The 57253-nt window shown below is 63.0% G+C and carries 52 protein-coding genes (1 of these 52 cut by a window edge); 25 read left to right on the forward strand and 27 right to left on the reverse strand.

The features are described from left to right. Nucleotides 1-409: 409 nt before the first annotated feature. Together KY379_RS15095 and KY379_RS15100 are read left to right on the forward strand one after the other, a co-directional pair. Nucleotides 410-1204 (forward strand): OBAP family protein, encoded by a 795-nt coding sequence (locus tag KY379_RS15095; protein WP_261240735.1) that lies wholly within the window; start codon nt 410-412, stop codon nt 1202-1204. Between the two features lie 228 nt (nt 1205-1432). Then, nucleotides 1433-2374, forward strand: coding sequence for a tyrosine-type recombinase/integrase (locus tag KY379_RS15100; protein WP_261240734.1), 942 nt, complete (start codon nt 1433-1435; stop codon nt 2372-2374). Nucleotides 2375-2427: 53 nt separating this feature from the next. Here KY379_RS15100 and KY379_RS15105 read toward each other — a convergent pair whose 3' ends face one another. The 9 genes from KY379_RS15105 to KY379_RS15145 form a co-directional block, all read right to left on the reverse strand. After that, nucleotides 2428-3057 (reverse strand): dTMP kinase, encoded by a 630-nt coding sequence (locus KY379_RS15105; protein ID WP_196171771.1) that lies wholly within the window; start codon nt 3055-3057, stop codon nt 2428-2430. Nucleotides 3058-3098: 41 nt separating this feature from the next. Then, a complete protein-coding gene (locus KY379_RS15110; protein WP_165976021.1) occupies nt 3099-4115 on the reverse strand; it encodes a sensor domain-containing diguanylate cyclase in 1017 nt (338 codons plus the stop codon). Between the two features lie 27 nt (nt 4116-4142). Then, on the reverse strand, nt 4143-4682 hold the full coding sequence (locus KY379_RS15115; protein WP_133323945.1) for a membrane integrity-associated transporter subunit PqiC: 540 nt from the start codon (nt 4680-4682) through the stop codon (nt 4143-4145). 21 nt (nt 4683-4703) lie between these two features. After that, entirely contained in the window at nt 4704-6344 is a 1641-nt protein-coding gene (locus KY379_RS15120; RefSeq protein WP_133323944.1) for an intermembrane transport protein PqiB, read from the reverse strand. Then, entirely contained in the window at nt 6328-6972 is a 645-nt protein-coding gene (locus KY379_RS15125; RefSeq protein WP_133323943.1) for a paraquat-inducible protein A, read from the reverse strand. Before KY379_RS15125 ends, KY379_RS15120 begins: the two co-directional genes overlap by 17 nt. Next, nucleotides 6969-7565, reverse strand: coding sequence for a paraquat-inducible protein A (locus KY379_RS15130; RefSeq protein WP_261240733.1), 597 nt, complete (start codon nt 7563-7565; stop codon nt 6969-6971). The genes KY379_RS15125 and KY379_RS15130 overlap by 4 nt, the downstream gene beginning before the upstream one ends. A 170-nt stretch (nt 7566-7735) precedes the next feature. Next, nucleotides 7736-8701 (reverse strand): AraC family transcriptional regulator, encoded by a 966-nt coding sequence (locus tag KY379_RS15135; protein WP_196171758.1) that lies wholly within the window; start codon nt 8699-8701, stop codon nt 7736-7738. A 10-nt stretch (nt 8702-8711) separates the two neighbouring features. After that, nucleotides 8712-9725: an AraC family transcriptional regulator gene (locus tag KY379_RS15140; protein ID WP_133323940.1), complete on the reverse strand. Its 1014-nt coding sequence runs from the start codon at nt 9723-9725 to the stop codon at nt 8712-8714. A 228-nt stretch (nt 9726-9953) separates the two neighbouring features. Beyond that, nucleotides 9954-11204: an OprD family porin gene (locus KY379_RS15145; RefSeq protein WP_196171759.1), complete on the reverse strand. Its 1251-nt coding sequence runs from the start codon at nt 11202-11204 to the stop codon at nt 9954-9956. 345 nt (nt 11205-11549) lie between these two features. Between KY379_RS15145 and antA the strand changes: the two genes are divergently transcribed. From antA to KY379_RS15215, 14 genes are all read left to right on the forward strand, one after another. Beyond that, nucleotides 11550-12953: an anthranilate 1,2-dioxygenase large subunit gene (gene antA / locus KY379_RS15150; RefSeq protein ID WP_261240731.1), complete on the forward strand. Its 1404-nt coding sequence runs from the start codon at nt 11550-11552 to the stop codon at nt 12951-12953. Between the two features lie 2 nt (nt 12954-12955). Continuing rightward, complete coding sequence (gene antB, locus KY379_RS15155; protein ID WP_261240729.1) at nt 12956-13447, forward strand: anthranilate 1,2-dioxygenase small subunit; 492 nt, start codon at nt 12956-12958, stop codon at nt 13445-13447. Nucleotides 13448-13466: 19 nt separating this feature from the next. After that, nucleotides 13467-14489 (forward strand): anthranilate 1,2-dioxygenase electron transfer component AntC, encoded by a 1023-nt coding sequence (gene antC / locus KY379_RS15160; protein ID WP_261240728.1) that lies wholly within the window; start codon nt 13467-13469, stop codon nt 14487-14489. Between the two features lie 75 nt (nt 14490-14564). Further along, a complete protein-coding gene (locus tag KY379_RS15165; protein WP_196171762.1) occupies nt 14565-15725 on the forward strand; it encodes an ABC transporter substrate-binding protein in 1161 nt (386 codons plus the stop codon). Between the two features lie 61 nt (nt 15726-15786). After that, the gene (locus KY379_RS15170) at nt 15787-16698 is read left to right on the forward strand and encodes a branched-chain amino acid ABC transporter permease (protein WP_133323934.1); all 912 of its coding nucleotides are present in this window, start codon (nt 15787-15789) and stop codon (nt 16696-16698) included. Nucleotides 16699-16708: 10 nt separating this feature from the next. After that, the gene (locus KY379_RS15175; RefSeq protein ID WP_133323933.1) at nt 16709-17725 is read left to right on the forward strand and encodes a branched-chain amino acid ABC transporter permease; all 1017 of its coding nucleotides are present in this window, start codon (nt 16709-16711) and stop codon (nt 17723-17725) included. Beyond that, entirely contained in the window at nt 17722-18471 is a 750-nt protein-coding gene (locus KY379_RS15180; protein ID WP_196171764.1) for an ABC transporter ATP-binding protein, read from the forward strand. Before KY379_RS15175 ends, KY379_RS15180 begins: the two co-directional genes overlap by 4 nt. Further along, nucleotides 18464-19150, forward strand: a complete 687-nt coding sequence (locus tag KY379_RS15185) for an ABC transporter ATP-binding protein (RefSeq protein WP_261240727.1) — start codon at nt 18464-18466, stop codon at nt 19148-19150. The genes KY379_RS15180 and KY379_RS15185 overlap by 8 nt, the downstream gene beginning before the upstream one ends. A 217-nt stretch (nt 19151-19367) precedes the next feature. Further along, nucleotides 19368-20312 carry a PDR/VanB family oxidoreductase gene (locus tag KY379_RS15190; protein WP_133323930.1) on the forward strand — a complete coding sequence of 315 codons (945 nt, stop codon included), beginning with the start codon at nt 19368-19370 and terminating at the stop codon, nt 20310-20312. A 16-nt stretch (nt 20313-20328) separates the two neighbouring features. Next, nucleotides 20329-21660 (forward strand): aromatic ring-hydroxylating dioxygenase subunit alpha, encoded by a 1332-nt coding sequence (locus KY379_RS15195; RefSeq protein WP_261240726.1) that lies wholly within the window; start codon nt 20329-20331, stop codon nt 21658-21660. Beyond that, nucleotides 21650-22183: an aromatic-ring-hydroxylating dioxygenase subunit beta gene (locus KY379_RS15200; RefSeq protein WP_261240725.1), complete on the forward strand. Its 534-nt coding sequence runs from the start codon at nt 21650-21652 to the stop codon at nt 22181-22183. Before KY379_RS15195 ends, KY379_RS15200 begins: the two co-directional genes overlap by 11 nt. Beyond that, nucleotides 22183-22782, forward strand: a complete 600-nt coding sequence (locus tag KY379_RS15205; RefSeq protein WP_261240724.1) for a cysteine hydrolase family protein — start codon at nt 22183-22185, stop codon at nt 22780-22782. Before KY379_RS15200 ends, KY379_RS15205 begins: the two co-directional genes overlap by 1 nt. Beyond that, nucleotides 22779-23573 (forward strand): SDR family oxidoreductase, encoded by a 795-nt coding sequence (locus KY379_RS15210; RefSeq protein WP_133323926.1) that lies wholly within the window; start codon nt 22779-22781, stop codon nt 23571-23573. The genes KY379_RS15205 and KY379_RS15210 overlap by 4 nt, the downstream gene beginning before the upstream one ends. A 26-nt stretch (nt 23574-23599) precedes the next feature. Beyond that, nucleotides 23600-24835 (forward strand): dienelactone hydrolase family protein, encoded by a 1236-nt coding sequence (locus KY379_RS15215; RefSeq protein WP_261240723.1) that lies wholly within the window; start codon nt 23600-23602, stop codon nt 24833-24835. A 34-nt stretch (nt 24836-24869) separates the two neighbouring features. Here KY379_RS15215 and KY379_RS15220 read toward each other — a convergent pair whose 3' ends face one another. Both KY379_RS15220 and KY379_RS15225 read right to left on the reverse strand, forming a co-directional pair. Next, the gene (locus tag KY379_RS15220; RefSeq protein ID WP_261240722.1) at nt 24870-26927 is read right to left on the reverse strand and encodes a PAS domain-containing sensor histidine kinase; all 2058 of its coding nucleotides are present in this window, start codon (nt 26925-26927) and stop codon (nt 24870-24872) included. An 86-nt stretch (nt 26928-27013) separates the two neighbouring features. Beyond that, nucleotides 27014-28894, reverse strand: a complete 1881-nt coding sequence (locus KY379_RS15225) for a sigma 54-interacting transcriptional regulator (protein ID WP_133323923.1) — start codon at nt 28892-28894, stop codon at nt 27014-27016. Nucleotides 28895-29102: 208 nt separating this feature from the next. On the opposite strand from KY379_RS15225, the gene cynS reads away from it, so the two are divergent. The 3 genes from cynS to KY379_RS15240 all read left to right on the forward strand — a co-directional run bounded on the left by cynS (nt 29103) and on the right by KY379_RS15240 (nt 32352). Beyond that, a complete protein-coding gene (cynS, locus tag KY379_RS15230; protein WP_196174128.1) occupies nt 29103-29543 on the forward strand; it encodes a cyanase in 441 nt (146 codons plus the stop codon). Between the two features lie 66 nt (nt 29544-29609). Next, nucleotides 29610-30428: a formate/nitrite transporter family protein gene (locus KY379_RS15235; protein ID WP_196174126.1), complete on the forward strand. Its 819-nt coding sequence runs from the start codon at nt 29610-29612 to the stop codon at nt 30426-30428. Nucleotides 30429-30498: 70 nt separating this feature from the next. After that, nucleotides 30499-32352 (forward strand): ABC transporter ATP-binding protein, encoded by a 1854-nt coding sequence (locus tag KY379_RS15240; protein ID WP_133323920.1) that lies wholly within the window; start codon nt 30499-30501, stop codon nt 32350-32352. A gap of 76 nt (nt 32353-32428) precedes the next feature. Here KY379_RS15240 and KY379_RS15245 read toward each other — a convergent pair whose 3' ends face one another. Together KY379_RS15245 and KY379_RS15250 are read right to left on the reverse strand one after the other, a co-directional pair. Beyond that, nucleotides 32429-32806: a VOC family protein gene (locus tag KY379_RS15245; protein WP_133323919.1), complete on the reverse strand. Its 378-nt coding sequence runs from the start codon at nt 32804-32806 to the stop codon at nt 32429-32431. Continuing rightward, on the reverse strand, nt 32803-33768 hold the full coding sequence (locus KY379_RS15250) for a DNA-binding protein (RefSeq protein ID WP_133323918.1): 966 nt from the start codon (nt 33766-33768) through the stop codon (nt 32803-32805). The genes KY379_RS15245 and KY379_RS15250 overlap by 4 nt, the downstream gene beginning before the upstream one ends. A 176-nt stretch (nt 33769-33944) precedes the next feature. Here KY379_RS15250 and KY379_RS15255 point away from each other — a divergent pair, with 176 nt between their 5' ends. Next, nucleotides 33945-35132 (forward strand): MFS transporter, encoded by a 1188-nt coding sequence (locus KY379_RS15255; protein WP_196174106.1) that lies wholly within the window; start codon nt 33945-33947, stop codon nt 35130-35132. Nucleotides 35133-35199: 67 nt separating this feature from the next. On the opposite strand, the gene KY379_RS15260 is transcribed toward KY379_RS15255, so the two are convergent. Both KY379_RS15260 and KY379_RS15265 read right to left on the reverse strand, forming a co-directional pair. Next, the gene (locus tag KY379_RS15260) at nt 35200-35928 is read right to left on the reverse strand and encodes an SDR family oxidoreductase (RefSeq protein ID WP_133323911.1); all 729 of its coding nucleotides are present in this window, start codon (nt 35926-35928) and stop codon (nt 35200-35202) included. 139 nt (nt 35929-36067) lie between these two features. After that, a complete protein-coding gene (locus tag KY379_RS15265; protein WP_261240721.1) occupies nt 36068-37066 on the reverse strand; it encodes a LacI family DNA-binding transcriptional regulator in 999 nt (332 codons plus the stop codon). A 268-nt stretch (nt 37067-37334) separates the two neighbouring features. On the opposite strand from KY379_RS15265, the gene KY379_RS15270 reads away from it, so the two are divergent. From KY379_RS15270 to KY379_RS15280, 3 genes are all read left to right on the forward strand, one after another. Next, on the forward strand, nt 37335-38933 hold the full coding sequence (locus tag KY379_RS15270) for an FGGY-family carbohydrate kinase (RefSeq protein WP_261240720.1): 1599 nt from the start codon (nt 37335-37337) through the stop codon (nt 38931-38933). Between the two features lie 70 nt (nt 38934-39003). Continuing rightward, nucleotides 39004-39855, forward strand: a complete 852-nt coding sequence (locus KY379_RS15275; protein WP_261240719.1) for a LysR family transcriptional regulator — start codon at nt 39004-39006, stop codon at nt 39853-39855. Nucleotides 39856-39954: 99 nt separating this feature from the next. Beyond that, nucleotides 39955-40950 (forward strand): aldo/keto reductase, encoded by a 996-nt coding sequence (locus tag KY379_RS15280; protein WP_133323907.1) that lies wholly within the window; start codon nt 39955-39957, stop codon nt 40948-40950. Between the two features lie 135 nt (nt 40951-41085). On the opposite strand, the gene KY379_RS15285 is transcribed toward KY379_RS15280, so the two are convergent. The 7 genes from KY379_RS15285 to KY379_RS15315 all read right to left on the reverse strand — a co-directional run bounded on the left by KY379_RS15285 (nt 41086) and on the right by KY379_RS15315 (nt 50211). Next, on the reverse strand, nt 41086-42144 hold the full coding sequence (locus KY379_RS15285; protein WP_261240718.1) for a lipocalin-like domain-containing protein: 1059 nt from the start codon (nt 42142-42144) through the stop codon (nt 41086-41088). Then, nucleotides 42134-44593 (reverse strand): ABC transporter permease, encoded by a 2460-nt coding sequence (locus tag KY379_RS15290; protein WP_196174096.1) that lies wholly within the window; start codon nt 44591-44593, stop codon nt 42134-42136. Before KY379_RS15290 ends, KY379_RS15285 begins: the two co-directional genes overlap by 11 nt. Continuing rightward, entirely contained in the window at nt 44590-45249 is a 660-nt protein-coding gene (locus KY379_RS15295; protein WP_133323904.1) for an ABC transporter ATP-binding protein, read from the reverse strand. The genes KY379_RS15290 and KY379_RS15295 overlap by 4 nt, the downstream gene beginning before the upstream one ends. Before the next feature lie 82 nt (nt 45250-45331). Then, complete coding sequence (locus KY379_RS15300; protein ID WP_196174094.1) at nt 45332-46117, reverse strand: IclR family transcriptional regulator; 786 nt, start codon at nt 46115-46117, stop codon at nt 45332-45334. Nucleotides 46118-46183: 66 nt separating this feature from the next. After that, nucleotides 46184-47641 (reverse strand): amidase, encoded by a 1458-nt coding sequence (locus KY379_RS15305; protein WP_261240717.1) that lies wholly within the window; start codon nt 47639-47641, stop codon nt 46184-46186. Further along, on the reverse strand, nt 47638-48948 hold the full coding sequence (locus KY379_RS15310) for a citrate-proton symporter (RefSeq protein ID WP_133323901.1): 1311 nt from the start codon (nt 48946-48948) through the stop codon (nt 47638-47640). The genes KY379_RS15305 and KY379_RS15310 overlap by 4 nt, the downstream gene beginning before the upstream one ends. Before the next feature lie 87 nt (nt 48949-49035). Then, on the reverse strand, nt 49036-50211 hold the full coding sequence (locus tag KY379_RS15315) for a M20 aminoacylase family protein (RefSeq protein WP_133323900.1): 1176 nt from the start codon (nt 50209-50211) through the stop codon (nt 49036-49038). Between the two features lie 162 nt (nt 50212-50373). Here KY379_RS15315 and KY379_RS15320 point away from each other — a divergent pair, with 162 nt between their 5' ends. After that, the gene (locus KY379_RS15320; protein WP_261240737.1) at nt 50374-50550 is read left to right on the forward strand and encodes a hypothetical protein; all 177 of its coding nucleotides are present in this window, start codon (nt 50374-50376) and stop codon (nt 50548-50550) included. Between the two features lie 151 nt (nt 50551-50701). Beyond that, entirely contained in the window at nt 50702-52627 is a 1926-nt protein-coding gene (locus KY379_RS15325) for a hypothetical protein (RefSeq protein WP_261240716.1), read from the forward strand. Here the strand turns inward: KY379_RS15325 and KY379_RS15330 are convergent. The 5 genes from KY379_RS15330 to KY379_RS15350 all read right to left on the reverse strand — a co-directional run. After that, nucleotides 52596-53411: an energy transducer TonB gene (locus KY379_RS15330; protein ID WP_133323897.1), complete on the reverse strand. Its 816-nt coding sequence runs from the start codon at nt 53409-53411 to the stop codon at nt 52596-52598. The genes KY379_RS15325 and KY379_RS15330 overlap by 32 nt on opposite strands. Nucleotides 53412-53413: 2 nt before the next feature. Beyond that, nucleotides 53414-53857: a protein TolR gene (gene tolR, locus KY379_RS15335; protein WP_261240715.1), complete on the reverse strand. Its 444-nt coding sequence runs from the start codon at nt 53855-53857 to the stop codon at nt 53414-53416. 11 nt (nt 53858-53868) lie between these two features. Further along, nucleotides 53869-54579, reverse strand: a complete 711-nt coding sequence (tolQ, locus tag KY379_RS15340) for a protein TolQ (protein WP_261240714.1) — start codon at nt 54577-54579, stop codon at nt 53869-53871. Between the two features lie 84 nt (nt 54580-54663). Further along, a complete protein-coding gene (locus KY379_RS15345; RefSeq protein WP_261240713.1) occupies nt 54664-56556 on the reverse strand; it encodes a phytase in 1893 nt (630 codons plus the stop codon). A gap of 29 nt (nt 56557-56585) precedes the next feature. Further along, on the reverse strand, nt 56586-57253 hold the 3' portion of the coding sequence (locus KY379_RS15350) for a TonB-dependent receptor (RefSeq protein WP_261240712.1). The gene runs 1804 nt beyond the window's last position; 668 of the gene's 2472 nt are visible here — the last part of the coding sequence; its start codon lies beyond the right edge, outside the window — the gene reads right to left on this strand; it ends in the stop codon at nt 56586-56588.

Consider the following 57253-nt stretch of genomic DNA (forward strand, 5'->3'; position numbering starts at 1 on the left):
GCTGACGACTCATGGCACCTCCTATTTGGGCCTCATTATGAGGCTTGGAGGTGTCTACGAAACTAGGGGCGATTCAAATCCCTGAATCTTCTCGTCATTCGATCATGGTCAAAATTAGCAGAGCGTCACATGAGGCGTGACGATCGTAGAGATCGATGATTTGATCGGCGGATGGATGATGGGACATGAACTGGGAGTCCTTATTACCTGGCGATAGAACGTTTTTGAGAGGGTTCTAGAGCTTGAAATGTACCCTGGGTGGGTACGCTGCGGGAAATACGGATCTGCGCATAATGTGTATTATGTTAAATCGGATTACCTTTTATAAAGGTTCATGCCATTCGTCCGTTTGACTGTCCGCTTATCTCGCCATGGCTGTCCTCTAAAGACACCAGCCAGAGCCTTCCTCATGCGACAGCTACTCCAATTGATGACCCTTCCGCTCGCCTGCACTCTGCTGTGGGCTTGCTCCTCTCCCGTAACGAAATCTCCTGTAGAGACTCCAGGTCGTCCAAAGACGGCAAAAACCCAGCTCTTGGAGGCCGGGGCTGCGACGCTGCAATCCAAGTCGCCCATTGAAGCCATCAATGCCTATCTGGATGGCTTTCATTTCTACAACGGGCATTCAGACGTGCAGATGGAAGCGCATCACTACTGCTCCATCCTGAATGAGGATGTCATCCAGTGCGTCATCTTCGATGGCAATACGAAGAACGCGAAGATCATGGGCGTCGAGTACATCATCGACGAGAACCTATTTGCTTCATTGCCGGCCAAGGAAAAAGCAATGTGGCACAGCCATGCTTATGAAGTCTCCTCTGGGCAATTGATCGCCCCCGGCATTCCTGCACTTGCTGAGCATGCTCTGATGGAGCGACTTGCGCAGACCTATGGGAAGACCTGGCACACCTGGCACACCGATCAGGACAAAGCGCTGCCTGTAGGTGTGCCGCAGTTGATGATGGGTTTTACCGCAGATGGCCAGGCTCACCCGGCGATGGTCGAGCAACGCAATCGTCGACTGGGTGTGGATCTTGCAAAAATCAAAGCTGAGCGGGCTGACATTCCTACTCCTGACATAGATTTGCAGGCGGATGGCTGGCAACACGGTAACGTCATTCAAATCACCGACCCAACCGGCACCCATCTACATCGCCCTTCGACAGGTACGCCACCTACTACAAATAGCCGATCCAGCCAATAGCCGCCTGCAACGCCGCCGCCGAGCATCTCAGACCTACGATTTCGTACTGTCATACGTTGTACGTAACTACGTGCCATTTTCTAAGGTATCATCAGTTAAAATCGGGTTATTATTGACAAGACATAATCGAGCATTATCGCTTGTCAGCACTCAAAGGGCGGGTACAATCCCCCGAAAGAAAGTACGAAGGCCAAAAGCCAGCTTCAAAGGCTCGAACGGGGAATTCAGGTGGTAGAAGTCACCAGCAAAGCAGACAGATACCTTGAGGCGAGCGTTCGCCAGAACACGTCCAAGAGCTATGCAGCCGCCCTCTCCCACTTCGAAGTCACCTGGGGCGGCTTCCTGCCCACAACCACCGAAACAGTAGTGCGCTACATCGCCGAGTACGCCGACCAGTTGGCCCTGAGCACACTGAAGCAACGCTTGGCCGCGCTGGCTAACTGGCACCAGAACAACGGCTTTCCCGACCCTACCAAAGCCCCCAAGGTCAGGCAGTTGCTCAAAGGCATCCGAGCGCTGCACCCCGTTCAGCAAAAGCAGGCAGCGCCTCTGGCATTACTGCATCTGGAAAAGGCCGTGGCACACCTCGAAGCAGAGGTCGCTCAGGCGCGAACCGCAGGCAATATGGCCGCTCTGCTCAAGGCCACTCGCGACATCGCTCTGCTCACCGTGGGTTTTTGGAGGGGGTTCCGCGGCGATGAACTGGCCAGGCTCACGATCGAGAACACCCATGCCGAGCGCTACGTCGGGATCAGGTTCTATCTGGGTTCTTCCAAAGGCGACCGGCAGAACATCGGGCGTGAGTACAGGACACCGTCACTAAGCAAGCTCTGTCCGGTTGAGGCGTACCTGAACTGGATCGAGGCTGCCGGCATAACCCACGGGGGTGTGTTCAGAGGCATAGATCGTTGGGGCAACATCAGTGATCGCGCGCTTGCCGCCCACAGCCTGATCCCCCTGCTCCGCGATATCCTGAACCGCTGTGGGCTGCAGGCCGAGATCTACAGCGCTCATTCGATCCGGCGCGGATTCGCCACCTGGGCGGCAAGCTCTGGCTGGGACATCAAGACGCTGATGGAGTACGTCGGCTGGAGCGATATGAAGTCTGCACTGCGCTATGTGGAGCCTGCTCAGCAATTTGGTGGGCTGATCAGAAAGCTTGGGGAATGACGCCACCCAGCATAGCCCCTGCACAGCAACTCAACGGCTAGCACCCGCCCACACTAGCAACAACACGAGTTGTCTCGCATCACCGCACCAATGGCCGCCACCACTTGAATCGTAGCGGCCTCGATCGTTCCCTCATTTCGGCACAGCAGCCAACCTTGATCGGCAAACGCGCGCTCGAACGCCTGGGTTGCCGCGTCATGTTCATGAAACGCCTGAATGACCGTACTGCCGAGCCCCCGTGTACGCGCTTGCGCCCTCGCCCATGATATCCGCGGATCGGTGATCACGCCGACATGCAGGTCGGGCACCTGCACGCGCTGCTGCATGTTCAGTCGCAGCGCTTCGGCAAATGGAATCCATCGGCGAAACGCGGCATCGGACGGATACCATCGGTCGATCAGGATGATGCAGCCCGGCGGCTGCTTGGGCAGCACCTGCCGGGAAATCCAGGCACGGCTCTGGGCAAGTCGCTCGCAGATCCTCAGTTCCAACTCTACCGAAGGAGTTCTCGCCATGGTGTTGACCAGTGCCATGATTTCGGCTCTGTGCGGGTCATTCATCTTCTCTGAAAGACGAGCCACCTTGTGGCCATCGGCCCGCAAGCGCTGGGTGACAGCCTCGGCCAGGGTGGTTTTACCCGTGCCCTTGGGGCCATCCAGTGAGATGAACAGTGACCTTTTCATGTTGGATGCGTCGCTTGCGGAATCGATCTGCATCTTACTGGTTAAGTTCGATGAACGCAGACCCGCCCACGCTGGCGCTTGGCCTCGTACATTGCTTGGTCCGCGCACCTCAACAGCCCCGGTACATCCTCGGCATGCTCAGGTGCCAGCGCCACACCGATGCTGGGCGTGACAAAGTCGATCACGGTGTCGCCTATCCGGACCGGCGCGCAGATCACCCTGAGCAAGCGCTCAGCCAAGGCCGACGCCGCCTCACTCGTGGCCGTCGGCAAGATCAAGGTGAATTCATCACCCCCTAGTCGATAGGCCTTGCCCGGGGCGCGCACCGCATTGCGCAGGCGTTCTGCCATGCACACCAGCAATTCATCACCCACATCGTGGCCAAAGGTATCGTTCACCTGCTTGAACCGGTCCAGGTCGAGAAACAGCAGTGCCAACGGCGCGCCGCCGACGCCCATATGCATGGCCAGGTCACGGTGAAACGCTTTGCGGTTACTCAATCCCGTGAGGACGTCCCGATAGGCCATCGCGAACAAGGTTTGCTGATGCTGCACATGTGGGCTGACGTCATGCAGGATCCCGTGGTAACCCAGCACATCGCCGTTGGCGGCGAGAAGCCAGTTGACATGACTCTCGAAATAACCGGTGCTGCCGTCGGCCCGCAGTAACCAGGTAGATACTGGAGCACCAGGCTCGGCTTCGGTCACGCTCGGCACAACGGCCAACGCCTGGCCAGACTCGCCTTGCAGGGAAGCGAACGTCTGACCGATCAGGCGCGTGAGCGGGTACCCCAGCATGCGGCAAAACGCTGGGTTGGCCGAGACGAAGCGCGCTGATCGATCCAGTTCGAAGAAGCCATCAGCCATGCTCTGCAGCAACATCCTGTCGCGGGCCTCGCTGCGCTCCAGCCGGTCCAGCAAACCGTTGACTGCCAAGGCCAGCCCATCCAACTCAGCGTGCCCGGTCGGTTCCAACCGTTTACCTACGGTGTCCGGGCCGATGTGCAGCAAAGTTCGCTGCATGCGGGCAATGCTGGCGATTACGTTGTCCATCGTCATGCTTGCTCCTTGGGGTCCACGGCCAGACTAAGCGCCAGGGCAGCCTGCACTTGAGGGTGCCGCTGCCCGGCGTAGCGCTTCGGCGAGCTTGCGCAGATTGGCTTGATGGGCATTGACCAGGTTGGTGATGCTGTTGTCCGCGGGCGTGCGTACCGCAGTGCGACAGGTCATTTCCGCCGCGCCGGGACGCTTCATGCGCCACCAAGCCTCCAGGGCGGCGTACTGACCTGGCACGGTGTCGAACCGTTGCACGTCGACCCGCACCAAGGTCTTGGGCCCGGCTGCCGGGCCGCGCAATTGATCCTGCAAGGCGCTTCGGAACTCATCGACGAGATTCGCGCCCCACCACTCGGTTTCCAGAATGGCCAGCCCGCTGTTGCCTTGGCGAACGACCAACTGTGGTCGGTCCACCTGCGGCGGCATGCTGACCCTGCTCACCTGGATATTCTGCATGGACGCCTGGGGTGGCTGGGCCGCTACCAGGGTGTGATAGTTGTTCGGTGCGCTGCTGCAGGCACAGAGCGCGCCGAACGCGCTGGCGATGCAGAGATTACGCAGTCGATGCATGGGTTCGCTCCTCAATGCGCCTCACGGTTTCACACGCTCGGCCCCGGCCGCTTTCGGTCGACCGCGGATCAGCGATTCGGGGTGCCGGCCCAGGTAATCCGACAAGTCACGCAGCGAGCGCGACATGCGCTCGAGTTCATCGAGGGTCTCACCGAACCGTTCACGCTGGGGAGAGCCCTCGGCGATGGTCGAGTTGGCGCTCTGCAAGGTCTTCTGCAGATCGTCAAGGGTCGCCTTCACGCTCGGAAGGGTCTGGCCGTTGAACTGCTTGAGATTGGTCCGCAAATCGCGCAATGTGCCATCGAGGTTGCTGGCGATGCTTTCCAGGGGCAGCTTGCCGATACGTTCGACCACCTGCTGCAGTTGCTCCTGCAACTTTTCGAGACTACCCGGTAGGGTCGGTATGACGATGGGATTGGCGTTCATGTCGAATGCCACCTTGGGGGCGTCGGGATAGAAGTCCAGGGAAATGAACATCTGCCCGGTGATCAGGTTGCCGCTGCGCGCCTGGGCCCGCAGGCCGTGCTCGACGAAGGTGCCGATCAGTCGTCTGGCACCCGCCATGTCGCCCTCCTTGTTCTTGAACACGCCGAGCATCTTGCGATGGACCGGCCCCAGACGCTGCGGGTAGATCACCGCATCGACCACCACCGGGAAGCTCTGCCTGGCCGGGTCGTAGTCCAGCTTGATCGAAGTGACCTTGCCGAATTCCACGCCTTTGAACTCCACCGGCGCCCCCACCGACAAGCCGCGCATGGCCTGGTCGAAGCGCAGTTGCAGGTACTGGGCCGGGCCACTCGGGGGTGCCAGCGCGGAGTCCCTGTCACCGAACAGCTGGAACTGGGTGTGATCGGCTGCGGGCTGGGCTTCGGGGGCAAAGTCCGGTGAGCCGAATGCCAGTCCGCCGACCAGGATCGAGGACAGTGACTCAGTGTCGACCTTGAGCCCATTGGCACCGACCTGCATGTCGATGCCGCTGGCATTCCAGAACCGCGTATCGGTGGTGACGAACGCATCGAACGGTGCAAGCACGAAAACGCCGATATCCACGCCTGAGCCATCGTCTTTCAAGGCAAAGGACACCACCTCCCCAACCGGGATCTTGCGGTAGTAGATCGACGAGCCGATATCCAGCGAGCCCAGGTCCGAAGCGCTCAGCGAGAAGTGCTTGCCCTTCTCGCCATAGGTGATCGGCGGTGGCAACTCCAGGCCTTTGAAGTGCTTCTCCGGCGCCTTGGACTCGCCGGCATCGGCACCGATGAAACTGCCCGACAGGAGTGTGTCGACCCCGGATATGCCGCCAGCGCCGATGCGCGGCCGCACCACCCAGAAGCGCGCACCCTGGGTGGCGAACGAGCGGGCCTCGTTGGACAACTGCACTTTGGCGATGACGCCGGTGCGGTCATCCGCCAGATCGACGGAGGTCACTTCACCGATCACCACGCTGCGGTACTTGACCTGGGTTTTGTGCGCCACCAGGCCTTCGCCGGAATTGAACGAGATGGAGATGACCGGGCCTTCCTGCATCCAGTTGCGAACTACCAGCGACGCCCCTACGAGAATCGCCAGGATCGGCACGATCCACACCAATGACACGTTCCAGCGGCGGGTGCGGACCTCTGCCCGCCCGGCTGACACCTGTTTGTCAGTCTCCTGCACCATCCGTGCGGCCCTCTTGATTGTCGCGGTTATCCCAGATCAGGCGGGGGTCGAAGCTATTGGCCGAGAACATGGTCAGCACCACGACCATGCCGAAGAACAGGATGCCTTCGCGCGGTTCGATGGTGCCCAGGCCGCGCAACTGCACCAAGGCCGCCACCAGGGCCACGACCATCACGTCGAGCATCGACCAATAGCCGATCAACTCGACGAAGCGAAACAGCTGCGAGCGCTGCCGCCGGGCCCAGGTCGAACGCCGCCCGGCGGTGAACAGCAGCAATCCGAGCGAAAAGAACTTGATCGCGGGCACGCCCATGCTGGCGATGAAGATGATCAAGGCGATGTCCCAGGCCCCCGCCTCCCAGAACTCGACCACACCTCCGCCGATGGTGCTATCGCTGCCACTGCCGAGCATCTCGGTGTGCATCACCGGCATCAGGTTGGCCGGTATGTAGAACACCAACGCAGCCAGCAGGAACGCCCAGCCACGGCCGATGGCGTCGGTCTTGCGCCGGTGCAGGCCAGCACCGCAGCGGGTGCAAGTATGGGCATTGGCCTGCAGGTCGCAGGTCTGCCCGCAACCATGGCACAGGCACAGCCCGGCCTCATCGGCACGTGCAGGGGCCGTCATACCCGCTCCCAGAGGTCACGGATATCGCGACCGGCGATATAGATGATGAGCATGCTCAGGGCCGCCAGGGCCAACAGCCCGATACCTGGGATGACCTCCAGCAGCCCTGCCAGTTTGATCACTGCGACCATTGCCCCGAGCAGGCACACCTCGAGCATGCTCCACGGGCGCAGGGCTTCGAGGGCGCGCATGCAGGTGGCAAACCCCGGTGCGCGCCGCCCGGCCAGTGCGAAACCCAGCAGCCAGCACAACAGGGCGATCTGCAGGACCGGTGCGAAGATGATGGCCAGTGCCATGACCAGCGCGATGAAGGTGATGCTCCCGCTGCTGAGGATCTGCACCGAATCCCACAAGGTGGCGGAATTGGTCAGCCCTTGCATGCTGATGGTCATGACCGGGTAGCAGTTGGCGAATATCAGCAACACACCACCGGTGACGCCTAGCGCCAATCGCTGCTGGATCGTCAGATTACAGTGCCGGTACAACACCCCACCGCACTGCGGACACAGTGCGCGCTGATGACGCTCGAGCGTTGTGCGCTGGTAGAGGGCGTCGCAATACTCGCAGATGATCAGATCCCGGGCCTGGACCATGCTCGTTCCCCTGGGCTGGCGTCTAACCGCAGCCCTGCAACGGTGGGCTGCTACCGGTACGAGGTTTCCCGTCTCGTGCTTGCCAAAGCCTAGACGCAAAACCTCGTGGTCGCCGGAGGCAATGCCACATCACGTCCCCCATCCTTGCCCAGGGATGAGCGAGGCCGTGTCTAGCCTCGGGTCTGGCGCGGCAATTCTCCGAAACGCTGGCGGTAGTAGGCGGCGAATCGCCCGACATGAGCGAAGCCATATTCCAGTGCCACCTCGGTGACGCTGGCGTGCGGGTTGCCCATCAGGTGAGCGCGGGCCGCATCCAGGCGCAGGGCGCGCAGGCGGTCCATGGGGCTTTGCGCGAATTCGCGCTGGCACAGGCTATTCAGGCTGCGGATGCTCATCCCCGCCTCGCTGGCCAGTTGCGGCAGACTGATGCTTCGGTTCAGGTGACCGCGCATGCACGCCTCGATACGCTCCAGATGGCGCGCGGGCTGACGCAGCTCGCAGCGGGTGGCGAGATCGGCCGAACAATGGCTGAGCAGAAACAGCGGCAGGCTCTGCTCCAGGTGCCGCAGCCAAGGCGACAGTGGAACGGCCTGCTCGCCGCTAGGCAAATGCTCGAGCAACTCGCTGACCAAGCGCAGCCAGCGCACGCTCAGCGGTCGTTGCAGTCGGCTCAGCGCGGGCAGCTCTGAATCCAGCTGAAGGTGGCGCTGACTGGCCTCGAACAGGGCACGTGGCAACTTGAGTATCAGTTGCTCACAACCTGCATTCCACATCACCCGCGCGTTTTGACGCGGTGCCAGCACCGCAGTGTCGCCAGGGCTGACGCAATAGCTGACGCCGTCGCACTGCAAGGTGGCGTTGCCCTGCAATGGCATCTGCACCAGCACGAAATCTTCGAAGGGCTGAGGACGGATCTCCACCTGACCGCCGTAGCGCAGCGCGTAGAGTTCGCAACTGGCGACCTGGCCACGGTGCAGGGTCACTTCCACTTGGCCGTCGGGCCAGTCCAGCTCATGATCCACCAACGCCTCGCCCAGGCGCTGCTGGGCTGCCAAGGCAGAACGACTGCTGAATCCCGGCTGCTTGAGCAGCGCCGAAAGGTCAAGTCCGAGCCGGTTGGCGGTGCTGCCATGCAAGCCGTTCACCTCACACCAACCGATTGCGGCGGGCTTCGTTGCGTTGCAGGGTCGCGCTGGGCGCTTCGTTGAACAGCTTGCGGTACTCACTGGCAAAGCGCCCCAAGTGCGAGAACCCCCAGCCCATTGCGATCACCGAGATGTTGCGTTGCGAGGCATCCTCGAGGATCTCCTGGCGCACAGCGCCGAGTCGGTACTTCTTCAGGTAGGCCATGGGCGAGAGTCCGAAGGACTTGCGAAAACCTTCGAACAGCTTGAACCGCGATACCCCAGCGGCCTGTTCGATGTCTTCCAGGTGCATCTCTTCACGGGCGTTGGCCTCGATATAGTTCTTGGCCCGCACCAGGTAGTACGGCAGCTTGTTGTCGGTCTGCTCGCGCAGCTCAGCGGTGTAGTTGTTCGGCTGCGACAGAATCAGCCCCTTGATCAGCGCCGTTTCCACATCGCGGGTGAATGCCACATGGGCGAACAGGCCGTGCCCACGTTCCAGTTCTTCGACGTAATAGCGAGCCATGCGCCACCATGAGGCCGACGCCCCCTCCACCGCATCCATGACCGGTTCGAATACCAGCGGTACGTCCAGCGGACGCTGCAGCATCGATTCCAGGGTCTGGCGCATGGCCATGCGGGTGATCACCACCGAGACCTTGTGACAGTCGCCGGTCATGCTCAGGGTCTGGGTTTCGTAGGGTGTGACGATCAGCCCCTGGTCGCGGTCGGACCGCAGGCGCTGGCCATTCTTGATCAGTTCCTGCTCGCCACGCAGCGGCAAGCTGAGGCTGTAGCAATTGAGGTGTTCGGCATCCTCGACACCGATGGTCACATCGGTCCCGTATTCCATGCGCCCCAGTGTGGTTGACATGGATTTGAAGACGTTGGCGCTGTGGTGAAAGTGAATGCGGTTCGGTTGGTGAGTGTGCAATTCATGCGGGCCACAGATACCGGCCATCCAGTCCCGCGCACCGGCGAGGTCGTAGCGATCGATTCGAATATCTCTGAACGTAACAATGCTCGGTTGGTTCATGAAAATGCACCCACGGCTAGGGATATCGGCGCGCTCTTCGGCACGTTTGCTCATTGGCCAAGCAAAGGCTATGCCCGGCATGCCGGTCACTGGGCATATTCGGATTTTCTGGCTAGCAATGAATGAATAACTGGATATCGGACGCGCCGATTGCCTGTCCACGCCCTTCGAACACCCCTGGCGCGCCTGGTTGCGGCGCCAGGTGATGTTCGATTTCGGGGCAGAGCGTTACCAGAATTTCCAGGTGTACATCGTCACCAGGCGATTCTCGACCCAATCGTTACCATGGCTGAACTTGGCCACCACATTACCCGCCTCGAAGCCCAAACCTTGCAAAGGCCCACTTTGCACCACATAGGACAAGATCAGGTTGCGCTCGCTTTCGGCAGCCTCGCTCAAGCTGTCACCACGATCGATCGAGGTGCCCTTGAGGTAACGGGTCATGAACTTCAGGCCCGGAATACCCATGCCGGCAAAGTCATAGTCATAGCGGGCCTGCCAGGACTTCTCGTTGGGTTTGATGAACGCCACCCGTGACCAGTTGACCAGGAAGGGTTGCGGCACGTAACCGCCCAGGGTGGGGAAATTACTGTCGCCGAGCATGCGCTGGTAGCCCACGCCGAACGCGTGAGCGCCCTTCCTCAAGGTGGTCATGATGCCGTAGGAGCGGTTGTCGATGTCGCCATACAGGGCATCGCCGTCCTCGTTGTTGTTGAAGTAGCGCAGGTCGGTCTTCAACCCGTAACCGGCGCCCAGGTCGGTCAGGTTGGTCACGCCCAGATAGTGTTGCTGGTAGATGTCTTCGACTTGCGCATAGTAGTAACTGCCGGTCCAGGCCTTGTTGAACACGTAGCTGCCACCTGCGAGGTTCATCCCGTCGCTGTCGCGCACCACACCGGAGCCGGTCTGCAGGTAGAGCTTCTGGTAATTGGACGAGTTACGCGCCCCGATTTCAGTGAGGCGCCCGGCGTGCAGCGTCAGCCCGTCGATTTCCTTGGACTCGAGCAAGCCGCCGCGGTAGGTGGTGGTCAACTGACGGGAATCATCGATCACCACCACAGGCAGGATCGGTCGCAGCTCACCGATCTTCAGTTCGGTCTTGGAATAGCGCATCTTCAAGGTCAACCCGCCTCGCCCATAGTCGTCGGGCTGGGCCTGGCGGCTGACGCTATAGGGAATGATGGTGTCGTCACCACGCCCGCCCCCGCCATCCAGGCGAACGGCGTACTGCAGGTTGGCATCGACGCCGAATTGCAGCAGGCCATCGCTATAGCCAGAGGCGAAACGCAGGTCGAAACCTTGGGTCCAGCTACCGACCCGCGAACGCGTCGGGTCGTCACCCTTGAAGTCGCGATCGATGTAGAAGTTGCGCAGTCCCAGCGCCAAGTTGCTGTCTTCGACGATATCGGCTTGCGCCAACAACGGCGCGCACAGACCAATCGTTTGTACACCCCTCACCCACCAAGTTCGTTGCAACATAGCGTTCTTCCCCAGGCCGCAGGCAACGCGGCATTTTTATTTGGACGGCCGCATGGCCGTTATGCAGAGGGCAGTCGTCGTTAGCGCTTGAAAAACACTCTATCGGTGTCTGGGGCGCATTAAGCGTTACGCAGATGGGTCGCGGCTATCCCGATATTTGAAGACAATTAGCCAAATGCTTAGCCCCAAAATCGGTGTAATTCCCGGTTTTCAGGGCTCGGCAACGGAGTTGGAAAATTACCGCCGATTTTCCGGATGCTTTTCACTTATTAAGCGGATAGACCCTGCAGCCGGCCTGCTCATTTAATGGATGCATGAATTAGCCCGATGGCCGAGGACTGCACCATGAGTCAAACGAGAAGCGTCGAACAGTGGAAACAATTTGTTGAAAGTTGCCTGGACTTTCGGCCACAGGACGGTGTTTACCGAATCGCCCGCGATATGTTTACCGAGCCCGAACTGTTCGACCTGGAAATGGAACTGATTTTCGAGAAGAACTGGATCTACGCCTGCCACGAAAGTGAAATCGCCAACAATCACGACTTCATGACCATGCGTGCCGGACGCCAACCGCTGATCATCACCCGCGATGGCGAAGGAAAGCTCAATGCCCTGATCAACGCTTGCCAGCACCGCGGCACCACCCTGACCCGGGTCGGCAAGGGCAACCAGTCCACCTTCACCTGCCCGTTCCACGCCTGGTGCTACAAGAGCGATGGGCGCCTGGTCAAGGTCAAGGCGCCCGGCGAATACCCGGAAGGCTTCGACAAAGCCACCCGCGGCCTGAAGAAAGCCCGTATCGACAGCTACAAGGGTTTCGTCTTCGTCAGTCTCGACGTCGCTGGCAGCGATACTCTGGAAAACTTCCTCGGCGATGCCAAAGTGTTCTTCGACATGATGGTGGCGCAGTCGCCCACCGGTCAGCTCGAAGTACTGCCCGGCAAAAGTGCCTACACCTATGACGGCAACTGGAAGCTGCAGAACGAAAACGGCCTCGACGGCTACCACGTCAGCACCGTCCATTACAACTATGTCGCCACCGTGCAGCATCGCCAGCAAGTCAATGCCGAAAAAGGCCTGACCGCCAGCGATACCCTCGACTACAGCAAGCTCGGTGCCGGCGACAAGGAAACCGATGACGGCTGGTTCGCCTTCCACAACGGCCATAGCGTGCTGTTCAGCGATATGCCCAACCCAGCCGTGCGACCTGGCTACGCCACCATCATGCCGAGGCTGGTCGAGGAACATGGTCAAGGCAAGGCCGAATGGATGATGCACCGCCTTCGCAATCTCAACATCTACCCGAGCATGTTCTTCCTCGACCAGATCAGCTCGCAGTTGCGGATCATCCGTCCGATCGCTTGGAACAAGACCGAGATCAACAGTTTCTGCCTGGGTGTGGTGGGCGAGTCAGACGCCGATCGTGAGAACCGCATTCGTCAGTTCGAGGACTTCTTCAACGTATCCGGACTCGGCACGCCAGACGACCTGGTGGAATTCCGCGAGGCCCAGCGCGGCTTCCAGGCACGCCTGGAGCGCTGGAGCGATATTTCCCGCGGTGAAGGCAAGTGGGTCGAGGGCGCCACGCCCAACAGCGAAACCATAGGTATTCGCCCGGCCCTGACCGGGACCGAATTCACCCACGAAGGCCTGTACGTCAACCAGCACGCCAACTGGCAACGGTTCCTGCTCGAAGGCCTGGCCCGCAAGGCGAACGAGCAGCAATCGCTCAAGCTCAAGGAAGTGTGACCATGAATGCGCAACTGCAATACCGCGTCGAACAGTTCCTCTACCGCAATGCCGAGGCGTGTGACGACCAGGACTGGGATGCCTACTTGGCGATGTTCAGTGAGGACAGTGAATTCCACCTGCCGCAGTGGGATTCCGAACACGTGTATACCACCGACCCCAAGAAAGGCATGTCACTAATCTACTACGCCAACCGCGGCGGCCTGGAAGACCGTGTGTTCCGCATCCGCACCGGCAAAGCCGCCTCGACCATTCCCATGCCACGCACCGTGCACCTGCTGAACAATGTGCGCATCGCGCCGCTGGCCAATGACGAGCTGGAAGTGCGGGTCAACTGGCACACGCTGTTCTACCGCATGCAGGCCAGCGATCAGTTCTATGGCCTGGCCACCTACCGCCTGCGCCCCGACGGCGATAGCTGGAAGATCGCCCGCAAGCACGTGGTGCTGCTGAACGACCGGATCAACTCCGTGCTCGACTTCTACCACCTCTGATTGTTGCGGAAACTCGACCATGACCCACAAAGTCGCCTTCAGTTTTGCCGACGGCAAGACGCTGTTCTGCCAGGTGCAGAGCAATGAGATCCTGCTCGACGCGGCCTTGCGCAGCGGCATCAAGATACCGCTGGATTGCCGCGAAGGTGTCTGCGCCACGTGCCAGGGCCGCTGCGAATCGGGCCAGTACACCCAGGACTACGTGGACGACGAGGCCTTGTCTGCCCAGGACCTGGCCGAGCGCAAGGTGCTGACCTGTCAAACTCGCGTGCAGTCGGACGCCGCGTTCTACTTCGACTTCGCTTCCAGCCTGTGTGGCAGCGCTGAGCCGGCGAGCCTGCAAGGCACGGTCAGCCAAGTCCAGCAGGTATCGCCGAGCACCGCCATCCTCCACCTCGAGACCGGCGTGGCCGGCGCCGCGTTGGACTACCTGCCCGGTCAGTACGCTCGACTCAAGGTGCCAGGCACCGAACATAGGCGTTCGTACTCCTTCGCCAGCGCGCCTGGTAGCAGTCAGCTGCAGTTCCTGATTCGGTTGCTACCCAGCGGCGTGATGAGCGACTACATGCGCGAGCGCTGCCAGGTCGGTGATGTGATCGAACTGGAGGCCCCTTTGGGCGCCTTTTACCTGCGTCACATCGACCGGCCTGTACTGATGGTCGCCGGCGGCACAGGGCTGTCGGCATTTCTCGGCATGCTCGACCAGATCGCCGCCCAGGGCGGCTGCGGCCAGCCCGTGCAGCTGTACTACGGCGTTCGCGATGCGGCTGACCTGTGCGAGCTCGCCCGGATCCAAACCTACGCCCAGCGCATACCCGGATTTCGCTTCACCCCGGTGGTCAGCGAGCCCAGCACCGACTGGGCCGGCAAAGTCGGCTATATCGCCGAGCACCTGGACGCCGCCGCGCTGCGCGACCAGCCTTTCGATGTGTACCTGTGCGGCCCGCCACCGATGGTCGAGTCGATCAAGACCTGGCGCAGCGAGCACGCCCTGGAGCACAGCCGCCTGTACCTGGAAAAGTTCACCGAAAGCAACAGCTGAACCCCTAACAACAACACATCGGCCCGTCCGAGTACTGCAACGCTGCCCTCCTCGACCACCTGCAAAGGCCGCATCATGAAAACACTGATACTGCGTGCATGCCTGGCAACCTCCCTCTGCGCGGCCACTGCCGTGCAGGCCGTGGAGCCTGTCCGGATCGGTTTCATCACAACCTTGTCGACCCCCGCCGGTTACCTGGGCGAGGACTCACGCGATGGCTTCCAGTTGGCCATCGACCAGGAAGGTGGCAAGCTCGGCGGCGTGCCGGTGCAGTTGATCGTCGAGGACGACGGACTGCAACCGGCCAAGGCCAAGCAGATCGCCGACCGCATGAGCCTGGACGGTGTCTCGCTGTACACCGGGGTGATCTTCTCCAATGTGCTGGCGGCGGTAATCAACACCGCGACCAAGGATGGCTTCTACGTCAGCATCAACACCGCCCCTTCGACGCTGGCAGGCGAAAAGTGCATGGCCAACTATTTCGTCGGCTCTTACCAGAACGACACCCCGCACGAGATGGCTGGGGTCGCTGCCAACGAACTGGGCTACAAGAAGATGGTCATCCTCGCCCCCAACTACCAAGGTGGTCGTGACGCACTGGCGGGCTTCAAGCGCACCTTCAAGGGCGAAGTCACCGAAATCTACACCAAGCTCAACCAATTGGACTTTTCGGTTGAGCTGGCTCGCATCCGTTCGCTGGCACCTGACGCGATCTTCCAGTTCCACCCAGGTGGCGGTGGCATCAACTTCGCCAAGCAATACGGCAGTTCCGGGCTGTCGGCGACGATTCCGATGGTGGTACCGGTGTTCTCGATGGACGAGCGCATGCTCGCAGCCACTGGCGAAGTGGCCAAGGGCACCAATATCGTCACCCTGTGGAACCCGCAATCGAGCAATCCGGCCAACCAGGCCTTCGTCAAGGCATTCACCGAGAAATACAAGCGCCAACCCACGGTGTACGCGGCCCAGAGCTACGACACCGCGCGCCTCATAGGGGCGGCGCTGAACACCACCCAGGGCAACCTCAAGGATGCGCCGGCATTCCGCACGGCCATGCACAACGTCAAGTTCGATTCGATTCGCGGCAACTTCAGCTTCGCCCAGAATCAGCACCCGGTGATCGACTGGTACTTGTTGCAGGTACAGACCGGCGCCGACGGCAAGTTGCAGGAAGTGCCGATCAAGACCTTGGCCAGTCACCACGTCGACAGCTACGCGGCGCTTTGCAAGCTCTGAGCCGCTGCTGCCGCTGCTCGCCCTGCAGCCCGCTGCGGGGCGCGCTTATGAGGAAAGCCCTATGTTATTGCTCGAACAGATTCTCAACGGGTTGCAGTACAGCGCGCTGCTGTTTCTGCTGGCCTCCGGGTTGACCCTGATTTTCGGCATCATGGGCGTGATCAACCTCGCCCACGGTGCTTTCTACATGGTCGGCGCTTTCTGCGCTGCATACACCGCGATGAGCACCGGGTCGTTCTGGCTCGGGGGCCTGGCAGCCGTGCTCGGCGCCGCCTGCTACGGAGCGCTGATCGAGACCTCGATCATGCGCAGGCTGTACCAGCGCGACCATCTGGACCAGGTGCTGGCGACCCTGGCGGTGGTGTTCTTCAGCAACGAACTGCTGACCGTGCTGTTCGGACGCAGCCCACCCGCGATGCCGACGCCGCAGTGGTATTCGAGCTTCGTGCAAGTACTGCCTGGACTGATGTACCCGGTCAGCCGCCTGCTGTTCATCGCCGCCGGCATCGTCGTGGCCATCGGCATGTGGTGGCTGATCAGCCGCACACGCCTTGGGATGCTGATACGGGCCGGTGCCGATGACCATGAAATGGTCGGTGCGCTAGGGGTGAACATCGCCCGGCTGTATACCCTGGTGTTCGTGTTCGGCTGCGTACTTTGCGGGCTCGCCGGGTTCATGGCGGCGCCGCTGCTGTCGGTGGAAATCGGTATGGGCGAAAAAATCCTGATCACTACCTTCGTGGTCATCGTGGTCGGCGGTGTCGGCTCGGTACGCGGTGCACTGGTCGGTGCCCTGCTGATCGGCATGGTCGACAGTCTGGGCCGCGCCTACATCCCGCCGTTGCTCGACCAACTGCTGCCCAGCGAGAGCAGCGGCACCGTGAGCGCCGGCCTGGTGTCCGCCAGTGCCTACATCGTCATGGCCGTGGTGCTGCTGCTGCGCCCGCGTGGCCTGCTGCCGGCCCGAGCCTGAGGAGAACCGCATGTCACCACGTCTTGTCATCGACCTGGCTTGCCTGGCGATCTTCGCCCTGGTGCCGTTATTGGCCAACTGGCTGAACGAGCCCTACCTGGTCAGCTTCTTCACTCGCCTGGCGATCTACGGCATGGCCGCGATCAGCCTCGACCTGTTGATCGGCTATGGCGCCATGGTCAGCTTCGGCCATGCCGCTTTCTTCGGGCTGGGCGGCTACATCGTCGGCATCGTCGCCTTCCACACCTCCCAGGGCATGCCGCTGTGGGGTTGGGCGGGGAGCAACGATGCGCTGGTGGTGTGGCCACTGGCGCTGCTGATCTGTGCCCTGTTCTCGCTGGTGGTGGGGTACCTGTCGCTGCGCACCACCGGCGTGCAGTTCATCATGATCACCCTTGCCTTTGGGCAGATGCTTTATTTCGTGCTCAGTTCGCTGTCGTTGTATGGCGGCGACGACGGCATCCTGCTCGGCGAGCGCAATACTCTGGGTGCCCTGGACCTTTCCGACGCCAACCATTTCTACTACCTGTGCAGTGCGTTGTTGCTGGGCTGGCTGCTACTGTGCCGACGCCTGGTGAACGCGCGCTTCGGCTTCGTGTTGCGCGGTCTCAAGCAGAGCGAGCGGCGTACCGTGAGCCTTGGCCTCAAACCATTGCGCTATCGCCTGACCGCGTTCGTCATCGCCGGCACCGGTGGTGGCCTTGCAGGGATTCTCTGGGCCAATTATGCACTGTTCGTCAGCCCGGACATGGGCGCCTGGCAGAAGTCCGGCGAGCTGATGGCCATGGTCATCCTGGGCGGTGTTGGCACCCTCCTCGGCCCCGTACTCGGCGCCGCGACCTATCTGGGCCTGGAGCAGGTACTGAGCCAATGGACCGAGCACTGGATGCTGATCTTCGGGCCGCTGCTGTTGCTGGTGGTGCTGTTCGGCAAGCAAGGCGTGTATGGCCTGCTGCTAGGGATGTTTCGGCCCAGGCGCAAGGCCACGCCAGCGTTGGTGGTGGCGAGTGGGGAGGTACAGCCATGAGCGGACAACTGTCGATACGCCGACTGCACAAGGCCTTCGGCGCCGTGAAGGCGACCAACGATGCCAGCCTGGAGCTGGCCAGCGGTGAGTTGCACGCGATCATTGGCCCCAACGGTGCAGGCAAGTCCACCTTAATTGCGCAGATCGCCGGGGAAATCTTCCCTGACCAGGGGCAGATCCACCTGCAAGGCCGCGACATCACCCAGGTTCCGGCCTGGGAACGCCCACGGCTTGGTTTGGCCCGGGCCTTCCAGGTCAGCCAGCTGTATACCGAATTCAGCCTGCTCGAGAACGTCGGCTTGGCCATCGCTGCGCGTGAAGGCCAAGCGTTTGCCATGTGGCAACCGTTGGCCCGTGACCGACGCCTGCTGGAGCCCGCGCTGCAATATTTGCGACAGGTCGGTCTGCAGGACCGGGCACAGGACCCGGTCAGTGAACTGTCCCACGGCGAGCGGCGCCAGCTGGAGATTGCCCTGGCCTTGGCCCAGGAAGCATCGGTGCTGTTGCTCGACGAACCAATGGCCGGGATGGGGGGCGACGAATCGGCACGTATGACCGAGCTGCTGCACAGCCTCAAGGGTCGCTACTCGATCCTGCTGGTGGAGCACGACATGGACGCGGTATTTGCCCTGGCCGACCGCATCACGGTGCTGGTGTATGGCCAGACGGTGCTGACCGGCACCGTCGAGCAGGTGCGCAACGATCCGCAGGTGCGGGCCGCTTATCTGGGAGAAGAACATGCTTGAAGTGCAAGGATTGGTGGCTGGCTACGGGCTGAGCCAGGTGCTGTTCGACATGCACCTGAGTATCGAGCAAGGCCAGGTCGTATCGCTGATCGGTCGCAATGGCATGGGCAAGACCACCACGGTCAAGTCGATCATGGGCCTGATCAAGCCCAGCGCTGGCAGTATTCGCATTCACGGCACCGAAATGCTCGGCGCCGCGCCTTACCGGATCGCCAAGGCGGGCCTAGGCCTGGTGCCGGAGGGGCGCCGCGCCTTTGGCAGCCTGAGCGTGCGCGAGAACCTGCTGGCCACCGCCAGCAAGGGCAAATGGGACCTCGCGCGGGTGTACCAGCTGTTTCCGCGGTTGCAGGAGCGCCAGGATCAGCTGTCGCGCACGTTGTCCGGGGGCGAACAGCAGATGTTGGTGGTGGGCCGCGCCCTGCTGACCAACCCCAGCCTGCTGATCCTCGATGAAGCGACCGAGGGCCTGGCGCCGATCATTCGTGAGCAGATCTGGCATTGCCTGGCGGCACTCAAGGCCGAAGGCGAGACGATACTGGTGATCGACAAGAATCTGAAGGAAATGGCGCGGGTGGTGGATCGGCATCACATCATCGAGAAGGGACGCCAGGTTTGGCAGGGGACGCCTGGGGAGCTGGCGGCGCGGGCGGATTTGTCGCAGCGGTATTTGGGGGTTTGAGAGGCGTACGCTTGGGTTTTGCAGCGCCCATGAGATCGAGCGCCGCCCGCGCGACGCTCGATCTCATGGGCGCTGAAAACATCAGCGCCGAGCCCATCGCAGCACCACTGCCCCCCTCAAACAATCTCGCCAATTCCGGCTACAACTTTGCCATTCGCGGCTATTTCCCCCACTCCCCCTTTCATAAAGTGGCTACGTACTCACACAGGAACTACGTATGCCCAGCCTCTTTCTCAAGGTACATCAGGTCGAGGCGCTGACCCCCAGAATCCGCCGCCTGCTGCTGGTTGGCAGCCAAGATCGACCCTTGCCGGTCTTCACCGCTGGCGCTCATCTGGAGCTGCACGTTCCCGGCGAGCGGCTGCAGCGTCGCGCCTATTCATTGGTCAACCTCTCAGGTAGCGATTGCTACGAGATCGCCGTGCAACTCGAAGAGGCCGGCACCGGTGGTTCACGCTGGGTGCACTCGCTCGAGCCTGGCGATGTCCTCACCGCGGAAGTACCGCAGAACCACTTCCCCTTGTGCGACAGCGCCGACCACGTGCTGTTGATCGCCGGCGGCATCGGCATCACCCCCATGCTGGGCATGGCCCGCGCCCTGCAAGCTGAAGGCAAGCCTTTTACCCTGCACTACGCCGGACGTGATGCCGCGCAGATGGCCTATCTCGAAGAGGCCCGCCGCTACCCCGACATGCATTGCTGGATCAGCGGCGGCGACCCACAGCGGCGCTTCCCCGCCGCCCGGGTGCTCGCCCACCCACGCCCAGGCCTGCACCTGTACATCTGTGGCCCGGCGGCGATGCTCAGCAGCGTGCTGGCGTGCGCCCGGGAATGTGGCTGGGCCGAAGACCACCTGCATTTCGAACTGTTCAACGGCGCCCTCGAAGCAGCCGGCGACCAAGCCTTCGAGGTGCGCCTGCAGGCCACCGGCGTGAGCCTGCAGGTCGCCGCCGGGCAAAGCGTTCTCGACGCCATGCTCGCCGCCGACCTCGACCCGATATTCGATTGCCGCCGCGGTGACTGCGGCGTGTGCGTGGCCCAGGTGCTCGAAGGCGATGCCGACCACCGGGATATCTGCCTGTCCGCGCGCGATCGTGCCGCGGGCAGTTTCTGTACCTGCGTTTCTCGTGCCAGCGGCCCGCTGCTGGTGCTCGACCTGTAACCGCCGAGGAAAAACCGTGATCCCTACCAATGAGCAAATCGCTGCCTTGGTCCGCGAGGACAGCGTGCATAAAAGCGTCTACACCGACCCGGTCCTGTTCAAGCTGGAGATGGAGCGAATCTACGGCTACGCCTGGATCTACGTCGGTCACGAAAGCCAGGTCAAGCAGCCTGGCGACTACCACACCACGCGCATCGGCGACCAGGACGTGGTCATGGTTCGTGGCGTCGATCGCCAGATCAATGTGCTCTACAACCGCTGCCCGCACAAAGGCGCCAAGCTAGTGGCCGACGGTGACGGCAGCGTCGGCAAGTTCTTTCGCTGCCCGTACCATGCCTGGACCTTCAAACTCGACGGTCAGCACCTGTCGGCGCCGCTGAAAAGCGGTTTCGAAGGCACCTGCTACGACCCCAAGCATGCCGACTTCTCGATGGTGAGCCTGGCACGGGTGGAGAGCTACCGTGGCTTCGTGTTCGCCAGCCAAGCCGCCCATGGCCCGGATCTCAAGCAGTTCTTGGGCGGTGTAATCACCTCCATCGACAACCTCTGCGACCGTTCGCCGGTCGGCGAAGTGGAAGTGGCCGGCGGCATCTTCCGGGTCCAGCAGCGCTCCAACTGGAAGGTGTTCTACGAAAACTTGCACGACACCATGCATGCCCGCGTCACCCACGAATCGTCGGTCGATGCCGCCCGCGAAGAAGCCCAGGCGCTAGGCGAAATGCCGTTCGAACTGTTGATCATGGACGGCAACGGCGAGCCCTACGACTTCTGGGAGAAGCTCGAACTGCGGGCCTACCACAATGGCCACGGCTACATGGAAGCGATCTTCGATCCGGCAGCGGCCGAGCGTGATGACGTGTCCCGCGCACATTTCGAATGCCTCAGCCAAGCCTACGGCGAGGGCCGCGCCCGCGAGATTCTTGGGATGAACCGCCATAACACGGTGATCTACGGCAGCGGTTCGCCGCACACGGTATTCATGCAGTTTCGCGTGATCCGCCCGATCGCAGTGGACCAGACCCTGGTCGAGATCCAGACCTTCCGCTGCAAGGGCGCTCCGGATGCGGTATTCGACCGTGCCCTGACCTACGCCAACGTGATCAATTCCCCGTCCTCCAACGTGATGCCCGACGACGTGGAGGTCTATGCCCGTTGCCAGGAGGGCAACATGACCCGCGGCGGCGACTGGATCAGCATGCACCGCTACGTCGGCACCGACCTGGTCCTGGAAGACGGCGCCGTCTCGTCCAATGGCACCAGCGAGCTGCCGATGCGCAACCAGTTCGCGGCCTGGAAGCACTTCATGACCGCCACCCTGATCGCCAAGGAGAGTACCCATGCTGCTTGACCGCCAGATCGACGTCGACACCCGCTCGCTCACCCCGGCCAACGTGCCGGGCGAAACCCTGCGCCAGCTGGAGCAGTTTCTCTACCGCGAGGCACGCCTGCTCGATGAGCGGCGCTTCTGGGAATGGGACCAATTGTTCACCGACAGCGGCATGTACTGGGTGCCGCAACAGCACGGGCAGGACAACCCGTTCGACCACATCTCGCTGTTCTGGGAGAACCGCATGCTGCGCGAGGTGCGCATTCGCCGGGTGGAGAACGCCCGTAACTGGTCCCAGCAGCCGCAAACCCAGACTGCGCACCTGGTCGGCAATGTGATGGTCGAAGGTCTGGATGCCCAGGGCTTGCTGGTGGTCAGCGCGACGTTCCAGGTCAGCGAGTGGCGCCTGCAGCAGCGTCAATTAGCCGGGCGTTACACCTACAAGCTGGCGGCTCAGGACGGCGGCGGCTGGAAGATCCAGCTCAAGCGGGTAGACCTGATCAACTGCAACGACGTGTTCGCCAACCTCGAGGTGTTCGTCTGATGCCTGCGCCCGTGGTCATTGCCCTGCATTACCAGAACGATGTACTGCACCCGGACGGCAAGATCCGCGTCGGCCTGGGCGCTGAGGACAGCGCGCGTGTCACCCTGCTGGACGCCGCCAGGCGCCTGCTCGATGGCGCCCGGGCGCGCAACTGGTCAATCATCCATGTGCGGGTGGCATTTCGCCCCGATTACGCCGACTTGCTGCAGAACGCGCCTATCCTGCGCAGTGTGGCAGCCATCGGCGCGGTGCAGGAAGGCAGCTGGGGCGCCGAGTTCTTCAGCGACCTGGCGCCGCTGGCCAATAGTGACGAGTTGAGCGTCACCCACCAGCGTATCAATGCCTTCTACGGCTCGCCGCTGGAGCAGCTGGTGCACAAGTTCCGCGCCCAGCGCCTGCTGATCGCCGGGGTTGCCACTCACTCGGTGGTGGAAAGCACAGTGCGCCATGCAGTGGACTGCGGCTTCGAGGTCACCGTGGCCGCCGATGCCTGCGCCTGCGCCGATGCCGACGCTCACACCGCTTCGCTGGCCAGCATGGCGTTGATCGCACGTATCTGCGACGTCGACCAGGCCTTGCAATGGGAGGATGCCGCATGAGGCTCGAAGGCAAGGTGGCGATCGTCACCGGCAGTACCCAGGGGCTCGGACTGGATATCGCGCAGCAGCTGCTGGCGGCTGGCGCGCAGGTCATGCTGGTGGGACGCAACGCCGCCAATGGCCAGGCATTGGCCGACGCGATGGGCGAGCACTGTGCGTTCAGCGTGTGCGACGTAGAGCGCGACGAGGACATCCAGCGCTGCATCGAAGCGACCCTGACACGCTTCGGTCGTGTCGATATCCTGGTCAACAACGCCTGTCTATACGCCGACCAGGGTCTGGCTTCGACCCGCGCGCAGTGGCTGCAGACGCTGAACGTGAACCTGGTGTCGGCAGCCATCTTCACCCAGCAGGTGGCGCCGCTCTTGCCGGCCGACGGCGTGGTGGTCAACATCGGCAGCACTGGCGGCAAGTTTGGCGCCGCCGGACGCGCCCTGTACCCTGCGTCCAAGGCGGGCATCCTGCAATTGACCAAGAACCTCGCGGTGGCACTGGCGCCAAGCGGCATTCGCGTGCTCAGCGTGTCGCCGGCCTGGACCTGGTCGCCCAGCGTGGCAACGTTCAGCGGCAACGACCCCATTCTAGCCGATCGGGTCGGCGCGCCCTTCCACCCGTTGGGCCGGGTCGGCCGTGGCGAGGAGGTCGGCAGTGTGGTGGCTTTCCTGTGCTCCCCGGGGGCCAGTTGGATGACCGGCATCGACGTGCCAGTGGATGGCGGTTTCTCCATCCTCGGGCCCGACCGGGGCGTGTCTCCACGGGTGTGGTTCGAACAATACCGCGACAGCCAATAATTCTTACAATCGATGAGGTAGCAGCAATGGGCAGGACGATTCAGATACAGGCACCGGACAGCAGCGCAACCTTCAGCGGTTATCTCGCGGTGCCGGCCAGCGGCAAGGGCCCTGGCGTGGTAATCGGCCAGGAAATCTTCGGGGTCAATGCCAACATGCGCGCAGTGGCCGACTTCTACGCCGAGGAAGGCTACGTGGCACTGGTGCCCGACCTGTTCTGGCGCCTGCAACCCGGCCTTGAACTGGGCTACACCGAGGCGGAATTCAAGACGGCCATCGACCTGTTCCAACGCCTGGACGTCGATCTCGCCGTGCAGGATATCGACGCCAGCTTCGCCGCCCTGCGTGCGCTGCCAGAAGTCCAAGGCGAACGCCAGGGCTATGTCGGCTTCTGCATGGGCGGTAAACTCGCCTGGCTGACCGCTACTCGCACCCAAGCCGCCTGTTCGGTGGGCTATTACGGCATGGGCATCGAACACTTGCTGCACGAGGCGGAACGCCTCAAGGGGCGTTTCGTGTTGCACATGGCCGAGAACGACGCCTACTGCGATGCCTCGGCACGGGCTCAACTGACCGAGCACCTGGCCAGCAACGACAAGGTCGAGCTGTACCTCTACCCGGGCGCCGACCACGCCTTCGCCCGTGCCGGCAGCGAACACTTCGACAAGTCGGCCTCGCTGATGGCCCACGAACGCAGCATCGCCGCACTCAAGCGGGAAATCGGCCCGAACTTCAATCTCTCGGCCCTGTGGGAAGAACACATCAAGCACGAGTTCGATACCCGCGACGTGCCCGCGACCATGGCGACGATGGTCGCGCAACCCTACGTCAACCACATCCCGACCATGACCGGAGGCGTCGGCGCCGAAGAATTGAGCCGCTTCTACCAGCACCACTTCGTCCACGGCAACCCGCCGGACATGAAGCTGATCCCGATCTCACGCACCATTGGCGCACTGCAGATCGTCGATGAGTTCATCCTGTGCTTCACCCACACCACCGAGATCGACTGGCTGCTGCCCAACGTCGCCCCCACCGGCAAGCCCGTGGAGATCCCGATGATCGGGGTGGTCAAGTTCCGCGGCGACAAGCTCTATCACGAGCATATCTACTGGGATCAGGCCAGCGTGCTGGTGCAGATCGGCCTGCTCGATCCCGAGGGGCTGCCGGTGGCGGGCGTGGCGACGGCACGCAAGCTGCTGGACGAGGGCTTGCCGTCCAACACCTTGATGCAACGTTGGAGCGATAGCGCAGGCCAGTGAGCCTGAACGCCGTGGGTAGCTGCCAACGAAGCGGCTACTTCACGGTCTCGCGGTTCCCTGGCCTACGCAGCAATCCCTCCACGCTGAGCGTCAGCGCTTCCAGGGCAAATGGCTTGGTCAGCACAGCACTCAATGGATCGCTAGGGGTACTGTCCAATAGGTGGGGCTGGGCATACCCGGAGATGAACAGCACCGGTAGCCCTGGCCGGGTTTCGCGCCCTGTCTCGGCCATTTGCCATCCGTCGATCCCCCCTGGCAGACCGATATCGGTCACCAACAGATCGATACGGGTGTCCGAACGCAGCAGTTGCAGGCCCGCCAGGCTGTCGGCCGCCTCGATCACCACATAGCCGTAGCTGCCCAGTACCTCGCTCACGAACAGCCTCACCGACGGCTCGTCATCGACGACCAGAACGGTCTCATCCGGCAACGCCAAGGGCCGCTCATCAGGGGCATGTGCCAGGTGAGGCGCCTCGGCCTGGCCGACGTGGCTGGGCAACTGCAGGTACACACGGGTACCTCGGCCTTCGCGGGATTCGATCCTCACCTGTCCGCCGGACTGCTTGGCGAACCCGTAGATCATCGATAGTCCCAAGCCCGTACCGGCGCCGACCGGCTTGGTCGTAAAGAAAGGTTCGAAGGCCTTGGCCAAGGTTTCGCCATCCATGCCGATGCCATCGTCGGCCACGCAGATGGTCAGGTAAGTCCCGGGCATCAGCTCGGGGTCGAGCTGAGGGCCTGACTCCAGTGCCTGGTTGTAGGTGCAGACCGCGATGGAGCCGCCATTGGGCAGAGCATCACGTGCATTGATGCACAGGTTCAGCAGGGCATTCTCGACCTGTGCCGGGTCGACCAGACATGTGCTCGCGGCGGCTTCCAGAGCCACGCTGAGGTTGATCGAGGGTCCGACGGTACGGCTGATCAGCTCTTCCATGTCGCGCACCAGCGCATTCACATCGGTCAGTACCGGTTGCAACGTCTGGCGCCTCGAGAATGCCAGCAGCCGGTGCGTCAAGGATGCCGCTCGCTGCGCCGCGCCACGGGCCACCGCCAGGTAGCGCTCGACGTCGGCGATACGGCCTTGCCCCAAGCGCAACATGATCAAGTCCAGGCTGCCGGTGATGCCCGCCAGCAAGTTGTTGAAATCATGGGCGATGCCGCCGGTCAACTGGCCGACCGCTTCCATCTTCTGCGACTGACGCAGCGCTGCCTGGGCGGCCTCGCGTTCGGCCACGGCCTGGTTGACCCGGGCCTCCAGCGTGCGGTTCAGCTCCAGCAACTGCGCCTCGGCCTGCCTGCGGGCCGTCACGTCGATGGACGACCCGATCAGACCGGTGACCTCTCCGGCGTCGTTGAGCAGTGGCGCCTTGATCGACAGCCAGTAGGTCGCCGAGCCATCGGGCATGTCCACCCGCTCCTCGATCTGTACGGTCTTACCTCCGCGCATGACCCTTTGATCGGTCTCCATCACCTGGCGGGCCTGGTCCTTGTCTTCCAGGAACTCCAGGTCGGTCTTGCCAAGATAGAACGACGGCGGCTTGCCGATCAGCAACGTGGCGCCGTGATTGGCCACCAGCATCCGGCCGTCGCGGTCCTTGGCATAGACCACGCCCGGCACAGCAGCGGTGAAGGTATGCAACAACGCCGACATGCGGTCGCGCTCGGCTTCGGCGGCGCGGCGCGACTCGATATCCATGAGTACGCCCGGAAACCGCACCGCCGTCCCGCTGGCGTCCATTTCGGCGCGGCCATTGGCCTCGACCCAGCGATAACTGCCATCGGCCTGGCGCACGCGATATTCGCAACGAAAAGCACCGCCTTGGGCCATGGTGGCCTGGATGTCTGCCATGACCCGCTCGCGATCGTCGGCGTGGATCGAAGCGAAAGCCTCCTCGATCGCAATGCCAGCCAGGCACTTGTCGGCAGGCAGGTCGAAAGAGCGTGAAAAGCGCTCGTCGGCGGTCACGCGATTAATGGGAATGTCCCAGACCCAGGTGCCAATGATGGCACCGGCGTCGAGCGCCAGCTGCAAGCGCTCGGCGGCGGTGGTCGGAAAGGCCTGTTCCGGATGATCCGGGGAGTCGCGGTGCATGGTATTTCGGTTCCTTCAACTGGCGGGGATGCTCACATGGCCCGCTGTCTGGCGGGCATCCTCGAAAACAGGCCTGCTTCAGCTGGCTATTTCATCTTGTATTGCCTCGGGTCGATGCCCCATTTCTTCAGCCGCGAAGCCAGTGTAGTTGGCTTGAGCCCCAGCAACCGGGCCGCACCGCCCTCCCCGGATACCTTGCCGGCCGTGCGTATGAGCACGGCAATCACATTCTGCTTCATCTGCCGTTGCCAGTCCTCATCCGCGGTAGGCTCGGCATCCGCGTCCCAAGGCTGACTGCCGACCTGCGGCGCTTGGCTGGCCGCTGCCAGCACATCATCGAATCGGAGGCGCCCGTCCCGGGCGACGATGGTCTGACGCTCGATGACGTTCTGCAGTTCACGAATATTGCCGGGCCAAGCGTACTGTTTGAGCAGCTCCACCTGCGTCAAAGGCAGGCGTACGTCGGGCTTGTTGAATGCCTGGCTGGCCCGCTTGAGGAAATGGCTGGCCAGTAGCGGGATATCCTCGACTCGCTCGCGAAGCGGCACCGACCGGATCGGAAACACGTTCAGGCGGAAGTACAGGTCCTCGCGGAAGGTGCCCTGCGCCACCATGGTCCGCAAATCACGATTGGTGGCAGCGATCACCCGCACATCGACCGCTTTGGTGCGGTTGTCGCCCACCGCCTCGAACTGGCGGTCCTGCAGCACTCGCAGCAGTTTGCTCTGCAGCTCCAGTGGTATTTCGCCGACCTCGTCTAGAAACAAGGTACCGCCATCGGCCAGCTCGAACCGCCCCACCCGGTTACTGACGGCTCCGGTGAACGCCCCTTTGAGGTGCCCGAAGAACTCGCTCTCGAACAATTCACGGGGCACCGCCGCACAGTTGACCCGGATCAGCGGCCGTTCCGCACGTCGGCTGCTGGCATGGATGGCGCGGGCGACCAGTTCCTTGCCGGTGCCGGACTCGCCGGTCACCAGCACGTTGGCATCGGTGGCGGCCACCAGCTCGATCTGCTGGATCAGATGCTTCACCGCCGGGCTCTTGCCGACGATCTCGTGGTGATTGGCGTGGGCGTTGAGTTCTTCCTGCAGGTACTGGTTCTCCATTTCCAGTCGACGCTGCAACTGCTCCACCTCGCTCAATGCTTCGCGAAGCCGCGCTTCGGTGCGCTGGCGTTCGCGGATGTCACGAAACAGCACCACGGCGCCGACCAGTCGCCCCATCTCGAAGATCGGCGTGCTGGTGTACTCGACCGCAATCGGTTCGCCGTTCTTGTGCCAGAACACTTCCTGGTCCACGCGGTGGACCTGACCATCGGTGAACGAAGCATGGATCGGGCACTGGTCGACCTCGAAGGCACTGCCATCGCGGTGACTGTGGTGAAACAGCAGGTGAGCGTCCTGGCCGATCATGTCGGCGGCGCTCCAGCCCAGGATGCGCTCGGCGGCGGGATTGATGAAGGTGGTCTGGCCACGGGTGTCCAGGCCATAGATGCCCTCGCCGACTGCGCCGAGAATCAAGCGGTTCTGCTGCTGGATACGCTCGAACACCTGGCCTATGCGCTCCCAACCGACGTGGCCCAGGCGATGCTGACGGCGCGCTTCGGCACGGTTACGGCGCTGTTCGAGCAGGTCACGGCGTTGGATCATCATCAGTATGCGGTTGCCCTGGGTGGCGCGGGCGATGATCTCCACCGCATGCTGACGATGGTGCAGATCGACCAGCGCCAGATCGTCGGACCAGGCTTCGCCTTGGGTCAGGACCTCGTCGCTGAAACTTACCCAGAGTGAGATGGCACCCCGTACGAAACGGCTGAAGGTCAACTCATCCGAGGATTCGGACCCACAGCCGAGCAATTGAAGTGCCACCGGGTTGGCCTGCACGATCCGATCCTGCACCGGGTCCACCAGGAGCATGGCGAAAGGTGCGTCGGCGCAGGTGTCTTGAGCCAAGGGCGCTGGCATACGCGAAATCTCTAAGGGACATTTAACGAAAAATCGTAAATCGCACTCCGATATTTCGTCATTCACGAAAAATCGTCAACCAACTTGCCCGCGAGCAATAGGAATTCTCTTTTTAATCAAAAGGTTATGGATAATTCGGTAATTGGCACGTCTCTCGCTATAGGGCTATAGGAACCTCCCATCCGCAACGCACCGAGAGAGACAAACAATGACCAAAGCCGAAATGCACCACCTGATCATGGCTGCTAAAGCGCGTAAGGGCCTGACCTGGGACGATCTCAGTGCAGCCGTGGGGAAAGCGCCGGTGTGGCTGGCCTCAGTCTGCTACGGCATGAACAGTGCCCCGCAGGAGGTCGCCGCACACCTGTGCGAAGTGCTCGACCTCGACGACACCGTTGCCCAGACCCTGACAGTGTTCCCGGTCAAGGCCTGGGACCAGGCCATTCCACAGGATCCACTGATCTATCGCCTATACGAGGTCGTCGGTGTCTATGGCCCGACGCTCAAGGACGTGATCCAGGAAAAGTTCGGCGACGGCATCATGAGCGCGATCGACTTTTCCATGCACGTCGAGAAGATCGAAGATCCCAAAGGGGACCGGGTGCAACTCACCCTCAATGGCAAGTTCCTGCCCTACCGCTCCTGGTAAAGGCTGCTGACTCCCGGCATCTCCACCGGGGATGCCGACCACCGCTTCGTGTCGAGGAATACGCCCATGTCTTATCTGTTACCCAGCGAGTTCGTGACCAAGATGGTCGATGCCGGTGCATCGAAGATCCATATGTCCACGCGCGACACCTTGATCCGCGGCTACATGGCCGGCGCGATCCTTGCGCTGGCAGCGGTGTTCGCCGTCACCATCGCCGTGCAGACCGGCTCGCCGCTGCTCGGCGCGGTTTTGTTCCCCGTAGGCTTCTCGATGCTGTACCTGATGGGCTTCGACCTGCTCACCGGGGTTTTCATGCTCACGCCACTGGCGCTGCTCGACAAACGCCCTGGCGTGACGGTGCGCGGTATCCTGCGTAACTGGGGGCTGGTGTTCGTCGGCAACTTCGCCGGGGCGCTGACCGTTGCATTGATGATGGCGTTCGTCTTCACGTACGGCTTCAACGCTTCTCCCGGCGCGGTCGGAGAAAAGATCGCCAGCATCGGCGAAGCACGGACCTTGGGGTACGAGAAGTATGGCCTGGCCGGCTGGCTGACGATCTTCCTGCGCGGTGTGTTGTGCAACTGGATGGTGTCGATGGGCGTGGTCGGGGCGATGATCTCGACGTCGGTCAGCGGCAAGGTGATCGCCATGTGGATGCCAATCATGCTGTTTTTCTTCATGGGCTTCGAGCACTCGGTGGTCAACATGTTCCTGTTCCCATCGGCGATGATCATGGGCGGCGGCTTCTCGATCATGGATTACCTGATGTGGAACGAGATTCCGACCGTGCTGGGCAACCTGGTCGGTGGTCTGGCATTCACCGGGCTGACCCTGTACGGCACCCATGGGCGAACCGTGCAGGCCAAGGGCGCAGCGATGCAATAAAGCAATCGTTTGCCCTCAAGACGGTGATTGGATGGCAGAATCTCCTGACTTGGCACTTCAGGAGACTCCCATGCTGCGTGTGTTCGAACGCCGCCTCGACCCCTTCCCACCCGACGAGTTGCCGCCGCCACCGGTCGGCCTGCTGCGTTTTCTCTGGGCCTGCACCCGCGGTGCGCGTGGATACGTACTGGCGCTTTCGCTCCTTGGTGCCGCTGTCTCCATTTATGAAGCCTGGCTATTTTCCTTTCTCGGCCAGATCGTCGACCTGATCTCCGCCTGGAAGGCAGGGAGTGTCAGCGATGGTCATGTGCAGAGCATGTTGTGGGGCATTGCCATCGTCCTGATAGCCAGCATCGCGCTGGTCGCGCTGCGGACGATGGTCCAGCATCAAGTCTTGGCGATCAACCTGCCGTTGCGCCTGCGCTGGGATTTCCACCGCCTGATGCTGCGGCAAAGCCTGTCGTTCTTCTCCGACGAATTCTCCGGCCGGGTCACCACCAAGGTGATGCAGACGGCCCTTGCGGTGCGTGAAGTGCTGTTCACGGTGATCGAGATCGTGCCTGGGATTGGCGTGTATTTCATCGCCATCGTGGCCCTGGCAGGCGCGTTCGCCCTGAAGCTGATGCTGCCGTTCATTGCCTGGATGGCCTTGTTCGGGCTCGCCATGGCCTACTTCGTGCCGCGCCTTGGCAAGGTCGGACAGGAACAGGCGAACGCTCGCTCGTCGATGACCGGCCGCGTCTCGGACGCCTACACCAACATCACCACGGTCAAGCTGTTTTCCCACTCCAAGCGTGAGGCGCACTTCGCCCGTGCGGCGATGGAAGATTTCAAGCAGACAGGCTTCCGCCAGATGCGCCTGGTCAGCCAGTTCGAAATCGTCAACCAGATACTGCTGGTCATCTTGATCCTCAGCTCAGGCGGCTATGCCCTGTGGCTGTGGCAACAAGGCGAAGTCGGTACCGGTGCGGTGGCTGCAGTCAGCGCCATGGCCTTGCGCATCAACGGCATGTCGCACTGGATCATGTGGCAGATGACCTCTCTGTTCGAGAACATCGGTACCGTGCAGGACGGCATGGCCACCCTCACCCGCGGTCCCAAGGTCCAGGACGCGCCGAATGCCGGCACCCTGCTGACCCAGGGCGGCGCAGTGACCTTCGATAACGTGAGTTTCAACTACAACGGCGAGCGCCAAGTGCTCGACGGCCTGAGCCTGACGATTCGCCCAGGCGAAAAGGTCGGCCTGGTGGGTCGGTCCGGTGCCGGCAAGTCCACGCTGATCAACTTGCTGCTGCGTTTCTATGATGTCGACAGCGGCGTCATTCGCATCGACGGACAGGACATTGCCAAGGTCACCCAGGACAGCCTGCGCAGTGCCATCGGCATGGTCACCCAGGACACCTCGCTGCTACACCGCTCGATCCGCGACAACATCGCCTATGGCCGCCCCGAGGCGACCGAGGAGCAGATCCGCAGCGCGGCATTGAAGGCCCAGGCCGATGGTTTCATCAGCCAGTTGAACGACCGTCAAGGCCACAGCGGCTACGACACCCTGGTCGGCGAGCGCGGCATCAAGTTGTCCGGCGGCCAGCGCCAGCGCATCGCCATCGCCCGGGTGATGCTCAAGAACGCACCGATCCTGTTGCTCGATGAGGCCACCAGTGCACTCGACTCCGAGGTCGAAGTGGCGATCCAGGAAAGCCTGGACGAAATGATGCAGGACAAGACCGTCATCGCCATCGCCCACCGCCTCTCGACCATCGCGGCCATGGACCGGCTGATCGTCATGGATGAGGGGCGGATCATCGAACAAGGCACCCATGCCGAACTGCTCGCCAGAAACGGCACCTATGCGCGACTGTGGCAGCACCAGAGCGGAGGGTTCCTGGGCGAAGACCAGGGGATGGCCGAAGCGCTGGAATAGGCGCAGAGCCGCCTCGAACCCATGCTGCCCCTGGAGTACATTCGTACTCCAGGGTGCTCGTCAGCCTTTCCCGCCTTCAGAGCAGTTCGGAAATCTCGATCAGGTTCAGATCCGGATCCCGCACGTACACCGAGCGAATCGGCCCCGTGGCACCGGTCCGTTCGATCGGACCTTCGACGATCGGCCAGCGCTGGGCCTGCAACTGAGCGATGACTTGCTCCAATCCGCTGCTGGCGATGAAGCACAGGTCCAGGGCGCCGGGTACCGGCAGGTGCGCCTTGGGTTCGAACTCCCGGCCGCGCTCATGCACGTTGATCTTCTGGTTGCCAAAACGAAAGGCCAGGCGCCCTGAACCAAAGGTATCCGCCTGCATACCCAACACCCGCACATAAAAGTCTTTGCAGGCTTGTACATCGACGGTGGTCAGTACCAGGTGGTCAAGATGATCGATCATCGAGTCGTCTCCGTAGGGGCAGTTTGAAGGGCCTGCAGTTGTGCCAGCAACGTCGCCTCCCGTGCCTGACCAGCTGCATGTGCGGCACGCAGGTCAGCGACCTGGGCGCCAAGCATCTCGAGCTGCTCCTGCAACAACCCCTTGGCCCCTTCTGCACGGGCGGTGGCCGCGTTGGCGAGCCCGACATCGCCGCGCAGGCGCTCTGCCGCTTCACGTTGCAGGGCTGCCTCCCGGGTCTGTTGGCGGTGCTCGCCGAGCAGGCGTTCGTTGTCGCGAATCAGCCGGGTGATTTCGTCTTGTTTTACCATCAGCGTTTGCTGCAGCAATGTCTGCTCCTGTTGCAGCTGCTGGAGCTGTGCCTCGTGGCGACGCAACTCCTGGTCGCGTTGCTCCTTGGCTGCGCTGCGGTAATGCTCCAGGGCATCACGTGCATGTTGGTGCTTGTCTTCGAGCGAGCGAATCTGTTCGTCCTTTTCCCGCACGCGCACCTCGAGGTCGCTGCAACTCTGACTGATACGGGCGTTGCGGGTGATTTCGGACTGCAGGCTCGATTGCGTGGTCTTGAGCTCCTCGACCTGCGCCTGCAGGGCCGCTTGCAGGCGCGCGACCTCCTGGTGCGAAGCGGCCAACTGCGTCGTAAGCGTGGCGGCGCCTTGCTCCAGCATTGCGCGCTCTTGTGCAAACGCTGCACGCTCTTGAATCAGCGCCTCGTTACCCTCCTCCATTAGCCTTTCCAGCAACTTGGCTACCAGATGGGACAGTTCGTCGCTCAACCGTGCCGGCTCCGTTACAGGGCGTGGATCGTGCGAGCCGAGTTCCTTCAGATAGCGTTGAATGGTGGTTTTCGATCCGGTATTGCCCAGCTCTATACGGACTGCGTCGATACTGGGATTCTGGCCCCGGGCCAGCAGTGCTTCGCGCGCTTTGCGCACCAGGACCAGGTTGATACCGCCTCTTGCCATGATCGCCCCTAAATTGCGTCGTACCGTGTTACGGCTTATGTGGTACGCCGGATCCTAGCCTGTTATGGCTTGTAGATCCATGAGCAAGCGCCCTGCAAATACCACCTCGACGAGGCAGGCGCCGAGCCTCTAGAATCACTGCTTTATTGTTTCAGCGTATTACGATAAGGATCCCGATGTCAGTTCATGAAGCGCCGCCGCTCACCCGTTCCAGGAGCACGGTGGCGAAGATGGAGGCCGCCATGGCCCTTGGAAGCTTCGCTATTGGCACCGGCGAATTTTCCATCATGGGTTTGATGCCCGATATCGCCCACAACCTGAACCTGACCGAACCCCAGGTCGGCCACGCGATCAGCGCTTATGCCCTGGGCGTGATGGTCGGCGCGCCAGCGCTGGCCATCCTCGGCGCCAAGCTGTTGCGCAAGCACATGCTGCTCCTGCTCATGGCCCTGTATGCCATCGGCAACCTGGCCACCGCCATAGCCCCTTCCTACTTCGGCCTGGTGGCCTTCCGCTTCATCAGCGGCCTACCCCATGGCGCCTATTTCGGCATCGCTGCGGTGGTGGCCTCGAGCATGGTGCCCAGCGGGCAACGCGCCGGCGCCGTGGCCCGGGTGATGATGGGCTTGACCTTGGCCATGCTGCTGGGCAACCCGATCGCGACCTTCCTCGGCCAGTTCTTCGGCTGGCGCTCAGCCTTCTTGCTGGTGGGGCTGATCGCCGTGTGCACCATCGCTTCGGTCTGGCGCTACGTGCCCCAGCCCCATGACGAGGTCCGCAGCGACCCACGCAAGGAACTCCAGGCCTTCCGCCTGCCGCAAGTGTGGATGGCGCTGTCCATCGCTGCCATCGGCTTTGCCGGGATGTTCTGCGTGTTCAGCTACCTGGCCCCGACCATGCTGGAAGTGACCCAGGCTGCGCCTCAGTGGATTCCGTTCGGCCTGGCCGCATTCGGTCTCGGCGGCATCATTGGCAACATTGCCGGTGGCAAGCTCTTCGACACCCTGCAGTTCCGCGCCGTGGGCGTGGTACTGGTTTGGTCCACGGCAGTGCTGCTGTTCTTCCCGTTTGCCGCCCACAATCTGTGGTCGCTACTGCTGGGTATCGCCCTGGTCGGCACCATGATCGCCCTGGCCGCGCCGCTGCAGATCCGCCTGATGGACATCGCTCACGAGGCCCCCAGCCTTGCTGCTGCTTCCAATCACGCTGCGTTCAACCTGGCCAATGCCCTCGGCCCCTGGTTCGGTGGCATGGCCATCAGCGCCGGCCTGGGCTGGACCAGTACCGGCTATATCGGTGCCGCTACGGCATTGGCGGGCCTGGCCTTGTTCCTGGTTGCACGGCGTATGAAAGGCGGGGCGTGATTTCGCTCGGCATCACATGGTGTGATCCACGCCCTCGCCGATGGGCACCATCCCGCCCTGGCGGGCTCTACATGTCGAAAGCCGAGGGCAACACGACCATGTCGCGAATGGTGACGTTGCGCGGACGGGTCAGCATGTACATCACGGCATCGGCCACCGCCTGCGGTTCGATCAACGTACCGTTGGCTTTGGCCTTGGCCAGGTTTTCCGCTGGCCAATCGGCCAGCAGCGGGCTCACCACAGGGCCAGGTGAGACGGCACCGACACGCACACCCTTGGTGTTCACCTGGCGGCGGACCGTCTGCACGAAGCAATTGACCGCCCATTTGGACGCTGAATACACCGGCTCCCAGGACACCGGAAAGTGCCCCGCTACCGATCCGGTGACCACGATGTCGCCGGTGCCCCGCTCGATCATGTGCGGCAACACATCCCGTACGTTTTTGATCACGGCATTGACGTTGAGGTTGAGCATGCGGTCGATGGCGGCCGGATCGGCTTCGGCAACATCGCCACCGAGGTAGCAACCGGCGTTGGCGTAGAGGATGTCAAGCTTGCCTGCTCGCTCCAGCACTCCCGGCAACAACGTCGCGCAACTGTCGGGATCGAGCAGATCAATGTGCAGCGGCACCGCTGCCTCTCCCAGGCGCTCGCAGGCCCGCGCCAATGCGGCCTCGTCGCGATCGACCAGCACCACGTAAGCGCCGGCGGCTATCATCGCCTCCGTGGTCGCCAGGCCGATACCGGATGCCGCACCGGTTACCGCCGCAACCTTGCCTTCCAATTCATTAGCCATTCGATGTCCCCTCGCCCGCGTTGCGGGTCGTTGATCTTGTTCTGAGAGAAATGTTGACGTTTACATTCCCGGGGCAAAAAACCCGAGCGAGGGCGACTTTATTGCCGCTTCGCTGCCAATGTCAACGTCTACATTCGCTTCAGGAATCCAGCCTGCCCTCAAGCACTCGATCGGTTAATGGCGCATCGGGGTCGTCGATCCTGCCCAGCAACAGGCTGATCGCTTCCAACCCCAACTGCACGCTGTCGTGACTGACGCAGGGGATCGGCTCGCCATAGATGCCGGCGTAATGCACGTGGTCGATGCTGAACAATGCAATGTCCGCCCTACCCAGCCCCTGCTCGCGCATCGCTTGCAGCGCGCCGAGGGTGATCAGCGCATTGAGGCCGTAGATCACATCGGGGCGCTTGCCTTGACGCAGGTACTCACCGACCGCCTGGTAGGCCGGCGCCTGGGTGTAGTCGCCATAAAGCACCTCCAGGGTTACCGGCTCGCTGCAACCGGCGAGCGCCCGCCGAATGCCTTGCAGGCGACGCAGCGTGATGTCCGAGTGTTCCGGGCCGCCCACCACCAGCAGGTGGCGGTGGCCCTGCGCCAACACGGCCATGGCTCCTCGATAGCCGCTTTGTTCGTTGTCCAGATAAACCCCGGCGAACGGCGCGCCGGCCAGCTTGCGGTCGATCTGCACGACTGGAATCCCGGCCATCTCGAGTTTGCCGAGGTAATCCGGCTGGTATCGCTCATCGTCCGATACCGTCGACAGCAGGATGCCTGCCACCTGGTAGCTGAGCAGTGTGTCCATGGCCCGCGCTTCGAGCTCCGCCGAGCCGTCGGTATCGAACAGCATCAGCGTGTAGTCACGCTTCTTGGCCTCGCGGGTAATCGCCTTGATGATCTGGCCATAGAACGGGTTGTCCAGGCTCGCTGTCACCAGCCCGAACAGCCGGCTTTCGCGGTTTTTCAGGTTGCGGGCGAAAGCGTTGGGCACGTAGTTGAGCTCGCGGGCGACCTTGAGGATCAGCGCCAGGGTTTCCTTCTTCACCTTCTCCGGCTGGTTGAGTGCGCGGGACACCGTGACCGTGGTCATGTTGACCCGGCGGGCGATGTCGGTAATGGTGGCTTTGCCTGCTGACTTCATGGCCGCTCCTTCTCGCGCTGGCTTGGTCGTGCCTCGATCAACGGGGCCTGGAAGGCCCGCTGGATGTTCGGGGAAGGCGTATTGTAATGGCAAAACCCCTGTGCTAGCTTGCGCCCATGTTGACGTTGACAACATGACGTGCTGATTGCCTGTAAACGCCCTCATTCCTGCCATGGGCGTTTTTTTGATCGATGGAATGTTAACGTCTACATTGCTCTATCCGAACGGGATTTCACAACAACAACCCAGGCAGAATGAGGCCTTGAGCATGACCTACGTGATCGGCGTCGATATCGGTACGCAAAGCACAAAAGCCCTGCTGACTTCGACCAAAGGCGCCATCCTGGCCCAGGCGTCGATCGCCTACCAGGTCGAACAACCTTATCCACTGTGGGCCGAACAATGGCCGGACGTATGGCTCGATGCCGTCCACGCGACCATCGCCGAAGTGGTCGCGCAAAGCCATGTACCTGCCAACGAAATCAAAGCCATCTGCGTCAGCAGCCTGTACGGTGGCTCTGGAATCCCGGTGGATGGCGACATCCGACCGCTGCACCCCTGCCTGATCTGGATGGATCGCCGCGCTACCGCCGAAACCGAGTGGGTTCGCCAGCACATCGATCTGGAACGACTGCAAGCCATCAGTGGCAATGGCGTCGACAGCTACCATGGCTTCACCAAGATGCTCTGGATCAAGCGCAACCAGCCCGAAGTCTGGGCGCGCACGCGGTACCTGCTGCCGCCCAACAGCTATGTGCAGTTTCACCTGACCGGCGAACTGGCCGTGGATCACAGCTCGGCCGGCAACATCGGCGGGGTGTACGACATTCGTACGCGCACCTGGTCGATCGAGTTGATGGATGCTTTGGGCATCGACCCGGCATTGATGCCGCAGCGGTTGGTCGATTCCAGCGAAATCGTCGGCGGCCTCACCCCGGCCGCCGCCACACGCCTAGGCCTGGCGCCCGGTACAGCGGTGGTGGCCGGTGGCGTCGATGCAGCCATGGCGACCCTGGCTGCCGGGGTGATAGAGCCGGGCAACCATGTGGCGATGATGGGCACCAGCATGTGCTGGGGCTTCATCAATCGGCAGACCGACGCCAGGCTGGGCCTGGTCAGCATGCCCTACGTGCACAACCCTGCCGATAACATCTACATGTTCGGTGGCGCCATCGCCACGGGTGCTTCGGTCAGCTGGTTCCGCGACCAGTTCTGCACACAGGAGAAACAGACGGCGGCGTTGTCGCCCGGCGTCGAGGTGCACCAGTTGATGGAACGCGAGGCTGCCAACACGCCGGCTGGCGCTGACGGCCTGGTGTTCCTGCCCTACCTGATGGGCGAGCGCAGCCCGGTCTGGGACGCCCAGGCCAGTGGCGCCTACGTCGGGCTGTCCTTGTTCCATACCAAGGCCCATCTCTACCGCGCAGTGCTCGAAGGCCTGGCATTCGCCTTGCGCCACAATATGGAGCGCGGGCAACAGGCAGCCGTGCGTCTGGACCCTGAGCTGATCGTGGTCGGTGGCGCCGCAGCATCGGACTTGTGGATGCAGATCATCGCCGACATCACCGGCTACCCCGTCATGACCATCGAACAGGCCGTCGAAGCACCTCTGGGCGGCGCCATGCTCGCAGCACTGGCCATCGGCGAGATCAGCAACCTGGAACAGGTGCGGAACTGGCGGACCCTGTGTCCTCGTGCCAAGCCTGATCCAGCCAACCGGCGCACCTACGACCGGCTGTACGACGTCTACTGCAACCTCTACCCGGCATTGAAGCCGAGCATGCATGACCTGGCGCAACTACGCCAGGCTCCGCGCCCCTGCACTGCACCGCCATGCACCAAGGCCCCCGCCCCGATCGACGCGTGAGCCTGGCCCTGTCTGGCTGGCCTACCGAGCCCCCCACCAGTACCATGCGGGGGTACAACAGAGGCCAGCCATGTTCGATTGGGAAGATCTACGTCACTTCAGCGCGTTCACACGCAGCGGTTCACTCTCGGCTGCTGCCAAAGTGCTGGGGGTCGACCATGCCACCGTCGCTCGACGCATCGCGGCACTGGAAGCGGCGCTCAACCTCAAGCTGGTGGATCGCCGCCCCAGGGCCTACGACCTGACCGAACAAGGCCATCGGCTGGCCGAACTGGCCGAGCAGATGGCGCAAGGTTCCTTCGCCGTTGAGCATTTCGCCAGTGCCGGTCAGCAACAAGTCGAGGGCGAAGTGGTGCTGTCGGCACCACCCGCCCTGCTGGGCAGCATCATCGCCCGTCGTCTGGGCGAGTTGTATCGCCGCTACCCACGCCTGCGCCTGCAGTTGGTAGGTAGCAAATCACGTGCGTCACTGGTTCGGCGCGAAGCGGACATCAGCGTAGCGTTGACCCGCCCCAGCGAGCCCACTTTGGTGGCCAGCCTGCTCGGCCACCTGGACTACCGCCTCTACGCTGCCCCTGAATATCTGCGCTGCGCCTGTACACCGCGCTATATCGGCTACGATGCCTCCCAGGCGAAGTCGCCACAGCAGCAATGGTTGCTGGAACAGACCGGACACGCCCCCTTCGCCCTGCAAAGCAACGACCTGCGTATTCAGGCCCAGGCCGCCGCCGGCGGTATCGGCATCGCCTGTCTACCGGCGTTCATGGCCGAGGAACATGGTCTCGAGAGCATCGGTCCGGCCGAGCAGACCATGAGCATCGAGATCTGGCTGGCCGTGCACGAGGACGTGCGCAGCACTCCACGGATCAAGGCAGTCACCGATTTCCTCGGCCAGCAGGTCAAGCCCCTGCTGCGCTTGTGAATTTTTGCAGGTCAGCCCTGCGCCGATACGGAGTTTCCGCACCACCGCCGGGCGGCTACGCTTTACCGACCGCTGGAACACTCACTCAAGGAGACACCGATGCAGTACGTCAAGCTGGGCAACACTGGCCTGGACATCTCGAAATTGTGCCTGGGCTGCATGACGTTCGGTGAACCGGACGCCGGGACCCACCCCTGGACCCTGGGCGAGGCGGATAGCCGGCCGATCATCCGCCACGCGGTCGAGCAAGGCATCAACTTCTTCGACACTGCCAACAGCTACTCCGCCGGGACCTCGGAAATCATCCTCGGCAAGTTGCTCAAGGAATTCACCCGTCGCGATGAAACGGTGATCGCGACCAAGGTCTTCTACCCGGCCAACATGTGGGAAGGCAGCAATCGCCCCAATGAGCAGGGCCTGTCGCGCAAGGCGATCATGACCGCCATCGACGCCAGCCTCACGCGCCTGGGTACCGACTACGTCGACCTTTACCAGATTCACCGCTGGGACTACCACACCCCCATCGAAGAGACCATGGAGGCCCTGCACGATGTGGTCAGGGCGGGCAAGGCCCGCTACATCGGCGCTTCGTCGATGTATGCCTGGCAATTCGCCAAGGCCCAGCAGGTCGCCAGCAGCCATGGCTGGAGCCGTTTCGTATCGATGCAGAATTACCTCAATCTGCTGTACCGCGAAGAGGAACGGGAGATGATCCCGCTGTGCCTCGACCAGGGCGTAGGTCTGATGCCGTGGAGCCCCATGGCCCGAGGCCGGCTGACCCGCCCCAACGGCCTGCAGACCGAGCGTACCCGCACCGACATCTCTGGCCGCTCGTTCTATGAGAAAACCGAGACCGAAGATGGCCGGGTGATCGACGTGGTCGAGCAACTGGCGAAGGAGCGAGGAGTGCCGATGGCGCAGGTGGCACTGGCCTGGGTTTTGGCCAAGCGCGGCGTCTCGGCCCCCATTGTCGGCGCATCCAAGGCGGCACAGCTCGACGATGCGATCGCCGCACTGGACCTGCAGTTGAGCGTCGAGGACATCGCTCGCCTCGAAGCCCCTTACGTACCGCATGGGGTGACCGGTTTCAAGTGAGACCGGCCGCCAGCTTAAGAGCATCGCCAGGGATGTGTAGTGCCGCCGATATCGAGCGCCGCCCGCGCGGCGCTCGATATCCGCGGCACCACAACTCCCCAATGAACGCTTCGCCAACACTCCGCGAACCTATTCTCAATACCCCGTCATCTCCAAGTATCCCTGCCCACCGCCACTCACCCGCACCGGCCCTTCCCAATAAGGAAACCGCGTCCCCATCCAGGCCTTGGGCTCGATCGCTTCGACCTGCACATCCACCTGCACCGAAGGCACCTGCACCCGCCAGCGGGTAGGCACCTGCTTGCCGTTGTCCTGCCGTGTCCAGGCCAAGGGGGTGAGTTCGAGCTCGCTGCCTTGCAGCGCCCTCGCCTGCCCCTGAGGGTCGATCCAGGTCCCGGCCCGGTATGGCGCGCCCTTGTCCTCTCGCACCTGGAACAGCATCAACTTGGCACCGCGGGCCAAATGCAGGGAAAACCAGTCCCAACCGCTTTGCCCGGCTGCCAGTGGCTGGCTGCTCCACTCCCGGTCGAGCCATGCCTGCCCGGTCACGGCAATACGCTGCCCATGGCGCTGCACTTCGCCGCGAACCCGATAGAACGGCTGGCTGTAGTAATACGACGCCTGGCCCTTGCCGGACTTCTCGCTATAACCCTGGGCGCCATGCAGCACCAGAGGACGGTCGCTGGCCAGGTCCAGGTCGTAGCTGAAACCCTGACCGTTGGCGCGCATGCGCAACTGCTCGATACCCGACTGGCCCTGCAGCGACCAATCATTGATCCAGGCGTGGAACGGCTGGGCCTCGGCGCCGGCCTGGCCGATGCCACCGCGGGCCAGGGTCTCGCCGACCTGATGGCCGCCTGGACCGGTCAAGGCCGCATGCCCCATCCACAGGTTTGCGCTGCTCCACCCGGTCGTCTGCGGACCGGCACGCAAGGCCGAGCGGAACAGGGTCCATTGCACGCCCCAATCGCGGCCCTGGGCATCCTTGAGGTTGGCCGTGACGTACCACCATTCGATGCGAAAACCGTCATGGGCGGCATGGTCGCGCGGGAATACGAGCGCTGTGTTGGGCACCACCTGCTTGAACGCAGAGGCATCGGCACCGAGCCCGGCATAGCTCTGCGGTGCGGGCGCTGGCGGGTCGCACGCGGCCAGCAACAGGCACGTGAGTAACAGCCAGGGTTTAACGTTCATCGCTGAACTGGCGCAACAAGTCGCTCGGCTGGCGGCGAGCCAGTTGCCACAGCGGCCAAGCACTGGCGAGCAGGCTGGTCAACAGGCCCAGCGCGGCCAGTTGCAGCAGTTGACCAGGAAACGCGTGCCAGGGTAAGCGCCAACCGAAGGCCTGCACATTCACCACGGCCACCAGGCACCAGGCCAGCAGCAGGCCCAGAGGAATGGCCAGCAGCACGGTGAAGCCGCTGAGCAGCAGCATCTGGCCAAGGCTCAACCACGCCAGCCAGCGGCGCGGAACGCCCAGTGCCCACAGCGGTGCCAACTGGCCCAGTCGCCGTTGGCCCAACGTCAATTGGCTGATGAACAATGCCACCCCGGCTACCCCCAGGGTCAGGCTGTTCAATGCCGCAGTCACCGCGAAGGTCCGGCTGAACACCTGGGTCGACCAGGCTTTCAGGCTGGCCTGCTCGACCAGTTGGTTATCGTCCAGCGGGAAACGTTGCTGCACCTCGCGCTTGATGGATTCGACTTCACCGGGGCGGGCCAACACGCTCAAGCCCGTCAGGCTGGCGCCCGGTGCGTGGTGGCGCAACCAGTCGGCGTTGAGCAGAACATGTCCCTTGGGGTTGCCGTAATCGGCATAGATGCCGACCACATTCAGTTGCTGAGGTGGTTCGCTCGGCAAGGCGATGCGATCGCCGAGCCAAATCCCGAGGCGGCGCGCAAGTTGTTCGCTGAGCATGGCCCCTCGGCCCGATGCCAGTTGGCCCCAGGCCGATGGCGTCTGTTCCAGCAGTGGCCAATGTTCGCGGTAGAACGCATGATCCACCACTCCCTGGACCTCCACCGGCCAGTGTTCCAGGCGCCATTCCACTCGCCAACTGGGCAACACGCTGCGCACAGCCGGATCTTGCCGTAACCACTGCACTATTTGCTCAGCCTGGGCGCTGTCGCGCGGACTGACATAAAGGTCTGCGGCCAGGCGTTGATCCAGCCAGCCAATGAAGGTGCGCCGGAAACCTTCGGTCATGCCGCCCACACCAACGCTAGCCGCCAATGCCAGCAATAACGCCATCAAGGCCAAGCTCAGCGCGGGCAACTGCTGGCGGCTGTCCGCGACAAACCATTGCGCCAACGGACGCCGGCAATGCCGTGCCACCCTGCCAAGCAAAGCTGCAAGCACACCGGGCAGCAGCAATGCAGCTGCCAACAGCAGTGCTGCAAGCATGGCGAATGCGCTGGGCAAGCCGTTACCCAATTCAGCACAGCCCCAGGCAATCATCAGCAACACGATGCCAACCAATGCCTGGCGTTTCAGCCAGGGTAATTGCGCCAGGCGCCAGGCCTGTGGCTGCGCCAAGGCCAGCAACGGCAGGCGTGCGGCACGCAGCAGGCTGTCGCAGCCGGCAAACAATGCGCCGAGCACTGCCACACCAATGCCGCCCAGCCACCACCCCAACGGTAGCTGCAATTGCCCTGCGACCCGCGCGCCATACAAGCCTTGCAGGCTAGAGGCGACGTCCGGCAGCAACAGGGCCGCCAGCCTATATCCCGTCAGCAGCCCCACGCAGCCACCAGCCAGGGCGAACAGGCCAAGCTCCAGGGCCAATGCGGCCAAGAGCGTGAACAGGCTGACGCCACAGGCACGCAAGGTGCGGATCAACCCGCGGCGCTGCTCCAAGGCCAGGCCGATGGCGGCGTGGGCGATGAACAGCCCGACCACGAAGGCCAGCAGGCCCAATGCGGTGAGGTTGAGGTGAAAGCTTGCGGTCAGCCGCTCCAGGTCACCGTCGTCGGTTGCGGACAGTACCTTCAGGCGAGCAGCGATAGCCTCTGGCAATGCTCGCTCGGCACTGCCAATCAAACGCGATAGCTGTCCAGGCGCGTTGAGCAGTGCCTGTGCCTGACCGATGTCGACGACGATGACCCCTGGCGCCAGCTGTTCGCTCAAGATCAGCGGCGGCAAGGTCTGCCCGTCTGCCGTCTGCGGCTGATCGCCAACCTTTCGGCGCAATTGGCGCAGGGTGTCCGGTCCGATCCAGGCTTGCCCCGGCGCCCCGATGAACGCTTGCAGGTCGAACCCCTGCGTACCGGCGCCGGCCACCGACATGCCCGGCAGCAGACTCAGCGGCTCTATGCCGATCAGCCGCAGACTGATCTGCGGCTGATCGGCGATACGCAGGCGGCCTTCGAGCACTGGCGTCACCTGCCAGCCTTGCTTGCGCAACTGGACATACAACGCCTGGTCGAAGCGCTGGCCGTCGCGGGCCACGATCTGTGGTAGCGCGGGTCCCGCCAGCACCGCCCGGGCCTGGGCGTAGTCGCTGCGCGCCTGGGTGTTGAGTGCTTGTACGCCGGTCCACAATGCAGTGGCCAGCCACAAGCCGGTGAAGATACCCAGGCATTGCAGGCGATGGCGCCACCAATGGCTGCACAAGGCCTGCAACGTGATGCGCAGGGTACTCATCGACGCTTCACCTGGCCGTTGTGCAAGACACAGCGCTGTTCAAGCCGGGCCGCCAAGCGTTGGCTGTGGGTGACCATCAAGAGGCTGCTGCCGGCCTCGGCGACCAACTGCAACAGCAGGGCCATCACCTCATCGCTACTGGCCTCGTCGAGGCTGCCGGTGGGTTCGTCGGCCAACATCAGCGCGGGTTTGCTCGCCAGGGCGCGGCCGATGGCGACGCGCTGCTGCTGGCCACCAGACAGTTGCTCGGGATAACGTTGCAGCAGCGATGCCAAATCCAGGCGCTGCGCCAGGTGGTCGATCCAGGCGGGATCGTGGCGGCCGGCCAGACGCGCCTGGAAGGCAAGGTTGGCTGCCACATCCAGGCTGCTGATCAGGTTGTACTGCTGGAACACCAGGCCGATGCCCTCGCGACGCCAACGAGCCAGAGCGGGCTCGCCATGGCTGTCCAGGGGCCGCCCGTCGATCAGGATGCGGCCGCTGTCGGGGCGGTCGAGTCCGGCCAGCAGGTGCAACAACGTGCTCTTGCCACTGCCCGACTCGCCCATCAGGGCCAGACTGGCACCGGCAGCGAGAGTCAGGTCGACGCCGCGCAAGACATCCAGCGGGCCTTGGGCGGTGGAGAACGACTTGTGCAGCTGTTCGACGACCAGCATCGGAGGGCCTTTTTGTCAGGATCAGACACTAGGCATAGCTGGTGATGCCGCTTGGGGGCAAGTGAGTCGTGCTCTGTACTGGCTAGCCAACCAGGGCATGCTGCACCTGCGCCACTGTCTGTTCCAGACTGCCCAGGTGCAGGCTCAGCACCCGCTCCACCGGTGCCTGATCCAACGGCCAATGCAAGGCGATGCTCCCGGCCAGCCGCCCCTGCACCCGCACCGGCAAAGCGATTGCCCGGATCAGGAACGGCAAGCGAACCGGGTACTCCCAATACCCCTCGGTGCGCTGCCCAAAGCCTTTGTGCCCGTCCTGCTCGATGTCCCGCAAGGCCGCGTCCCCGGTCTGCCGCTCTTGCGCGGCGAGGCGCTGCACCTCGTCCACGGCCAACTCCTTCAGGCACGCCCGGCCCATGGCCGAGTGGAACAAGCTGGCATGGTGCCCAACGATCTGGCAGTTGTTCGGGTAGCGCTTGCGCAGTATCTGGGGAATCGAGCTTTCCATCACCTCGAGCCGCTCGCCGTCGAAACACGACAGATCGACCACCAGCCCGGTGCGTTCGCTGAGCTCCAGCAGCAACGGTGCCGCGCGCTCGACCAACTCGCGCTTGAAGCGCTGCTGGCTGTCGCCGAACAAGCGCTTTGCACACAGGCGATAGCGCCTGTCACTCAAGCCGCGGTACACCCAGCCTTGCTCCTGCAAGGTGGCGAGCATGCGCGATACCGTCGCCTTGGGTAGCGTGGTGAGGTAATGCAACTGTTCCAGCCCCAGCGCCTGATGCTCGCCGAGCAGCTCGACGATGGCCAGCGCTCGCTCCACCGAGCGCACGCTGCCACTGTCTGCAGCCCCGATCCTGGTAGTGCCCATTGTTGACCTCCCTGGCATGCGTGGATGGTCATCTTGCCCAGCAAGATACGGGCCTGACTAGCGCGATCAATGCGGTTGCAGGCTTGCCGGAGGGCAACGCTCGATCCAACGGGTGAGTCGTTCATGGGCATGGGCCAGCTGCAGCACCGCGTGGTCGGCCTGCGCCGGGCCTATGATCTGCAGGCCCATGGGCAGCCCGGCAGCATTGAAACCGACCGGCACGCTCATGCTCGGCAGCCCGGCCAAGGTCGGGCCGATGACAACTTCCATCCACCGGTGATAAGTGTCCATTGCCCGCCCCCCGACCACCTTCGGCCACGTCGCGGTTGCGTCGAAAGGGAACACCTGGGCCGAGGGCAGCAGCAAGAAATCGTAACGCTCGAACAGCTTGCGCAACGCCTGGTACCAAGCACTGCGATCCAGCGAGGCCCGATAAACAGCCGCTGCACTCAGGTGCAAGCCGCCTTCGACTTCCCACTGTGCCTCCGGTTTGAGCTGCGCGCGCGTGCCAGGATCGGCATAGGCCTCGGCCAGATTGCCATGCACCAGAAAGTGGCGGTGGGTGAGCCAACATTGCCACAAGCGAGCCAGGTCGAAGTCGGGCTGACATGCCTCGACACTGCAGCCGAGCTCGGCAAAGTCCGCCAGGGCGGCTTCACACAAGCCCATCACGCCCTCATCCATCGGCAGATAGCCAGCGTAATCGCCCAACCAGCCGACCCGCACGCCGTTGAAGTCGCGCGCCAGATTCGCGGTGAAATCAATCGCGCCCTGGCCTTGCGAGAGGGGGGCACGTGCGTCGAAGCCCGCCTGCACCGTGAGCAGCCGTGCCACATCCCGCACACTGCGCCCCATCGGCCCTTCGGTGCCCAGTTGCTGCAGGAACAGTTCCGCTGTCGGCCCATAGGGCACGCGGCCCTGGGACGGGCGCAGACCGAACACGTTATTGAACGCTGCCGGGTTACGCAGCGAACCCATCATGTCGCTGCCATCGGCCACTGGCAGCAGGCGCATGGCCAGAGCAGCCGCCGCACCACCACTGCTGCCTCCGGCCACGCGACTGGGGTCGTAGGCGTTGGTGGTGGTACCGAACAAGGTGTTGTAGCTCTGCGAACCCAGGCCGAACTCCGGCACATTGCTCTTGCCGACGATAATCGCACCACTGGCCCGCACCCGCGCCACGCTGATCGCATCCGCCGATGGCACATGTTCGGCGAACAACGGCGATCCGAGGGTGGTACGCAGGCCGGCGGTCGCGGCCAGATCCTTGATCGCCTGGGGCATCCCATGCATCCAGCCCCGCGACTGCCCCGCCGCCAACTCCCGGTCGCGCTCACCGGCCTCGGCCAGCAGTGCCTGGTCGTCGCGCAGGGACACCAGGGCATTGACCTGCGGGTTGTAGCGCTGGATGTGCCCCAGATAGGCCTGCATCACTTCGCGACACGAGAACTGGCGCGCATGGATCGCCTCGGACAGGGCCTCGGCACCGAGGGCGACGATAGGATCGATGTCTAGCGCTTTCACGGTTTCACTCCAAGGTTGAAGGCAGCGGACTTGCCGGCCCGCGGTGCTTCTTTCAGGCAATAGGTGCCCAGCAGCGTCAGCAGGCAGGCGAACAGGACATAGAACGACGGTGCGACCGGGGTCCCGAGGACCTTGCTCAACCAGGTGACGATCAGCGGCGCGAAGCCACCGAACACCATCACCGCCACGTTATAGGCCACCGACACGCCGGTGGAGCGCACCGCCACCGGAAACTGCTCGGCCAGTGCGGTTGGCGCCGGGCCGAAGAAGCCGCCGATGGCGGTACACAGCAGCAGCTGCATCACCAGCAGGCGTTCGATCGAGGGCGCCGCGGCCACCCAGACATACAGCGGATAGACCATGATGAAGAACACCAGGGTGAACGCCATCAGCACCGGCCGCCGACCGAGCCGGTCGGACAATGCCCCAGCCAGGGGAATGACCACGGTCATCAGCCCGACGGCGAGCATCTGCACCAGCAGTACCTGGTCCAATGGCAGGCCGAGATTGGTGTGGGCGAAGGTCGGCATGTTCACCAGTACCACGTAGAACGATACCGTCGCACCGCAGGCCAGTCCCATGGACACCAGCAGGCTGCGACGATGCTCGCGCAGGACCTGCAGCAGGCTCGGTGCCTGGCCTTTGGCCTGCTGGCGGGCATCGAGGAACTCCTCGGGCTCTTCCATGTACTTGCGGATCCACAGCCCCACCGGACCGATCAGCAGCCCAACCACGAACGGCACGCGCCAGCCCCAGCTGGCCAGGGCTTCGGGGCTGCACAGATGGGTGACCAACGCGACCATCGCCGCACCGCTAAACACCGCCAGGCACTGCCCTACCAGTTGCCATGAGCCGTACAGGCCTTTGCGATGGGCCGGTGCGCTTTCCACCAGGAAAGCCGTGGCGCTGGCGTATTCACCCCCGGTGGCGAAGCCCTGGAGCATGCGCGCCACCACGATCAGTAACGGCGCGCCCATGCCGATGGCGAGGTAGCTAGGGGCGAATGCGATCATGGCGATGGACAAGGTCATCAGGCGAATGATCAGTTGCATCGCCGCCTTGCGCCCCTTGCGGTCGGAGTACATGCCCAGCAACACACCGCCCACCGGACGCATGAAGAAGCCGACGCCGAAGGTGGCCAGGGCCATCAGCAGCGAAGCATAGGCATCGTTCGAGGGGAAGAACTGGCTGGCGATGATGCTCGCCAGAAAGCCGTACACGATGAAGTCATACCACTCCAGCGCGTTGCCGATGACCGCCGCGACCACTTGCCGGGTACGCGACGCGCCTGTATTGGAATTCTGCATGGGGAACACTCCATCCATCTGTTGCGTTCAGGTGATCGCCAGGACGCGATTGCGCCCAGGCGCCAGCGGCAGTCGTCAATGCAGGGGTCAGGCCGGCTCGAGCCAGCTCTCGGTCAACGCACCCCAGTAGGCAGCGCCGATCAGCAGGATGTCGTCGTTGAAGTCGTAGGCGGGGTTGTGCACCATCGGTCGCTGCACACCATTGCCGATGAACAGGTAGGCTCCCGGACAGCGCTGGAGCATCCAGGCGAAGTCTTCGCTACCCATCAGTTTGCGGGTGTTGCCATCTACCGCATCGGCTCCCAGCAGTTCGACTCCGACCTTGTGGGCAAAGGCGTTCTCTGCGGCGTGGTTGACCAGTACCGGATAAGCCGGACGGTGCTCGATGTGTGCGCTGCAGCCGAAGCTTTCGGCCTGGGCCGTGATGATCGCGCGTACCCGTTCCAAGGTCTGCGCCCGGACCTGGGCGTCCAGTGCGCGCAAGCTGAGGCGTAGCAGTGCCTGCTGGGGAATGACGTTGGCCGCCTCCCCGGCCTGCAAGGCACCCACGGTGACCACGGCCGCTTCCTGGGCATCGATGTTGCGCGCCACCACGGTCTGCAGCGCCATGACCACGCTGGCTGCGGCCACCAGTGGGTCAACCGTCAGATGGGGCATCGAACCATGGCCGCCAACCCCCTCCAGGGTCACGGTGAGCAGGTCCTGAGAAGCCATCATCGGCCCTTCGCGAAAGCCCAGATGCCCCGCCGGCAACCCCGGCATGTTGTGCATGCCGAACAGTGCATCGCAGGGAAAGCGCTCGAGCAAACCATCGGCCAGCATCGCCTCGGCACCGCCCTGCCCCTCCTCTGCAGGCTGGAAGATCAGCGTCAACGTGCCGTCGAACTGGCGCGTAGCCGCCAGGTAACGTGCTGCGCCGAGCAGCATGGTGGTATGACCGTCATGACCGCAGGCGTGCATACAACCCGGGTGCTGGCTGCTATAGGCCGTGCCGGTGGCCTCATGGATCGGCAGCGCGTCCATGTCGGCACGTAGGCCCAGCGAGCGCGTGCTGCTGCCGTTGCGCAGTACGCCGACTACGCCGGTCCTGCCGATGCCGGTGTGCACTTCATAGCCCCACTCTTTCAGCAAGCGGGCGACCAGGGCCGAGGTGCGGCTTTCCTCGAAGCCCAGTTCCGGGTGCGCATGGATATCGTGGCGGATGGCGTGCAGGTCGCTGGCCACATCATTCAGCCAGGCCAGGATGTGCTGATGTCGCAACATGGTGTCTCTCCTCGCGCGGGTGGGTCCCGTTCTTGTTGTTCGCTTGGGATCACGACGGTTCAGGCAGGTCGTGCTTGTCGACAGATAAGCGCGAGTGGCTGGGCAGCACAATCGAATGTGGTTCCGCACAGCGGAACCTGTCGATCCTGGGCAGGCCCCTGTATGGGACAAGCCCGCACGATTGTCGCTTCCACCGCCACCCGCTGGTACGGTCACGAGGGCGAGATCCTGCGCTACGTGTTCTTCCATTCGGTGGTCCTGGCGATCCTGGTCGGTGCGTTGGTCACCTTGCAGGCCTATGTCGCGCCGTTCACCTCGATGGTGGTGGGCGCCGGTTGAGCCTGTCCCCGACCTCGATGAGCACCGCGCCAGGCGCGCGATGCTCACCGAGGTCCTCCGCCCGCTCCGGCGCACACCGCTCGGCGAATAAGCGGCTAGGCTTTAGCGCGGCGTCGACCCATCAACACTGCGTGCGCATGAGCGAAAACCTATGACAAGACCCCTTGCCTTCACGCTGTGCGCATTCGCCGGCCTCGTCCAGGCAGCCCCCATGGACTGGGGCGATGTGCGCGATGGCAGTCTCTACCTGCAACCCAGCCGCGCCGACACCCTGCATGTCAGCTGGGTGCCGGCCTGGCAAACCAGCGCCAACGAAGAACATCTGTACCTGCTCGATGGCCACGGCCAGCTGCGCGCCGAGCGCTTCATACCCGCCAGCGAAGGCCGCGGCGTGCAGGATTGGCCGCTGTCAGCCAGCCGCAGCAGCTATCGCGTCGAAGTACCAGGCTACAGCTTCCGGCGCTACCGCATCGAGCACGACGACAGCACGGTGGCCCTGTTCGAACCGGCCAAGGTGCACTTCAGCGCCGAGGTCAGCCGCGGTACCGAGTTGTATTTCAAGGTGGCGGCAGGTGAGCGTGCGGTGCTCGCCGGCAAATACTTCGGCGGCGTGCGCGCCATGCAGGCGCAGCGCCTGGGCGATGGCAGGCAGCTCGAACTGAAACTCACGCCCTATCCCCAGTACCCGCGGTTCGATCGCCTCGAATTGCCGGTGTCCGACCAGGACCAGATCTGGCGGCTGCGTCTGCAAGGCAGCGGCAAGGCGGCCTTTTGGCTCGATGGCAGCTCCAACCTGTTCGCCCAGCGCCCGGACCACCTGCAAGCGCTACGTCAGGAGGACGGCCAGACCACGCTAACCCTGCACGCTGAACGGCTCGGCCCCACCCCGCACCTGGGTGTCGCCCTACCCTACGTGCTGCCGCCAGCCGAAAGCTACGCCGTCCTGGATGCCCTGCAACCCAAGGCCGGAGGCTTCTACAGCTCGGTCGACATTCTCGCCGCACGCCCCCACTACGAGGATGCGTTCCGGCGCTTCTACCAGGAACGTGCGGGGATCTATCAGAACATCACCTTGCTCGCCGCCAGCGGCCGCAAGGCCGACCTGGCCATCGACCAACAGAGCTTTCAGGGCCTTGACGCCTGGCTCGCCGGCACGGTGGCGTTGGGCGGCAAGGGTATTCATTACCTGTCCTTCGCCGACGAGCCCAACTACAACTATCCCGACTACGCCACCTACAAGGCCTTCTTCGATGCGATGTACCAGCGCGTGCGGGCCTACCCCGGCGCCCGCGAGGCCGGTGTACGCATCGCCATGCCGGCCAGTGCGCGTTTCGTCAACGGCCCCTTCACCACCCAAGGCGGACAACGTCGCGGTATCGACTGGGCCAAACGCATGCTGCAGGAGGCCGGCCCACAGATCGATGCCCTGGCCTGGCACGAATGGATGATCCGCGACCTGTTGGCCACCCGCGTGTACCGCGACAGCGTCAGACGTGCCGCCGAGGTCGTCGGCCTGGATGCCAATGGCCGGCCGCGTAAGGCCTTGCTGCTGGACCAGACCAATATCTCCAGCGGCGGCAGCGTCAGCCCCTACGACCAGGAGACCCATTTCGCCTCGCTGTGGTGGGCCTCGGTAGCGATCAACTCGGCCCAGGACGGCCTGCTGGACATGCTCAACTGGTTCCAGGCCGCAGACGATCCGCACCACCTCAAGGGCATGATCCGCATGTCATCGCCCAATAGCTTCGAACTCAAACCGGTGGGCCTGGCCCAGCAGTTCATGCAGGCGCACTGGCTGGACCAGGTACAACGCATGGACAACACGGCCTTCGAGGTCGACGCCCTGGCCATGGCCCGCCAACAGCAGCGCAGCATTCTTGGGGTGAACAAAGGCACTCGTCTGCAGCACGTCAAGCTCGAAGGCGCCTTGGGTGCCTGCCCGGCGCTGAGCCTGTTCGGCCCCGACAGCCGCAGTCGCACGGTGCAGCCGGTGTGCAGCGGCGGCCAAGTGGCTTTCGAGTTGCCGGGCGAAACCCTGTTCGCCCTCAGTTGGCAAGCGACTGAATCCGATAGGTGAAGGTGTTCTTAACATTGGCCACTGCCACCGCCTGACCGTCCACCACCCGAGGCTGGTAGCGGAAACGCTTGGCCGCTGCCAGCGAGGGTTTGATGAACAGCGGGTGGCAGTTACCGACGATCTGTGGGTCGGCGACCCGCCCTTGGGCATCGACCGTGTAGACCACGGTGCACTCGCCTTCGATGCGGCGGTCCAGCGCCCGCTGCGGATAATCCGGCGCCTGTTTGGCAATCGGCAGGTATTGCCGGCTTGCCGCTTCGGCCTCGGCCCGGGCGCGTGCCGCAGCAGCGGCCTGACGCTCTGCTTCGGCCTGGCGGGCCTGGGCCAGGCGCTGCTGCTCCAGCCGCGCTTGCTCAGCCTTGGCCTGCAACGCCTGTTGCGTGGCTAACTGCTCACGGCGCTCGGCCTCCCGCCGCACCTGCTCGGCCCGCTGCTGGTCGCGCCGCGCCTGTTGTACCCGCTTGCGGGCCAGTGCTGCCTCGTCGACCACCGGCGTGGGTGTCACTGGCTCAGGCTTAACCACCGGCGAAGGTTCGGCGACCGCTGTCGGCGCAGTTGCCTCCGGCACGGGCAAAGGCGCAGGGGCCGGCTTGGGCAATTCAACCAACTGCGTCTGGATGACCGCCGCCGGCGCCGGCGGCAACTCCGCTGGCTGCGACAGGTTGAACAACAGGTAGGCAAGCCCGGCATGCAGGGCGATTGCGCTAGCCAAAGCAGCGCCATGTTCACGCCAGGCAGGCCAGCGCAGGGACAACGGGGGTTGGGCGAAGCTCAGACTGGTCATGATCAGGGCGCCTCGGTGATCAGGCCCAGACGGCCCACGCCGCCGCGCTGCAGCTCGGCGATCCCGGCCACCACCGCGGCATAGTCGGTGTGCTGATCGGCGCGCAGGTATACCTGGGTCTGCGGGTCCTCGGCGACGATGGCGGCGATCTTTTCACGCATCTGCGCGGTATCCACTGCGCTGCCGGTCTGCCCAGTGGTGTCCACTTCGCTGCCAAGGTTCCAGTAGTAGCTGCCATCGGCCTTCACCGACAAGGTGACGATGCGCTGCTGGTTCGGTGTAGGCAGGGCCTCGGCGGCCACCTTAGGCAGCTCGATCTGCACGCCCTGTACCAGCATCGGAGCGGTGACCATGAAGATCACCAACAGCACCAGCATCACGTCGATGTAAGGCACCACGTTCATTTCGGCTTTCACGCCGTGCTTGCGAACAGGTTTGACCAGCATCAGGGTTCTCCTCAGGCTGCCACGGCCAGTGCCGGGTTGGCACCTTGCAAGCGGCGCTGCAGGCGGCCCTGCAGTTCATTGCCGAATGCGTAATAACGAGTCAGCAGCGCCTGGCTGCGGGCAGTGAGGCGGTTGTAGGCCATCACCGCCGGGATCGCCGCGAACAGTCCGATGGCGGTGGCGATCAGCGCCTCAGCGATGCCGGGGGCGACAGTGGACAGAGTCGCCTGTTGCACCTGGGACAGGCCGAGGAAGGCGTTCATGATCCCCCACACCGTACCGAACAAGCCGATGTAAGGGCTTACCGAACCCACCGTGGCGAGGAACGGCAGACCTTTCTCCAGGCACCCCTCCTGTTCCGCGATGGCCACCAGCAGGCTGCGCTCGACGCCTTCGAGCACGCTGTCCGGCTGCTGGCCCGGCTGCAATTGCTGGAAACTCTGGTAACCGGCGAGAAACAACCGTTGCAGCCCGGCGTGCGCGGGTATCGGTTGGCTCTTCAGTTCCTGATACAACTGACTGGTCTCAGCGCCGCGGAACTGCCGCAGGAACGCCCGGCAGTGCGCGTCAGCTCGGCGCAACGCCGTACCGCGCTGGACGATCAGGTACCAACTGATCAACGAGGCCAGTACCAGGCACAGCATGACGGCCTGGACCACCAGGCTGGCATCGCTGACCAGGCCCCAGACGGTAGTGTGTTCGAGTGGAGTTGGAGTTTGCATGGGTCGAGTCCTTTTCTATCGTGTCGCCATTGGCTCCATAGTCAATGGCAGCGAGGTTGCGTCTGGATGACAGGCAGGCGACATTCAGTCGAGTTTTAGTGCCCTGGCGATGTCCGCCCACGGTACGTATTTGAAGTTCTGGTTGCCCTCGGGCAGACGCTTGCGGCCGTCCTGCACCACCAGCATGCCCTGGGCCCATGGTCCACCGAGATTGGCCGAGGTCACGTCGAGGCCGTCGGTCTCGGAGGCGCCATCAATGCCACGCACTGCGTCAAGGCCAACCTGGAAGCTACCGCGCAGGCGATACGGCGCCTGGGCCTCGACTACCACGTAGCGATCGTTGCCCTGGCTCGAGAGCACCAGGTAATCCCGTTTGGCGCCGTGATACAGCGCCAGGCCCTCGATATCGTCCTTGACCGGACCGCCTACCGCGATCACCTGCTCCAGTTGCGCCGATGCTTCGGCGCGGGCGTTCAAAGCCCACACCGCGACGTCTTCCTCGGCCACGAACAGGCGCTGCGTGCGGTCGTCGGCCACACAACCTTCGGACTGAGTCCGGGTGCTGAAGGTGCGTACCAGTTCGCCGGAGACCTTGCCGTCGTGGCCATCGAGGCGGTACTGCACGAAACGGCCGTCCTTGTCGTTGGCGATCGCGTGGATCGCGCCCTTGGCCTCCTTGAACAGGCACAGGCCATAGATTTCCTTGAGCGCCGTCTGCACCTGGCCGATGTCGCTGAGCTCACCGCTGGCTGGATCGATGGCGAACAGCTGCAGGGTATTGCGGTCACGGTTGCTGGCCACCGCCAGGTCAACCCGACGCTCGCCGAGCTGGAAGCCACTGCGCACATCGACGTTGTTCAAACGCCCCACGCGCAAGTCCTGTAGCTGCTTGCCTTGCAGGTCGTAGACCAGCAGGCCACCCTTTTTGTCGGTACCCAGCACGCGGCTGCGCGCAGGTTCACTCGCATGAACCCAGATGGCCGGATCGTCGGCGGCATCACCCAGGCTGGGCACGACATCGGTCTGCACCTGGGCACTCAGTTGTACCGGCGACTCGTTCGCTGGCGCGGTTTTGGGCAACCAGCCCAGGCGCGCTTGGTGGCTGCCCTGGTCATCGACCAGCAACAGATCCAGGCCCTGGTCGGCCACGCGGGCGCTCACCTGCTCGGGTTCATCCAATCCAGGCAACGGCAGCGTGCCGGCGCGTTGCCACTGGGCAGCGCTACGCTGGTACAGGTGCAAAGCAGCAGCGGCGGAGTCCAGCAGCAACAAGCCACCGGGCACCACGGCCATACCGGCCGCCGCCTTGGCCAGGCCGCCGAATGGCTCACGCAGGTCCACCGGCTCACGGACCAAGGGCGCCTCGGAACCCGCCTCATAACGCCACAGACCGACGTTCTCTTCGTTGACATAGAGGGCGTGGCTGCTGTCGTCGACCTGGCAGAACGCACTTTGCGGCGGCAGGCTCAGTGCCCGAACCTGGCGCGCCTCAGGCAACGGACGGCCAGCCTGGGCCACCAGCCATTGCTCGCCAATGCCCTCCTCGCCGACCAGGAACAGGAAGTCGTTGCGGGCACTGTCGCGATATAGGCACAGCCCTTCGATGGCGTAGCGGGTTTTCGGCAGGTACAACGGAGCGCCCCACTGGCCGCTGGCGTCGAGCCTGGCCAGCAACGCCTGCTGACGGCGCTTGTCGAGCGTAGCGACCAGCAACCCGCGATCGTCGATGCGGTGGTCGAGTGACTCGAAACGCCCCGCCAGCTCGCTCAGCACCCGCCCCTGATGGTCCACCAGTTGCAGCGCTTTGGCCGCCACTTGCACGCGTTCGGCCTGTTTCATGAAAGGCAGTGGCGCCAGCCACTGGACCGCGGCGCTATCGTTTTGCGAAGCCTGCAAGGCCAGCTCTGGCGCCGCTTGGGCACCACTCTGCGCCAGGGCCACACACAGCCCCAGCATCGACAAGGTAAACATACGCATGGTCAAGCACTATCCCTGAAGACGATCGATCAGAAGTGGGTAAGGGTCAGGCCGAGCTTGTAGGTCGGGCCGTACTCTTCGTATTGAGCGTTGTAGCGTTGATGGCCGGTGTAGACGTAGTAGGACTCATCGGTGATGTTCTGCGCCTCGAAGGTCAGCTGCAGTTCCGGGGTGATGAAATAGCCGGCCTTGAAGTCGACGTGCAGCGAGTCGTCGACGTACTGGTCATGGGCTTTGTCGTCGATGGCGCCGACCTCCAGCAGGTAGCCGGACTTGTAGTTGGCGGCCACTCGCATGTTGAAGCGGTCGTTTTCCCAGCCGACCATGAAGTTGCCGACGGTATCGGATTGGTTCGGCAGGTCGATGTCGCGCTTGCCGCTGGGCCCTTTGAGGGTTGCGTCGGACTTGCTCAAGGTCAGGTTTGCGCCTAACAACACGCCGTTCCAGGGCGCTGGCAGCCAATCGAACTTTTGCGAATAGGCAAGCTCCAGCCCGTACAGCTTGGCGCCGTCGCCGTTCTCGTAGGTCAGTGCCTCGTCGAAATCGACCCACTGCCCAGTGCCGGCGAGATCGGTGCTGTAGATGAAGTTATCGATGTCCTTGAAGAACAGGAACGCCGAGGCCACGCCGGCACGGCCCATGTAGTGCTCGATGCCGAGGTCGAGGTTCATCGATTCCAGCGGTTTGAGTTCCGGGT

This window comes from Pseudomonas sp. HD6422 (genome assembly GCF_025377065.1).
Lineage (GTDB): Bacteria > Pseudomonadota > Gammaproteobacteria > Pseudomonadales > Pseudomonadaceae > Aquipseudomonas > Aquipseudomonas putida_U.

Excerpts from the sequence above, each read along its gene's own strand:
- KY379_RS15240 (WP_133323920.1), top strand. The coding sequence starts at position 30,499 with ATGCTGCGTGTGTTCGAACGCCGCCTCGACCCCTTCCCACCCGACGAG.
- KY379_RS15120 (WP_133323944.1), bottom strand. The coding sequence starts at position 6,344 with ATGGTGCAGGAGACTGACAAACAGGTGTCAGCCGGGCGGGCAGAGGTC.
- KY379_RS15115 (WP_133323945.1), bottom strand. The coding sequence starts at position 4,682 with ATGCATCGACTGCGTAATCTCTGCATCGCCAGCGCGTTCGGCGCGCTC.
- KY379_RS15170 (WP_133323934.1), top strand. The coding sequence starts at position 15,787 with ATGTTATTGCTCGAACAGATTCTCAACGGGTTGCAGTACAGCGCGCTG.
- antB (WP_261240729.1), top strand. The coding sequence starts at position 12,956 with ATGAATGCGCAACTGCAATACCGCGTCGAACAGTTCCTCTACCGCAAT.
- KY379_RS15140 (WP_133323940.1), bottom strand. The coding sequence starts at position 9,725 with ATGAACCAACCGAGCATTGTTACGTTCAGAGATATTCGAATCGATCGC.
- KY379_RS15330 (WP_133323897.1), bottom strand. The coding sequence starts at position 53,411 with ATGACCAGTCTGAGCTTCGCCCAACCCCCGTTGTCCCTGCGCTGGCCT.
- KY379_RS15275 (WP_261240719.1), top strand. The coding sequence starts at position 39,004 with ATGTTCGATTGGGAAGATCTACGTCACTTCAGCGCGTTCACACGCAGC.
- antC (WP_261240728.1), top strand. The coding sequence starts at position 13,467 with ATGACCCACAAAGTCGCCTTCAGTTTTGCCGACGGCAAGACGCTGTTC.
- KY379_RS15300 (WP_196174094.1), bottom strand. The coding sequence starts at position 46,117 with ATGGGCACTACCAGGATCGGGGCTGCAGACAGTGGCAGCGTGCGCTCG.
- KY379_RS15255 (WP_196174106.1), top strand. The coding sequence starts at position 33,945 with ATGTCAGTTCATGAAGCGCCGCCGCTCACCCGTTCCAGGAGCACGGTG.
- KY379_RS15265 (WP_261240721.1), bottom strand. The coding sequence starts at position 37,066 with ATGAAGTCAGCAGGCAAAGCCACCATTACCGACATCGCCCGCCGGGTC.
- KY379_RS15185 (WP_261240727.1), top strand. The coding sequence starts at position 18,464 with ATGCTTGAAGTGCAAGGATTGGTGGCTGGCTACGGGCTGAGCCAGGTG.
- KY379_RS15180 (WP_196171764.1), top strand. The coding sequence starts at position 17,722 with ATGAGCGGACAACTGTCGATACGCCGACTGCACAAGGCCTTCGGCGCC.
- KY379_RS15280 (WP_133323907.1), top strand. The coding sequence starts at position 39,955 with ATGCAGTACGTCAAGCTGGGCAACACTGGCCTGGACATCTCGAAATTG.
- KY379_RS15210 (WP_133323926.1), top strand. The coding sequence starts at position 22,779 with ATGAGGCTCGAAGGCAAGGTGGCGATCGTCACCGGCAGTACCCAGGGG.
- KY379_RS15320 (WP_261240737.1), top strand. The coding sequence starts at position 50,374 with ATGGGACAAGCCCGCACGATTGTCGCTTCCACCGCCACCCGCTGGTAC.
- KY379_RS15260 (WP_133323911.1), bottom strand. The coding sequence starts at position 35,928 with ATGGCTAATGAATTGGAAGGCAAGGTTGCGGCGGTAACCGGTGCGGCA.
- KY379_RS15270 (WP_261240720.1), top strand. The coding sequence starts at position 37,335 with ATGACCTACGTGATCGGCGTCGATATCGGTACGCAAAGCACAAAAGCC.
- KY379_RS15290 (WP_196174096.1), bottom strand. The coding sequence starts at position 44,593 with ATGAGTACCCTGCGCATCACGTTGCAGGCCTTGTGCAGCCATTGGTGG.
- KY379_RS15285 (WP_261240718.1), bottom strand. The coding sequence starts at position 42,144 with ATGAACGTTAAACCCTGGCTGTTACTCACGTGCCTGTTGCTGGCCGCG.
- KY379_RS15175 (WP_133323933.1), top strand. The coding sequence starts at position 16,709 with ATGTCACCACGTCTTGTCATCGACCTGGCTTGCCTGGCGATCTTCGCC.
- KY379_RS15145 (WP_196171759.1), bottom strand. The coding sequence starts at position 11,204 with ATGTTGCAACGAACTTGGTGGGTGAGGGGTGTACAAACGATTGGTCTG.
- KY379_RS15310 (WP_133323901.1), bottom strand. The coding sequence starts at position 48,948 with ATGCAGAATTCCAATACAGGCGCGTCGCGTACCCGGCAAGTGGTCGCG.
- KY379_RS15345 (WP_261240713.1), bottom strand. The coding sequence starts at position 56,556 with ATGCGTATGTTTACCTTGTCGATGCTGGGGCTGTGTGTGGCCCTGGCG.
- KY379_RS15235 (WP_196174126.1), top strand. The coding sequence starts at position 29,610 with ATGTCTTATCTGTTACCCAGCGAGTTCGTGACCAAGATGGTCGATGCC.
- KY379_RS15110 (WP_165976021.1), bottom strand. The coding sequence starts at position 4,115 with ATGACGATGGACAACGTAATCGCCAGCATTGCCCGCATGCAGCGAACT.
- KY379_RS15190 (WP_133323930.1), top strand. The coding sequence starts at position 19,368 with ATGCCCAGCCTCTTTCTCAAGGTACATCAGGTCGAGGCGCTGACCCCC.
- tolQ (WP_261240714.1), bottom strand. The coding sequence starts at position 54,579 with ATGCAAACTCCAACTCCACTCGAACACACTACCGTCTGGGGCCTGGTC.
- KY379_RS15220 (WP_261240722.1), bottom strand. The coding sequence starts at position 26,927 with ATGCACCGCGACTCCCCGGATCATCCGGAACAGGCCTTTCCGACCACC.
- antA (WP_261240731.1), top strand. The coding sequence starts at position 11,550 with ATGAGTCAAACGAGAAGCGTCGAACAGTGGAAACAATTTGTTGAAAGT.
- KY379_RS15245 (WP_133323919.1), bottom strand. The coding sequence starts at position 32,806 with ATGATCGATCATCTTGACCACCTGGTACTGACCACCGTCGATGTACAA.
- KY379_RS15325 (WP_261240716.1), top strand. The coding sequence starts at position 50,702 with ATGACAAGACCCCTTGCCTTCACGCTGTGCGCATTCGCCGGCCTCGTC.
- KY379_RS15205 (WP_261240724.1), top strand. The coding sequence starts at position 22,183 with ATGCCTGCGCCCGTGGTCATTGCCCTGCATTACCAGAACGATGTACTG.
- KY379_RS15215 (WP_261240723.1), top strand. The coding sequence starts at position 23,600 with ATGGGCAGGACGATTCAGATACAGGCACCGGACAGCAGCGCAACCTTC.
- tolR (WP_261240715.1), bottom strand. The coding sequence starts at position 53,857 with ATGCTGGTCAAACCTGTTCGCAAGCACGGCGTGAAAGCCGAAATGAAC.
- KY379_RS15250 (WP_133323918.1), bottom strand. The coding sequence starts at position 33,768 with ATGGCAAGAGGCGGTATCAACCTGGTCCTGGTGCGCAAAGCGCGCGAA.
- KY379_RS15095 (WP_261240735.1), top strand. The coding sequence starts at position 410 with ATGCGACAGCTACTCCAATTGATGACCCTTCCGCTCGCCTGCACTCTG.
- KY379_RS15105 (WP_196171771.1), bottom strand. The coding sequence starts at position 3,057 with ATGAAAAGGTCACTGTTCATCTCACTGGATGGCCCCAAGGGCACGGGT.
- KY379_RS15200 (WP_261240725.1), top strand. The coding sequence starts at position 21,650 with ATGCTGCTTGACCGCCAGATCGACGTCGACACCCGCTCGCTCACCCCG.
- KY379_RS15165 (WP_196171762.1), top strand. The coding sequence starts at position 14,565 with ATGAAAACACTGATACTGCGTGCATGCCTGGCAACCTCCCTCTGCGCG.
- cynS (WP_196174128.1), top strand. The coding sequence starts at position 29,103 with ATGACCAAAGCCGAAATGCACCACCTGATCATGGCTGCTAAAGCGCGT.
- KY379_RS15315 (WP_133323900.1), bottom strand. The coding sequence starts at position 50,211 with ATGTTGCGACATCAGCACATCCTGGCCTGGCTGAATGATGTGGCCAGC.
- KY379_RS15295 (WP_133323904.1), bottom strand. The coding sequence starts at position 45,249 with ATGCTGGTCGTCGAACAGCTGCACAAGTCGTTCTCCACCGCCCAAGGC.
- KY379_RS15130 (WP_261240733.1), bottom strand. The coding sequence starts at position 7,565 with ATGGTCCAGGCCCGGGATCTGATCATCTGCGAGTATTGCGACGCCCTC.
- KY379_RS15225 (WP_133323923.1), bottom strand. The coding sequence starts at position 28,894 with ATGCCAGCGCCCTTGGCTCAAGACACCTGCGCCGACGCACCTTTCGCC.
- KY379_RS15125 (WP_133323943.1), bottom strand. The coding sequence starts at position 6,972 with ATGACGGCCCCTGCACGTGCCGATGAGGCCGGGCTGTGCCTGTGCCAT.